The organism is Photobacterium satsumensis (assembly GCF_050336935.1).
GTDB classification, from domain to species: Bacteria; Pseudomonadota; Gammaproteobacteria; order Enterobacterales; family Vibrionaceae; genus Photobacterium; species Photobacterium satsumensis.
This window is the reverse complement of sequence record NZ_JAKJSK010000014.1, coordinates 1-57,671: the sequence shown is the minus strand read 5'-3', so window position 1 is coordinate 57,671 and position 57,671 is coordinate 1. Positions and strand designations below refer to the sequence as shown.

Sequence of the window (57,671 nt, the reverse complement as noted above, 5' to 3'; positions counted from 1 at the left end):
TGATATCCACAGCACAGTAATCGGTGAGGTGATGACCCGCAATCCAGCGACAATCAGAGCTGATGTGCTCGCTGCCGAAGGTTTGAAGCTGATGGAAGATCGCAAGATAAGTGGCATTCTAGTAACAGATAACGGTGTACTGGTCGGCGCATTGAACATGCATGACCTACTGAAAGCGGGAGTGATGTAATGCAAATCGAAACCCTATACGGCCCAGTCAGCCAAGCTGTTTTTTCCCATGCCCGCACTATCCAGCTGCTGATCTGCGATGTCGACGGTGTCTTTTCTGACGGCCGCATTTACATGGGCAATGATGGCGAAGAGCTTAAAACGTTCCATACCCGCGACGGCTATGGCATCAAATCCTTGATGAGTGCCGGTATCGATGTGGCCATTATTACCGGCCGTAAATCGGCAATTGTCGAGAACAGGATGTCGGCCTTGGGGATCAAACACGTTTATCAAGGGCAGGACAATAAATTGGCCGCCTACGAGGACATCATTGCCAACCTTGGCATCGCACCGGAACATACCGCCTATATCGGCGATGATCTGATTGATTGGCCTGTAATGGAAAAAATCGGTCTTTCCGTCTGCGTGGCCGACGGCCACCCCCTATTGGCCCAGCGTGCCGACTTTGTCACCCGTATCCAGGGTGGATTCGGTGCCGTGCGCGAAGTGTGTGATCTGATCCTTGAAGCCCGAGGGGAATTGGACAAACATAAAGGCTTAAGTATATGACCTTAAAACGGCTACTCTATGCACTGCTGATTGTTATCTGTGCATGGACAGGCTATTACCTGCTTGAAAAGCACTGGGCAGAGGACATCCAAGTTGCCCCGGATGCAGAGAAGCCGATTTTCACCGGCGAGTCTGTTGTCAATACGTCCTACAATGAATCAGGGCTGCGCAGCTACCAGATTGACGCCGATTATCTCGAGTATTTTAGCCAGAGCGGCAATACTGACTTTGTCGAGCCAGTGCTGTGGGTCTACAAAGACGGCAGCGAAACCGAATGGCGGATCAGCTCCAATAAAGCACGGCTAGACAAAGAGCATATCTTGCAAATGACAGGCAATGTTCGTATTTTCAATTTGTTGCCGGACTCTGCCGTTCGCGTCATCCAAACCGACACCTTGCGACTGGATTTGGTCAGCAAGGACTTCGACACTCCGGATCATGTCATTATTACCGGTGATGCCTTCCAAAATGAAGGAACAGGCATGAAAGGCAACATGGACCGTAACATCGCCACCTTATTAAATAATGTAAAAGGTAGATATGAAGCGCTATAAATTAATGACCCTGCTCTACCTGTGCCTGAGTACAACCAGCTGGGCACTGAGTAATGACACCGAGCAGCCTATCTATATCGACTCAGACAACCAAGAGTTGGATATTCAGAAGAATATCGTGACCTTCACCGGCAATGTCATCCTACGCCAAGGCAGTATCGATATCCGTGCCGACAGAGTGGTTGTCACTCGTCCCGGCGGTCAGGAGGGTAAAGAAACCATTGATGCTTACGGCAATCCGGCGACATTCCACCAGCTGATGGATGATGGCAAGCCAATTGATGGCTCAGCGAAAAAAATGCGCTACGAAACCGCCACCGAGTTCCTCAAAATGACCGAGGAAGCGGTTCTGATCCAGGAAGGCAGTGAGATTAAAGGTAATGTGATCAGCTACCGTATCGACCAGCAGAAATTGGTGGCCGAACGCGGCAAGAAACAGCGCGTCACCACGATCCTTCAGCCAAACCAGTTGAACAACGACAAGAAGTAACCACGCTATGGCAACCTTAAAAGCACAACATCTAGCCAAAAGCTACAGCGGCCGCAAAGTGGTTTCTGATGTCAGCCTCGAAGTCGAATCAGGCAAGATTGTCGGCCTGCTTGGCCCTAACGGTGCAGGCAAGACCACTTCTTTCTACATGATTGTCGGCCTCGTCGCCCGTGACGAAGGTACCATCACCATTGACGATACCGACATCAGCCTACAGCCGATGCATAACCGCTCGCGAATGGGGATTGGCTACCTGCCGCAGGAAGCATCGATATTCCGCAAGCTGTCGGTCCACGACAATCTGATGGCCGTTCTGCAAACCCGCAAAGAGCTATCAAAACGTGAGCGTCAGGACAAACTGGAAGAATTGTTGGATGAATTCAACATACAGCACATTCGCAACAGCCTAGGTATGGCACTATCAGGGGGTGAACGGCGCCGGGTGGAAATTGCGCGAGCATTGGCCGCCAACCCGAAATTCATCCTGCTTGATGAGCCTTTTGCCGGCGTTGACCCTATATCCGTGATCGATATCAAGAAAATTATTGAGCATTTGCGCGATCGTGGCCTTGGCGTACTGATCACCGATCATAATGTAAGGGAAACTCTGGATGTCTGCGAGCAAGCTTACATTGTCAGCCAAGGGCAACTGATTGCCCATGGTACGCCATCAGAAGTACTCAATGATGAACATGTAAAACGAGTCTATCTGGGCGACCAGTTCCGTCTATAGTTAATTTATAAAGGCTTATTTGAAGCCGTAATGGACGCAGAGGGTTCAGTCACCATTTTGGGTACTAGGCAGCAAAAACCAGCGATAAATATAAAGGTACATACAATAATATGAAAACCTCGCTCCAGCTTAAAATTGGTCAACAATTGGCAATGACGCCGCAACTGCAACAGGCCATTCGTTTGTTGCAGCTATCTACTCTGGATTTACAGCAGGAAATCCAGGAGGCATTGGATGCAAACCCGTTACTTGAGCTGGAAGAAGGGACCCAAGAAGCGACCAACGACGAAAACGACGCTAATTCGACCGCTGCCGAGACCACAGATACCAGCAGCGACGACGGCCTGTCCGAGGTCGCTGACAGTGACTCGTTTGACACTTCCGATGCCATTGAACAGCAAGAGATGCCAGAAGACCTCCCGGTCGATACCACTTGGGATGATGTTTACAGTGCCAGTACCGGCAATACCGGTATCGCCCTGGATGACGACATGCCGGTATACCAAGGCGAAACCACTGAAAGCCTGCAAGACTACCTGATGTGGCAGGTTGAGCTGACCCCGTTCAGCGAAACCGACCGCACTATCGCGACCGCTATCATTGATGCCATCGACGAAAAAGGCTATCTCACCTGTTCGGCTGAAGATATTCTCGATAGTCAAGGCGATGACGATGTCGAGCTCGACGAAGTGGAAGCTGTCCTCAAGCGTATTCAGCAATTTGACCCGCTGGGTGTGGCCTCACGCAACCTGCAAGAGTGCCTAATGCTGCAACTTGCCACTTTCCAGCCGGATACGCCTTGGCTCGCCGAGGCCCGAATGTTACTGACCGATTGCATCGACCTGCTGGCAAACCGTGATTACCGCCAGCTGATGCGCGACACCAAGTTAAAAGAGCCCGAACTCAAGCAAGTGATGCAGTTGATCCACGGTTTGGATCCTCGCCCGGGCAACCGTGTCATGGCTTCAGATACCGAATATGTCGTCCCTGATGTGTCGGTATTCAAAGATCACGGCAAATGGGTAGTTACCATCAACCCAGATAGCGTGCCGCGGATCAAAGTCAATGAACAGTATGCCGCACTGAGCAAGAACACCCGTAACTCGGCAGACAGCCAGTTTATCCGTACCCATTTGCAAGATGCCAAATGGCTGATCAAAAGCCTAGAAAGCCGCAACGAAACCTTATTGAAAGTCGCCCGCTGCATTGTCGAGCACCAACAGGACTTCTTCGAATATGGCGAGGAAGCCATGAAGCCTATGGTACTCAACGATATCGCGCTGGCGGTCGATATGCATGAATCCACCATATCCCGTGTGACGACGCAGAAATACATGCACACGCCGCGTGGGATTTTTGAATTGAAATACTTCTTCTCCAGTCACGTTAGCACCGATAACGGTGGCGAGTGTTCATCCACCGCTATCCGGGCCTTGGTGAAAAAACTGGTTGCCGCCGAAAATCAGGCCAAACCATTAAGTGACAGCAAGATAGCGACATTACTGGCGGAACAAGGGATCATGGTAGCAAGACGAACCATTGCCAAATACCGTGAATCGCTAGGCATTCCGCCGTCCAATCAGCGAAAACGTCTGCTCTAACAGACGCCACAAGAAGGAAGATGTCTATGCAAATCAATCTCACTGGCCACCATGTAGAAATTACCCCGTCCATGCGTGAGTACGTGGAAACGAAGTTCAATAAGCTAGAGCGGTTTTTCGATAAAATCAATAATGTCCAAGTTATCCTGAACGTTGAGAAACTCCAGCAAGTCGCTGAAGCGACGCTACACATTAACGCTGGGGAAATCCACGCAAAAGCGGATTCGGAAAATATGTATGCCGCTATTGATGCATTAACTGATAAACTGGTTCGTCAACTTAACAAACACAAAGATAAGCTCAACAGCCACTGAATCATGCAACTGAGTAATGTATTGAGCCTGGACTGCACGAAAAGTGCAGTCCCTTGCTCCAGCAAAAAGCGTGCCTTGGAAATCATCAGCGAAGTTGCTGCCAAGCACCTAGACCAAAACCCCCAGCCGCTGTTCGAGTGTATGCTCAACCGTGAAAAGATGGGCAGTACAGGTATCGGCAACGGTATCGCGATACCACATGGCCGGATCAGCAGCAGCGATCAAGCCATTGCTGTGCTCATCCAGTGCCAGGATCCCATCCAATTCGACGCTATCGACAACCAACCGGTAGACTTGCTCTTTGCCTTGCTTGTTCCTGACGAGCAGTGCCAGCAGCATCTCAAGACCCTGTCCAGTATGGCTGAAAAGCTCAGCAACAAGCAGGTTTGTAAGCAGCTTCGCACCGCAAAAAGTGACGAAGAGCTTTATCAAATACTCACCTGTGACGCATAATGACTCCCACACTCTCGATGATTGTTAAGGATTGCCAGCCATGATGTTAATGGTCGTAAGCGGACGCTCGGGCTCAGGAAAATCCATCGCCCTGCGGGTATTGGAAGATCTGGGGTACTACTGTGTTGATAACCTTCCGGTTAGCCTGCTTCCTCAGTTCATTAAGACCCAGCAAGGCAACCAGCAAAACATCGCCGTCAGTATTGATGTGCGCAACATGCCGGAAGATCCCGACGAAATCAGCCATACCTTGGATACCCTCGGTGACGACGTCGATGTCAATGTGATTTACCTTGATGCCGATGACAAAACGCTGGTCAAACGCTACAGCGAAACCCGCCGTCTGCACCCGCTATCCCGCCATGGTATGAGTCTTGAGCAGGCCATTTTATCGGAAAGCGCCCAGCTTTCCAGCCTCAAGGCGCGGGCCGATTTAGTGATCGATACCACTACCAAGTCGATTCATGACTTGAGTGAAACCGTTCGCTCACGGGTACTTGGCCGTGAATCGCGCGAGCTGATCATGGTATTCGAATCCTTCGGCTTCAAGCACGGCCTACCAAACGACGCCGACTATGTGTTTGATGTCCGTTTCCTGCCTAACCCGCACTGGATCCCTGAGCTCAAGCCATTGACCGGCTTGGATCAGGAAGTCAAAGACTACTTGTCGGGCCATGCCGAAGTCAGCCAGCTTATCTACCAGGTGCGTAACTTCATTGAAACCTGGTTGCCAATGCTGGAAAAAAACAACCGCAGCTATATCACCGTCGCCATAGGCTGTACCGGTGGCCAGCACCGCTCGGTCTATATAACCCAGCAGCTGGCAGAATACTTCCGCTACGAAGGCCACCAAGTTCAGGTTAGACACAGAACGCTGGAACAAAGCAAATAATGACCGTTTTCTCACGTGAACTGTTTATCAAAAACCGCCTGGGCCTCCATGCCCGGGCTGCTATCAAACTGGTTGAGCTGGCACAAAGTTTCGAGTCCAGCATCACCATTAGCAATGGCGAAAAGAGTGCTACTGCTGACAGTGTCATGGGGCTACTGATGCTCGAATCGGCCCAGGGCCAGCAAGTACTGGTCTGCGCCGAAGGCGGCGATGCCGAGCAAGCTATCAAGGCAGTCAGCACCCTGATCGAAGCTGGATTTGACGAAGAAAATTAACCGTATCAAGCCACTGTATACGCTAACAGCCGATATACTCATCGGCCACTCCTTGTCGACCAGTCAGCTGTTACTGCAATAATTCATCAATTCCTCTCACATCTGGTGAGACACACCCCGATGATTGCGTTAAAATTCAATTTATTGCGCTGTTATACCATCTAGTCATCCGCCTTTTACGAGCCGGGTGCACTGAGGTATTTCACATCTGAGTCATTTGGGGTACTGCAAACAATGGCCGATGTCATCGATCAAGATCAAACTCATCAAACGCTGCAAGAAGTCAACCAAGCGCTTGAAAACGGCATGTTTGTCCATGTCCGCCGTATGCTCCAGGATATGGAGCCGGAAGATATTGCCCACCTGCTAGAGGCCTCCCCGCCCAAAGAGCGTCAGGTTCTGTGGCAACTGACCGATCCCGAAGAACAAGGCGAGATCCTTGACGAGCTATCGGAAGACGTCAAAGACGGCATTGTTGCCCAGATGGCACCGGATAAACTGGCTGCTGTTACCGAAGGGATGGAAACCGATGACGTCGCCTACGTTCTACGTAGCCTGCCCGACAGAAAGTACCAAGAAGTACTGGCCCAGATGGATGCCACCGACCGGCACCGGGTAGAAAAAGCACTGGCCTACCCGGAAGAAACCGCCGGTGGGATCATGAGCACCGACTTCATTACCATCCGCGGCGATGTCACCGCCGATGTCGTACTTCGCTACCTGCGCATGAAAAGCGAGCTGCCAGAAGCTACCGATGCCCTGTATGTTGTCGACCAGAACGAGAAACTGATCGGCCATTTGTCACTTGCGACCTTGATCACCACCCAGCCGGACATCGAAATCCATGACGTGATGGACGACGCTGACGAAGCGATCCCGGTCGATATGGATGATGGTGAAGTGGCCAACCTATTCGAGCGCCGTAACTGGCTATCGGCCCCGGTGGTTGATACCGACGACCAGCTCGTCGGCCGTATCACCATTGATGATGTGGTTGATATTATCCGTGAAGACGCTGAGCACTCGATGATGAGCATGGCGGGTATGGATGACGACGAAGATACCTTCGCGCCAGTCGTCAAGTCGGCCAAGCGACGTAGTATCTGGCTAGGGGTCAACGTACTGGCCGCGCTGGCCGCGGCATCGGTCTCCAACCTGTTCGAAGAAACCCTTGAGCAAATGGCGGCGATTGCCATCTTGATGACCATCGTCCCTTCGATGGGCGGTGTTGCGGGTAACCAAACCGTCGCATTGGTGATCCGCGGCTTGGCCGTCGGCCATATCGGGGAAACGAACACCCGCTGGCTATTGAGCAAAGAAGCGCGGGTCGGCCTGCTCAACGGTATTCTTTGGGCTGCGATTATTGGTGGTGTGGTGGTGTTCTGGAAGGGGAACCTGCTACTAGGCGCCATTATCGCCGGCGCAATGCTGACCAACTTGCTGGTCGCCGGTGTTGCCGGGGTCTGTATTCCAATCATGCTCAAAAAAATGAACATCGACCCAGCGTTGGCAGGCGGAATGGCCCTGACCACCATCACCGATATCATCGGCCTGTCCGTCTTCCTTGGCTTGGCAACTCTCTTTCTTGTCTAAACAGTTTCTGTAGCAAGCCCGAACGACAAACATCAAAAAAGCGAGAGCAGAAATGCTCTCGCTTTTTTATGACGAGTTCCTGGATCCTAGAACCTAGAAACAGCTCTCTCTAGGAGCTAGGATCTATCTCCTAGGATCCCGAGGGTTATTCACCCGCGATCTTCATGCTATCAAGCAGCATTGAGCCGGTTTGGATCTGGCTGCGGGTTTCGGTATCAGTACCAATTGCCACGATATTCTGCATCATATCTTTAAGATTACCGGCAATGGTAATTTCACTGACCGGATATTGAATTTCACCGTTTTCAACCCAGAAGCCTGCAGCACCACGGGAGTAGTCACCTGTCACGATGTTTACGCCCTGCCCCATCAACTCAGTCACCAACAGGCCGCGATCCATCTTCTTGAGCATCTGCTCGAAGCTCTCACCGGTCGAGTTCACCAACCAGTTGTGGATACCACCGGCATGTCCCGTCGGCTGGCGGCCAAGTTTGCGGGCCGCATAACTGGTCATCAAGTAGCTTTGCAGACGGCCATCCTGAATGATCTCAAGGTCTTTGGTCGCCAAGCCTTCACTATCAAACGGCGTACTGGCCATACCGCGCAAGACATGAGGGCGCTCGCTGATGTTTAACCACTCAGGGAAGATCTGCTCACCCAACTGGTCAAGCAAGAATGTTGACTTACGGTATAGGTTAGAGCCACTGATCCCCATCACCAAATGACCAAACATACCAGTGGCAATATCGGCAGCGAACATCACCGGGGCTTCACGGGTTGATAGCTTCTGCGGGTCAACACGGCCAGCGGTACGCTCTGCAGCTTGGCGGCCTACGCTTTCCGGTGTCCACAGCTCACTGACATGACGTGCGGTGGTGTAGCTGTAGTCGCGCTCCATCTCACCGTTCTTGCCCTCGGCAATCACACAGCAACTGGTACTGTGACGGCTCGAGGCATAGCTGGCCAACATACCGTGGCTATTGCCATAGACGCGGATCCCATAATGGCTATCGTAGCTGGCACCGTCACTCTGCTTGATACGAGGATCAAAATCCAGCGCTGCCTGCTCGGCACGGGCTGCGATTTCAGCGGCATGATCCGGCTCAGGCTCATCCGGGTGGAACAGATCCAAATCAGGGATATCTTTGGCCATCAATTCAGCAGGGCCAGGGCCAGCAAACGGGTCTTCGGATGTATAGCGAGCAATATCCAGCGCCGCCGCAACCGTCTGGGCAATGGCCTTCTCGCTCAAGTCCGACGTTGAGGCACTGCCTTTACGCTGGCCACGGTAGACCGTGATACCCAGAGCACCATCGCTGTTGAACTCAACATTCTCGACTTCGCACATCCGGGTCGATACGCTGATCCCTGTGGTTTTATTAATCGCGACTTCCGCTGCATCGGCTTGCTGGCCGGCAACTTCTAGTGCTTTTGCCACTGCGGCTTCTAGTTCCACACGCTGCTGGGCAACCTGTTCTCTCACGTCCATACTTATCGTCTCAAAAATGGCCATTCCGTTCAGGTCCACTTGTGAGCGTGAAGGATAAGCCAATGAATTTGGTATTACTCTTAGGATAACACTGCCTAGGTGGATTTTGCGCCCCAAATCACGATTAAACTGGTAAAATAAAAACCAAATGCAATCGTCATGAGCCTGTTATGAGCCGTAAAAACCAAAAAGCCCCATGGGAACCGGAAGAAGAAATCATCTGGGTAAGTAAATCCGAGATGAAACGCGACATGGATGCCCTCCAGAAGCTAGGTGAACAGCTGGTTGAGCTTAAACCTAATGCACTAGCCAAAGTGCCTCTTGATGAAGAGATGCTTGAAGCGGTTAAAGACGCCCAGCGCTTTAATAAAGAAGCACGCCGTCGCCAACTACAACGTATTGGTAAACTGATGCGTCAAGTAGAAGTTGAGCCTATCCAAGCGGCATTGGACAAGCTGAACAACAAGCACAACCAAGCGACAGCCGAACTGAAGAAGCTTGAGCAAAAGCGCGACAGGCTAATTGAAAACGGCGATAGCATGATTAACGCTATCATGGTTGATCACCCAGATGCTGATCGCCAGCGCCTGCGCCAACTTGTTCGCCAAGCCAACAAAGAAAAGGCACAGAACAAGCCAGCTAAAGCCTACCGCGAAATTTTCCAGTACCTTAAAGCGCTGTACCTGGAAGACTAAGTGTTCGCTTCGCGATAAAAAAAGCCAGCTTTCGCTGGCTTTTCTTTTACTGGGTTCCGCCCACTGTCATGGACTCTATTTTCAGGGTTGGCTGCCCCACACCGACAGGGACACTCTGGCCGGCTTTGCCACAGACACCAACACCGCGGTCGATATCCAAATCGTTACCAACCATAGACACCTGCTGCATCGCTTCGATACCGCTGCCGATCAGGGTTGCGCCCTTAATCGGACGGGTGATCTTACCGTTTTCAATCAAGTAGGCTTCCGACGCCGAGAACACAAACTTACCTGATGTGATATCAACCTGACCACCACCGAAGTTCGGTGCATAAACACCACGCTTGACGCTGGCGATGATCTCTTCCGGCGAGTGTTCACCCGGCAACATGTAGGTATTGGTCATACGCGGCATAGGCAGATGCGCATAAGATTCACGACGACCATTACCTGTCGGTGCCACCCCCATCAAACGGGCGTTGAGCTTATCTTGCATATAGCCCTTGAGCTTACCGCCCTCGACCAGCACGTTGTACTGGCCTGGCGTACCCTCATCATCGATATTGAGCGAGCCACGGCGATCAGTCAGGGTACCGTCATCGACAATGGTACATAGGCTGGATGTCACCTGTTGGCCCATCTGACCCGAGAACATCGACGAACCTTTGCGGTTGAAGTCACCTTCCAGGCCATGACCGACCGCTTCATGCAGCAGTACCCCCGGCCAACCCGAGCCAAGTACCACCGGCATAGTACCAGCCGGTGCCTCATCGGCATCGATATTGATCAGCGCCTGGCGGATCGCCTCATCGGCATAGTTCAGGGCAACGGTCTTGCCATTCCCTTCATCGGTTTGGAAATACTCATAACCATAGCGGCCACCGCCACCGGCACTGCCGTGCTCTCGTTTGTCGCCCTTCTCAATCAGTACACTGACTGAAAGGCGAACCAGCGGACGGATATCTGCCGCATAGGTACCGTCCAACGCGGCAACCAACACCTGCTCATACACACCGTTGATACTGACAGAAACCTCTTTGACCAAAGGCTCCTTGGTGCGGATATAACGATCAATCTCCTCAAGCAGGGCAATTTTCTGGTGCTTGTCGAAGCTATCCAGAGGGTTAACAGGAGCATAGTTCTCTTGTACGGTGACAGGCGCAAACGCCTTAACCTGACCGTTACCGCCGCCGCGGGTAATACCACGGGCCGCCTTGGCACTTTGTTGCAAAGCTAGCTGGCTGATTTGATCAGAATAGGCAAAGCCGGTCTTTTCACCCGACACTGCCCTGACACCGACACCACGGTCAATGTTAAATGAGCCGTCTTTAATGATGCTGTCTTCAAGCACCAAAGACTCATGCCAGCATGACTGGAAGTAAATATCGGCATAATCGACATTGCGTGCCGCAACCAGTCCCAGTACTTGGTTTAGTTCTTCACGTCCCAACCCAGACTGGGCCAGCATTGTGTTTTCTACAGTTTCCAGCGTCATTTAATTTGCTCTTATATTCATTGCCAGCCGGCCCCTCTGCCGGTCAGCCCTCACGTTGCTGAACACGGAATCTTGCGTGTTCAACAAGCGGCATATTTGTTCGGATCGCCTTGCTCAAATCAAGATCGACATCGGCTATCATCACCCCTGTCCCCTGTTGCTGACAGGCAACTACCTGCCCCCAAGGATCAACAATCATCGAATGCCCCCAGGTCTCCCGCTGCTCATTGTGCTCACCCCACTGGGCTGCCGCCACGATCCAGCATTGGGTTTCAACGGCGCGAGCGCGAAGCAGTAATTCCCAGTGGGCCTTACCGGTCACTTTGGTAAATGCAGCAGGGACGACAATAATATCCGCCCCCTGTTCACGCAGGGCAGCATATAGTTGTGGAAACCTGACATCATAGCAGATAGATAAACCAATGTTGCCAAACGGCGTGGTGATCACCTTGGTTTCACGCCCGGCACGGAAGGTATCAGACTCACGGTAGCTATGGTGGGCATCGTCAATCTCCACATCAAACATATGCAGCTTGTCGTAATGCCCCTGAAGCAACCCTTGATCATCAAACAGCAAGGCTGTAGAAGTGATGGCGCCATCGAGCTGGCGGACAGGCATCGAACCGATCAACACCCAAATCCCCAACTGCTTGGCCAATGCGGCTACTTCTGCCTGCAATGGACCTTCGCCCAGATACTCAGCATGGGCTCTGTAATCCTCGCTAGACCCAAACACCAAACAATTTTCCGGTGTCACGACCAGTTTTGCCCCCTGCAATTGCAGGCCCTTGAGTTTCATCTTCAGGTGCTTAAGGTTGGTCTGCGGATCAGCCCCTGAAGTCATTTGTACAATACCGAATTTAGCCATCTGCATTCTCCCTTTCCTGCCGCTAGTCAGCCACCAGCAAGGGTGGCCGCTCTGCGTGTATTGTTGTTATTTTGCTTCCTTGTCCTTGCCTTCCAGCATTTCAGAGACATTATACTCGCCGGTAAAGCGCGACTGCTCTGTGACTACCGGTGAGTCAATCGGCCCTTTCACCACATAGTTAACTTGGGTAAATACATCCAGAACGGGCGAGAGTGCCGTTGAAATCGCAAAGACATAAATTGCTGTTTGAGGTGCTACAGCAAACGCAGTCAGAACTGGAATTCCTGATGTGAAATCAGGGATGAACCTCACCTTCGCATCCACTGTCTCATTGACAAGATTAGCACTTCCGCGAATAAACATGTCACCGGCAAGAGCCTGCATCTTAATATTGTCGGTCTCGAACCGGCCATTTTCAATGCGACCGCTACCGCGGATGTAGTTAAATGCCAGCCCTTCGTCAAAAATCCCTGAAAAATCAAGCTGCATACGACGGATCAGCGAGTCAATACTGAACAGGCCCAGCAAACGTCCTGCACCACCGATATCGCTAATAATCCCCTGCCCGGTTTCCGATTTTAGCTCACCGGTCAACGTCTCTCGGTGCATCGACCACGGTGCACCTTGCCACTGAATAGAGGCATAAGTACTGAATTTAGCGCCCTGGATCCCACCTGAAATACCAAAACGCCCCATCAAGTCTGAGCTGTTCTGACCATCAATATCAAAGGCGATTTGGGTTTCACTACGGTCCCCATCAAGACTCCAGTGACCATCAAGGTTGAGCGACGTGGCACCAGAATCAACCGTAAAGTTAATCAATTCCAACATATTGCCTTCGCGGCGCAACTTACCAGAGACCTCTCCGAGTCGGTACCCTTGCAGCCAGGCATCACGTAATACCAAGTCAATCTCAGGCATATTGGCCATCATGCTACGATCAAAATCAGTCGCAGCCGGAATATCACGCTGAGGCTTATATTTCTCTTTGATCTTGGTATCACCAACCTGCGGAAAATTCAAATGGAAGGTGTCAATAGCCAGATCCAACGGCTGCCCCTGTGGCCAACGCGCTTGCCCTTTCGCCTCCCGGCTATCGAGGCGGAGCTGCCACGTCTCACCAAGCTTATTCGCCGACAAGTCGACCCGGTTCCAATCCAATGCGGCCAGTTTAAGCTGACGGACCTTGGCCTCGATGCGGGAAGGGACGGGAATATCCGGTTTCACCGATGCACTGCCGAAAGCAGCCTCAGCTTCAACTTTGTCGTGGACGGCCGAAATCAAGTCAACCCAACTGTCGCCATCGACCTTATCAGCCACGATATCCAAGCCATGCTCGCCGTTTTTAAGCGGATGCAGCGCGGTATCACCAATCGCCATCTGGCTGGCATCAATATTAAGCTTCTCGCCGGTAAGGTTAATCTTGGCTTGATAGAGCACGCCCGGTAGCCTTGCCTTCCCGACCAGTGCTTGTCCGTTGCCAGTCACATCAAGCTTAAACGCCTCTGGGCTACCAGCAGACAAGGCTAATGGATATGGCAGTGAACTCACAGCATCTGCTAGCGCCGCCTCAATCCCGACCTGATATTCAAAACCGGTATCATTGAGATCAACCCCAACGTGGCCCTGCCAACGGCTTCGGCCCTTCACCTTGGCCAACAACGGATCCTGCACCTGTTGCTGCAAGGTTTCGATTTGCCAATCACCACCGAGCTCAACATCGACCCGGTACCCATCCGCTACGCTGTTTCCGGTAAAGCCCACAGTGAGCGGTTGCGCCAGCAAGTTTGCAGTCAGTGTCTCTGCCGACACCTTGTCATCATCAAACGAGATAGTTCCGATCGCCCCTTCAATAGTGAGCGGCGGCGCTTCAAGCTGTACTTGGTTATCCGTCAGCTCGGCACTGCCCCAGGCCCTGACATCGGTACCATTAAAGGGAATATCGAGTTTGAACTGGGAGGTAACCGGTCCACCGACCTGCACCGTCGTCAGCGCCGCCCCCACGGAATCCACCAGCGGAGTCGCCAACATATAATCACGTACCTGCTCGCCTTCAGCCGCCACCTCAACGTTCAGTTTCAGGTGGCCGTCACTGCTTAACTCAGCGTCTCCTGTCACCCGGGATGCCGTCGCGCCCATCGTTTTGGCATGCGTTGCATCGAGGTACATAAAGTCATTTTCAAATAGCAGATCAAGCTTGAGATCGGTCAATTCCGGCCATGCGGTATCAAAACTAAACGTGCCGTTACGCAGCGGAACATAAGCTTGGAAAACACCATCATGATTGCCATAAGGGAAATCAGAAAGCTCGCCATACCACAACAGCTGGGCTGACTTTGCCTGACCACCGCGGATCGCCGCTGACAGGTAATCGGTCAGGCTGCGGCCCAGCGCTAAGGTAGGCAGATAACGCCAGGTTTCGCCGGCATTATTCAAACTCGCTTCACCATAAAATGACAACCAAGATGGCGCATTAGCCGGGAAGTCCAATCTAAATTGCCCATCAACCTTAAGATGTGGGGTGGCAACATCAATCTTGTCGCTCCACAAACGCCAACCGTCATCGCCAACTTGCCAATAAGCCGTCACATCGGCCGCATTGATATTGAGTGGCGCCTGGAATACTTCGCCATAAGGCAGCTCATCGTCTTGTAAGTTAACGACTGCGCGACCACCTTGGGTGTCACCCGCAACAACAGCATCCAGCTTGTTAATACCGGGCAGTAACTCCCACTGCTTCAATCCTAGCTGGCTAACATGGAAAGAAAACTGCGGAGCGCTACCCTCGCGCGCCGCTACTCGGATATCACTGATTTGCCCCGAGGGCTGCAATGTCGACAGCACCTCGACAAGCTCGCTGTCATCCGGCAAGAAGGTAATAAATGGCTGCAGATGAGCAAGAGAAAGGTTAGTCGCCGCTAACTTCCAGTCATCCGGTAGCCAGCTGGCTGCAATATCAAAGGCTGGCCATGGTGCTTCATCGGTCTCCAACACCATCTGGTCGCTGTCGATCCGCCAGCCCGGCTCGCCGTTTTTATTTTCCAAAGGCAGTAGTTTAACCAGCCCCTGCCTGACCCGGAACTGATGCTTGTCTTCGCCAAGCTGCCAACGCAGGAAGCTATCATCAAGCTTGACCAAGCTATGCTGCAAAGCGCCGCTCGATAAGGTCAGCCAAACTTCGGCATTCAGATTACTGCCAGTAATATTGGCATCGGTCAGGTGCTGCTTGTTAAGCCAAGGGGTCACAGAAAGGTTGCGCGCCTGCAGGTAGATGTCACCGGACATCTTGGCCCAAGAGCGGTTGTCGGAGAGGTTAGCAATCACTTGCATTTGGCTAAAGTGGGTATCAGCGATACTGACGACCCCTTCCGCCCTACGTTGGCGGTTATGGGTATCCCACTTCAATTCCTGAATGTCGACAGTCAGCTTCTCATCGGCCGGAGACATCAGGGTAATATCTGAATTGCGTACAGAAAACTGGCCCAGCTGAACAAACAGCAGCTCTTCCAACCGCTCGACAGTCGCCATCTGGCTTCGCTCTGAGTCAGCGGTTTTATTGCTTTCGTTACCCGACAAACGGGTAAGATCCAGGCTCAGCTCATCAATCCGGATATCTTGGAATACCGGGCTAAGACTGAGTACCGATCCCAGCATATCGAGCTGCATTGAAACATCGCCGACCTTGACCAGCGATTCGGGTGCACCCGGTAAGTTAACCTTGACCCCCTGCAAAACCAGCGATGGGCCAAGGTTGCGCCAATGGCCCTCGACCAACTCAACCTCGAGATCCATATCGATTTGCTCGGAGGCCCATTGGCGGATCGGCTCACGGTATTCATTGAGCTGAGGAAGATAAAAACGCAGACCGCTGATCGCAACAGCGGCCAGTACTAACACCGTCAGTACCAGCCACATAAATCCACGTGCCAGTCGAACTGGAACTGTTGTCACGCTATTGCCCCGCTTTACATCATCACGACATCAAACTGTTCTTGTATGTACAGCGGCTCAGCTTTGACTTTCACCTGCTTGCCGATGAAAACCTCTAGCTCAGCAAGCGCATGGTACTCATCGCCAGCAAGCACTTCAGCCACTGCTGGAGACACATATACAACAAACCTATCCGCATCATAGGCACGGTTGACTCGGGTGATTTCGCGCAGAATTTCATAGCAGACGCTTTCGACTGTCTTCACGGTACCACGTCCTTCACAGGTCGGGCAGGTATCGCACAGCACATGTTCGATGCTTTCGCGGGTCCGCTTACGTGTCATCTCAACCAGGCCTAGCTGGGTAAAACCATTAATGTTGGTCTTAACCCTATCGTAGGACAATGCTTGCTCCAGCGCCACCAGCACCCGACGGCGGTGATCGTCGTGGGCCATATCGATAAAGTCGATAATGATGATCCCACCCAGATTTCGCAGTCGCAACTGGCGAGCAATGGCCTTGGTCGCCTCGATATTGGTGTTGAAGATAGTCTCTTCAAGGTTACGGCGGCCAACAAAGGCACCGGTGTTGATATCGACGGTGGTCATCGCCTCGGTTTGATCGATGATCAGGTAACCGCCCGATTTCAGTTCGACCTTACGATCGAGCGAGCGCTGAATTTCATTCTCGGTATCGAACAAATCAAAGATTGGCTGCTCACCGGCATAGTATTCCAATTTATCGCTCAGCTCAGGGACAAACTCATCGGTAAATTCCTTGAGTTTCTCGAAGCCCAAACGGGAATCAACCTGAATGCTATCGAGCTCGGTACCAACAAAGTCGCGTAAGATACGCTGCGCCAGTCCCAGCTCACCGTATAGCATGGATTTTGGCTTGTATTTCGCACGGCGCTCAAGAACTTTACGCCACAGGTGCTTGAGGAAGGCGGCGTCTTGCGCCATCTCTTCGTCAGTAGCCCCTTCGGCAGCGGTACGGATAATGAAACCACCCAGATCATCGCAGTACTCATTAACCACCCCTTTCAGGCGCTCGCGTTCATCTTCGCTTTCAATGCGCTGCGACACACCGACGTGGCTTGCCCCTGGCATAAACACCAAATAGCGAGAGGGTAACGTCACATCTGTTGTCAGGCGCGCACCTTTGGTACCTAGCGGATCTTTGACCACCTGCACCACCAGATCTTGGCCCTGACGAACCAACTCTGAAATATCGCGCACCTGAAACTGTTGTTTTTCGTTTTCTGCCACACACTCGGTGTGCGGAACAATATCTGACGCATGCAGGAACGCAGCTTTTTCAAGGCCAATATCAACAAAAGCGGCCTGCATCCCCGGCAATACCCGGCTGACACGCCCTTTATAGATATTGCCAACAATTCCACGCTTGGACTCGCGTTCGATATGAACTTCCTGAAGGCTCCCCGCCTCGATCATGGCGACGCGAGTTTCACTCGGGGTCACGTTAATTAGCAGCTCTGTGCTCATGGTTGCCTCTAAATTGATAAATCTAAAAAGTCTTGAACCATGATGTCGGTTTCCACCAAAGGTAACCCCACCACAGCATAATAACTGCCATCGATACGTTCGACGAACTTGCCGCCGATCCCCTGAATGCCATAGCTTCCTGCTTTGTCCTGTGGCTCACCACTTTGCCAGTAGTCTTCTATTTCTTTTTCTGACAGTGATTTGAACCACACGTCGGTAACGACCAAGCGTGTTTCTTGGCGCTCATTACTAGCCACTGTCACTGCCGTCATCACCTGATGACGCTTACCTGACAGCAGGCGTAGCATCTGCTGGGCATCGTCAAAGTCCTTGGGTTTCTCCAAGATACGTTCCCCCGACACGACAATGGTATCAGCCCCCAGCACCGGCGCCCTGCCATCAGCCACCGCAACACCTGCCAATGCCTTGTCCACCGACAGGCGCTGGACATAGTCTGCTGGCGATTCGCCAGCCTGATGTTGCTCTTCAACATCCACCACGACCCGCTCAAACCGGTAACCGAGTTGGGTCAGAAGTTCTTTGCGGCGCGGAGAGCCCGAGGCCAAATACAGTTGCGGTGTCGACATGATATCATTCATTTAGTTTTGTGTGATAAATCAATGTGATCCATTCAAGCACGTTCGATGTGTATCGTTACACCCTAGCATTGAACGGATCCTATTGGGAGACTAATTTAACGAATTGAGAGCTTGCGACGCATCCGTCGCAGCAGCAAGAATAACCACGGCCATAACAAGAAGTTAAGTAATACAGCCCATAGCCGTTCCGGGTCAAAGGTGATCACTGAGACCAGATATTCGGCCCAGAATTCAACCAGCTTGCCGCCCAGCGTCAGCAAGGCAACCAGCATGGCCTGCTGCCATAATGATAGGTTACGTAGTACCTGGAAGTTAAGTGCGACGATATAGCACAGTACCGCCATCATCAAGCCACGTACCCCTAACGTCGAGCCGAGCATCAGATCCCACAGCAAACCCAGCAGCAATGCTGTCCCGACATTCACCCGATGCGGCAACGCCAGTACCCAGTAAAAGGCAACCAACACCACCCAGGAGGGACGGAAAGGCTCCAGCTCCCCCGGCCAAGGGGCAGCTTGTAAAATCAGCGCAATTAAAAACGACAGCCAAATCCAAATTCGGCCGTTAGCGCGACTATTCGCCACTATTGAACTCTCCCTCAGTCAAGGTTTCACGCGGGGTTGGCCATACCAACAGCAGATAACGCAGACGATCGAACTGTACAGTTGGCTTTGCCTTTATCTGAGCAAACGGGCGTTTGTTATCAAACGAAAACTCAGTCACATTGGCAATCGGATACCCTTCTGGGTAACGGCCACCCAACCCCGAGCTCACCAGCAAATCACCCACTTCGATGTCGGTACTGCTTGGCACGTGCTCCAGCTGGATCTGATCTATCTGGCCGCTGCCAGAGGCAATGACCCGAATATCATTACGGACGACCTGAACCGGGATCGCATGGGTTGGGTCGATCAACAATAACACCCGGCTATTGTGGGCGCCCACATACGAAACCTGACCGACAATCCCCTTTTCGTTAATCACCGGCTGGCCTTCATAGACCCCGTCTACCCGGCCCTTGTCGATCATCACCTGATGACTGTATGGGTCTGAATCAACGGCCATCACCTCGGCGATCAGTTTTTTCTCATCGCGGACAAACGGTGAACCCAGCAGCTCACGCAGGCGCTGGTTCTCTTGTTTTAGCTGCTCGAGCAGCAATACATCGCTCTGCTGAACCAGCAAATCACGTTGCAAGGCTTTGTTTTCTGCCAGCAGACGCCGGTGCGAGCTGAACTGTCCGGATACACCACCGAGCAAATCTCGCGGCAAATTGGCCGCATATTGCAATGGAGAGATAGCTGAATTGAGCAGGTAACGGACGTTGGCAAAGGCGTCAAGACGACTGTCGGCTAGCATAAGGCCAACCGACAGTAAAATGGCTAGAAACAGGCGCAGTTGCAGGGAAGGCCCCCTGCCAAAGATAGGTTTCATGTAACACTATAACCTGTTTGTCGATATGCCCGGGCGGGCATTATTCTTCGCTGAATAGATCGCCACCGTGCATGTCGATCATTTCCAGGGCCTTGCCGCCACCACGGGCAACACAAGTTAGCGGCTCGTCTGCCACGACTACTGGAATACCGGTTTCTTCGGTCAATAGACGGTCAAGGTCACGCAGTAGCGCACCACCACCAGTCAGTACCATACCGCGCTCGGAGATGTCCGACGCCAGCTCTGGTGGACACTGCTCTAGTGCAACCATCACTGCCGATACGATGCCGGTTAGCGGCTCTTGCAATGCTTCTAGAATTTCGTTGGAGTTCAAGGTGAAGCTACGTGGCACACCTTCGGCTAGGTTACGGCCGCGTACTTCAATTTCACGCACTTCGTCACCCGGGTAAGCCGAGCCGATTTCGTGCTTGATGCGCTCAGCGGTTGCTTCGCCGATCAGGCTGCCGTAGTTACGACGTACGTAGTTGATGACAGCTTCATCAAAGCGGTCACCACCGATACGGACAGATGATGAGTACACCACGCCGTTGAGCGAGATCACGGCAACTTCCGTCGTACCACCACCGATATCGATCACCATCGAGCCGGTTGCTTCAGACACTGGCATGCCCGCACCGATCGCCGCCGCCATTGGCTCGTCGATCAAGTACACCTCACGGGCGCCTGCACCTTGGGCAGATTCACGGATAGCACGGCGCTCAACCTGAGTAGAGCCACAAGGAACCGCAACTAGAACTCGTGGGCTTGGACGCAGCAGGCTGTTGTCATGCACCTGCTTGATAAAATGCTGAAGCATTTTCTCAGTAACATAAAAGTCCGCGATAACACCGTCTTTCATCGGACGGATTGCCGCGATATTGCCCGGAGTACGGCCCAGCATCTGCTTGGCGTCGTGACCGACAGCGGCCACACTCTTAGTTGCTCCGGCACGATCCTGACGGATCGCGACTACTGATGGTTCATCCAGTACGATGCCCTGTCCTTTGACATAAATAAGGGTATTGGCTGTACCCAAGTCAATAGACAGGTCATTAGAAAACATGCCACGAAGTTTTTTAAACATAGTCTTCGGCTAATCCTGCAAGCTCACAAATTCGTTAAATTGCGCTAAATGTATCAAGGGGTGCGGATCGAGACAAGGTAAGCTTTGTCAAACCTGCCACAGATCGGCATTTTATTTAATCGAGCATTGTATTAATGCCCTTTTCACCGCGGTATAGCACTCGATCGTTACCCCGGTATGCACCGAAGGTCACTGTCGAGTGCGGGCTCTCGTCACCTTTACCGCGCCAATCGAAGGTCAGCCACGGCTGATAATTGCCATGCTCGCTGGAAGGTCCGCCTTCACAACGGATCTCTGGCTCATTATCTATCGCTTTAGGCTTATCGCTAATGACTTTTTGCCAAAAACGTACCTGTTCACGGTAAATCAATCGATTACCGTCGTCATCCTTCACCTCGGTAGGAACCGCAACAAACTCGCCGGAGCGAATCACCCCTGATTCTACATTTCCTGACCCTTGAGTGTACGAGGTGCTTGTCACGTCAGTGTCAGACTGGGAAAGAATTTGTTTGCACGCCAGCTTGCCGTCGAATACAGCACGGCTGTCTTGCTTGTTAGTCACAAAGTCAAAACCATCCCAATATTCCACCCGGAGCGGGATAGCTAGTTCACTGTCGAAGCGGCCAGAAACATCATCCAGCGCCATGCGGCCATAGCGGATATCTGGGTGAGTCCGCCAAATCTGAATACCTTCACGTTTGGCACTTTCCTCCAAAACCACGTCATTATTGAGGGAAAGGTATGCCCAATCGATAGGATCGTTAGCAGGGAGAATCTTCAACCCCACACGGGTATTCATCGTATCAAAGGGACCATCTTGCTGACTGGTACGAGGCTGGGTGCCACGGTGTCCCACAGTATAATCTCGAACAAAAGTAAAATTAGGCTCATTGACTGTAACTTGTGCCGTCTTTTCTTGATCAGCACTCGGCGCCCATACAGCTCCGCTCCATGACCATACATAAGGGCTACCTTTACGAGAAGCATACTCAATGCGTTGATCACGTTCGACAACCTCATCGGTTTGGGTACTGTCTAACACCACAAACTCCAACCCAGCCTTATATTTCGGCTTGGTAACATCTTTTTCAAACAACCAATAATTCTTCACTGCGCGACCCGCTTTCCCCTGTCCGCCATCGGCAAAAGCACCGACAGAGAAATCGAAGGTAAAGGGCTGATCCATATAAGCAAGTTCTCTTTGCCGTGAAGGATATTGAAAATCATCACGAATGAGTTTGAAGTACTTGGGATAAAAGCGACCAACATCACGGTAGCCTACATTTATATCCATACCAAGGTAACTGCTTTGTGTATCAGCAAAAAGGCGAATACTTCCCACCTCATCCCACTGCAACCTATATGGCTGAGTCTTTAGCTGGATATTCGTCTTTGCGGAGCCACCAGAAAGCGTCCCCGCAACTGCCTGCTGGTCATTAGGTGTCTGTAACTGATGGCTCAGCTCCACTAGTGCCGCAGGAGCCTGAGACTTATAGAAGTTTTCAGTGATCAGACGGTTACGACACATTGTGCTGCTATCTATCGCAGGTTGCGTCCCTGATTTGGAAAAATTGTCACCGTCCCCCTGCTGCCATACCACCGGCTTCACTAAGGTATGGAATGCTTCACCTGCGGCAGCAAAACCATTCCCACTATTGGCATCACCGCTCGCCTGTTCAATATTCGGAGTACCTGACTGGCACAAAGCAAAAGTGTAGGGGCGACTTTGAACCAATGCCGATCCCGTCAGCCCCTGCCAGTCCGCTGGCAACGACTTGCTTTGTGAGGACTGACCGCCAATAGCATTCAGGTCACAACTCTCTTTGGTACACTTGGGATCAGACAAAGTCAGCGTCATCTCACCGGCATCGTCATATTTGACCGGGATATTACTGGCGACACCATTGCTAAAAGTAAACTGACCTTGAGAGCCTTGCCATGTCGTCTTGTCACTGCCCGCGGTATTTCGCAGCATGACTTTATCATTTCGGTTATTGCTGGTTGTTGGCTTGCCATACTCAGTCTTAATATTAAGTGTCTTACGCCCGGTATATTCACGGATCACCGAGTCACCACTATTACAGGCCATCGCCTTCACTGTGAGTGTCGCCGGTTTGCCCGCGACTAATTGCACTGGGTTAGGAGTGATGACAAAGCCTCCAGGTAAAAACTGATACAGCCCGATCGGAGAGTTACCACTTAAGCCTTCAATGGTCGCAGTTAACTCTAGCTCACCAAGGTAATCACTTTTGAGCCAAATTCTTTTCTGATTATTGTCAAAAGCACTCACAGGGACAGTAAAAGGCACCCCGTCGCTAAATCGCTGACCGTAATTACTCCCTTCCAGCTTCGACGTCGACCAAACCCCAGCAGCCGCTTGTCCGGATTTCGCCGTAATGCTGACCGTGATATCCCCGTCAAAGGCATCCCCCCCACCATCGTCAGGTGCAAGACTAAACAGCACCTCCTGGCTTTCACACAGCATGTTCTGTTGCCACTCAGGGCTGATATCCAAGGTGAAATCTGGCGTGGTATCAAAACAGGAGCTTTTGCCGTTGATTACTGCAGTAGAAAGATACTTACTACTGTTCATCTCCAACCTTGCAGCCGTCACTGCACCAGTAATAGATGTCACCTCACAATCATTTCCATGCTGACACTTTCCACCAGCCATACTTACAGTATCTTCTGAATAAATTAAGCCAGTAAATGAGCTTCCCTTACTCAAAAGTACATGAGGGATGTCATCATCTTCATTATTCGGGGTGTTATCTTCATAATAATGAGCGTATAGCTCAAGAGAGTCTGGTTCATTATTCGCTGGTGTAATACTCGAGAAGTCAGAGATATTTAGCTTTTTTGTGTGTATCACAACATTGCCATGGGTCACAATATTGCTGCCCTTGTTGATACGCATTTCTTCAAACCAATACGTTCCCGAATGCAGGTGCAAAGTTACACCATCATTCAAGTCTAAAAGTTTAACGCGCTCACCTGCCCCATTACGCAATTCTTCCGTATCTTGTGTCGAATTCCCCATATAAAACGTGGAATATTCCTCTAACGTGTTGTCTCCATTATAAACAGGGGCATTTCGGTCAGCTTCAACAAAATCTCCGAGATCTAACTCTTTAGCCCATCTGTCTGGCTGAGCATTTGTAGGAGAGTTACACTCTTGTCCATCACACGCTACCGATTTACCGTTAGAAGTAGCTTTAAACCACAAGTAGTGCTTACCGTTTTCTTTATAAGTCCCCTTAATCAAAGCCTTATGATGAAGCCAAGCTTGATAATTACTTCGATCAGTCCAGGTTTGCGCAGGGCCAGGGAACACATCACACGTATCCTCGCTGACTTTACGCTGGAATGCCATAAAGCCAATATTTTCGCTAAGGTGCTTACGCTCAACCTTATGACGTTTGCCTTCATTAAGGTCTTCATCATTGATAAAACTCACCTTGTAGCCGTTATGACCTGACGGCTCCAGTCGGCATAAACGTATCCAGCCCCCATTGTTACCCTTACGCGAATTCTTTGAGGCGATGATAAACGGCTCATTGGAGAAGCCAGAAGGAACAGGTGTTGTTGCGGCACACTGACGTAATACGGGCTCAGTCACTTGATCAAACTCTTTTAATCCGTTGACTAAAGTATCAAGCGTCGCTCCTGCTCCCATAGCAAACTGGAGCCCTTTATAGCTTCCCCGTCCCTCAGCAACGATATACGCTACCTTCTGAGCACTCCCACCATAGTGGTTACCACTCGTCAATTCCGAGCGATCCAAGGCCAAAAAGATCCGATTCAAATTTTGTTGTACAGCGGTCACCACCGGTGTTACCCAACGCTGCTTTGAGCCTAAGTCGGTCTGACCATTCCCTTGCAGACTAAGCAGCACACCAGGATTATTAAACGCTGCATTATAATTTACCGGCGAGGAGACATCTTGAAGGTTACTATTATTAACAGCCTTCCCTCCCACTAAATACCGACTGATCTCCACGGTACCCGCTTGTATCCTTCCCTTATCACCAAAATTTAGCGTACCAGGCTCAATAGCAAAATAACGCACTTTGCCCATAGGTACCGTCTCTAGGCAATATTTATGCTTATTATTTGGCAAACACTTCTGTCCAATTGACTTGAGCTCAATATCACTTCTCATAGGGGCTATATACTGACGGAACGTAGCCCCCGTTTTCGTCACGTTGATAAGGCGCAAGGTAGAAGGCGCATCACGACCAACCCCTTCCTCGATCGTCGGCATCAAAAACACTAACGGTTTAGTCGTAAATGGCTGGTCGAATTTAATTTCACAGCTTTTTTCTGCCCCAGAGCCGATACAATGGGCTATCCCTTGTTCAGATAACTGGTACTCCCCAAAACGAAATTCCAACGCGGAGGCCGGTAGAGCTATTGCCAGCATCAATAGCCAAAGGCAGAATTTAATGGCTCTCATGGTAATGCAATCTCCAGATCCTTCGCCCACACTTCTTGGGTACGGGTCGTTGAGAACTGCCCACTGCCGCAAGTTGCCGTGCTTTCTAATTGATACTTATTGGCTGGTTGGCCATTTTCTTGATAGCTGGTTTTAGTGCACTTAACCGTCAATGACTGGCAGGAAAACAAACTGGCATCTAATGATTTATCTTTCGAATAATCGATACAGGCATCAGGGTTTGATGTGGTTTGGCCGAGCGGAAATAATTTGCTCAGGACAATTTCGTTACCAGAGTGGGCGGCATACCAAGCGCGGGTCGAGAACACTTCACGCGCAGTGGAGTCCTGCCCAGACCAATCGATACGGATCATGGCGGCAGCAAAGGCCCCCATTACGGTAATAATAAAAAGTGATACCACTAATGCGCTACCGCGCTGTCTGCTATAAAACATTGATCACCTGCACCGTATGCTCGTAGCTGAAGCTTTCCCCCGTGCGCCCCTCTTGAAAGGTCAAATTGAGGTGAACCATACTGTTGTTTTCCAAACCTTTACCATTAACCTCGACATCAAAGGCTGAGAGCTGCTCTGCGATCACTGCACTGCTATTGCCAGATTTACGCCTTAGTACATTGGCTTCTAAGCAGAAGGACACCGGTTGGCCGTAAGCGTAAGCACGATTAGCGGGAGAGCGGTTATCGAGCGGTGTGGAAACATTCACTACTACCGTACCACTACCATTCGGCCCTGCATCGACACGGCTGATTTTAAAAGATTGCGCAGCATAGTCCGCTGAGTTACCCAACCCTGCAGCAAGCGCCAATTTGTCATCACTGCTAACAGCCTGCCACTCTATCTCTGTTCCGATAGTAGGCACTAACTCAACATTTACTGTTCGAGCCTTGCCTAGGGTGAAACCTGCCAAGTGAATAGGATAAAAACTGATGCAATTTCCCGTTGAGGCCAAACTATTAGGAGCAGCATGGCGAATTTCACGGGTCATTTTCTCTAAAGCAAAACGGGCCTGAGACTGGACACGATCACGACTCACGGTGCTGACATAGCCTTCAGCGCCCAACTGGAGGTAACTGCCAATCGCCAAGGAAATAATGCCGAGGATCACCAAGGCGATGACCATCTCCATCAGCGAGAAGCCTTTGCTGGCCTTTATTGAAGTCCAACTAGCCATCAGTAGTTACTCCGATAAGCCACAAAATCATACTTGCCATGACGACCGGTATCGACTTCGACCACAATTCGCTTGTGCTGATGAGGGAAAGTCGTTTGTTCTGGATATGTTGTATTAAAACCATTGTCGTAACTGACATCGACCTTTACAGTCATATTGCTGTAAGTGTCCGCCTCAGCCACCTTCTCACCGGTCAGGTTTTCTATCGCCCCGCGCCATGGAAATTGATTATGGCTGTAGCGGTCATAGCACAGTGATAAATCGCCCCAGCAACCATGGAAATCATCAACATCGTTGGCGATGGCGACCACCAGCCCTTTTCCTGCAGGCAGCGAGCTGCCCGGAATCACATAGTCGAAGTACTCACTGTCTTTATCAAGCGGCCACACCCCATGCTTATTGGGCACGGTACATTCGTGCTTTTTACCGTCAACGGTTTCCCCACAGCGCACCACACTGTCGCCAAACGGGTCGGAGTTTTCATCAAACTTGCGCGAGAGAATTTCATTGAGAAAAGCATTACCAATTGCCGCAGCACGAGCTTGGTAATAAGGCGTTGCCGAGCGCTCAACCTGCGGGAACAAAAAGCTGGTCAGGGTCACCATGGCAATACCCAAGATCACTATGGTGATGATACCTTCAATCAAGGTAAAACCACTCTGCCGACGAGGTGACTTAGATACTACAGTCATTGATAAACCCCTCGCTGTTGATGCATAAGATCGCTTGCTCGCCATTGCGCGAAGTAATGGTCACCTGACAATTTAATGAAGTACAAATGCGCTGCAATTGCTGATTATTAACGACCGAAGGGCGGCCGAGCATATCAAAATAAATGGCTGCTGAAGCTTGTGAATTTACGCCATCAAAAAAGGCGAAGTTCACCATGTCATTATCAAAAGTCAGCTTACGAGTAGAGTTACTATTGCTAGCACAGTTTGCTGAGCCAAACTCTGTGGTGCTTATCTGGAGGGCAAGGCAGTTATTAGGATTAGCTGGGTTTACCGGGCTATTCATTCCCACCAATTGAATTTGACGGGCGATGGGAATGGCTTGGTCACGAGCCAGCACGGCATCAAAGCCACTGCGACCAAACAGGCGCGAGGCGGCCGTCACACTGATAATACCAACCAGCACGATAACAATGATGAGTTCGAGGAGCGTAAAGCCAGTGCTTTTTGCGTAGCTTTTTCCGTAATGTCGGGGCATTAATCACCCGGGAGGTTGTTGTGGTTTCTATTTATTCAGGGCAATAGCCGAAACTATTGCCCTGAATAAATAGCGCTCCGAAGAGCGCTAAATTACAATTAGCAGTTGTCTGAAAAAACTTTCGTTGTTGCCACAGCGCTAGATGTTGCCTGTGTATACTCTACAAAACATTCAGAAGAACCTTTTACCCATTTCGTATTTTCTTTAAATGAATAGAGAATCTGAGCTGGATTCGAGCTAGCTACATCTTGTGATTTCCAATCATTTTCCAAACCGTTGACAACAGACTTTAGTGCGCCCGAAGTCGCTTTTGGGTAACCATATGCAAGTGCAACATCAACACCATTGTCGTTCTTAATAGTGCCATTTTCTTTTGACTCAACTCCTCTGATAGCAGCCTTACCAAAAGTGATACCTGCCGCACCATCAACTGCACCTTTAAGGCCTTCAAGAGATGACTTACGGGCATCATTTTGCAGATTCAAAAAACGAGGTGCTGCTGTTACAGCTAGAATACCCAAAATTACGATCACAACGACCATTTCAATTAGCGTAAAACCGCCTTGACGTTTCATAACATACTCCTATTTTAATGACTGTTATGGATTAACGAATTTCAACTTCAACTGAGCCTTTCATTGGCTGATAAGTAAAGAAATGGCCAGATGTTACATCTGTAGTACCATTGCCATTAGAGCCCGTTGAAGCAAGCTGGTAATAGCGACAAACTCGTCCATCATCAGTTTCTTCTTTCACACCATAAAACTGAAACTGACCACTCTTGGCATCAGACTCATTAAGCGTAACTTTAGGTGGGTTTTGTAAAAGCTCTTTCATCAAAGTCACACAATCTGTAGATTCAATTCCATCGGCAGCAACTTTTCGTGTAGCAGTCGGATAACCGATACGCGGACTATCTTTATCGCCATCTTGTGTTAAATAAAAATCAGTCCCATCATAATCTACAATGTTTCTTCCTGCGGTCTCTGGTCGCCCAAATGCTTCCCACTGCGCACGAACAGACAATACAGCTGTCGCATAACTACCTGCCACACCTTCAATTTGTGCTTTTTTCGCTTCATCCGTGACGTTCAGGAATCGCGGTAGTGCAGCAACTGCTAGCAGGCCAACCACGATAATGACAATCACCAATTCCACCAACGAAAAACCGGCTTGTTTTTTCATTTTTACTGACCTTTTTTGTTTTTTGTCAAATCGACGTCACCACTTCTCGGGAAGCGTCAAAAAACCGTTGGTGTGTATTGTCTCATTTTCATAAAATAATGCTAGCCATTTTCCGTCAGTAATTTGGAAATAACATGAATTATAACGCTCTGATATCACATTTCTTTTATCAACAAGGCTTATGTAATCAACAGGTCTTTGCCGAGAAGACAATAAATCCCACATTTCAGCGCAATCAATATGCTCATCTCGTATAATTATCGGCCAACCATAGCGGGTAAATGAATATTCGATACCATTGGTTTGTGAGTGGCTCGGTTTATTATCCAGCTCCCACTGTTGGCGTATTGTCGACGCACTACGGGTCATGGTTTGCGCCAACAATTTGACCTTTGTGCGCTCGGCCTCTTCATTGACCTTGTGCCATTGCACAAGCAACACCCAGATCATCAAAAAAATGACGCCGCCCCAGAGAAACCAACGCACATGGCTGAAGAACTTGAGATTAGCCACCGCGCGCAACATCGAGCAAACTCCACATTGGCAGGAAGATACCCAGCGCCAGTACCAGCACCATAATCGCAACAATAAACAACAAGATAGGTTCGATGCGTGCGGTCAGTGTCTTGAGATCGTAATCGACCTCACGATCGTAAAAGTCTGACACTTCAAGTAATAGATCGTCGACCTGACCGGTCTCCTCACCGACGGCGATCATCTGCAGCACCAAAGGGGTAAAGACTCCAGACTGGCGAGCCATTGAAGTAATGCTGCTACCGCTTTCGATACCGTTTTTCATCTCAATCAAACGGTTTTCTAGGTAGTTGTTACCCAGCGATTCCGCCGACATCTGGATTGCCTGATTGAGCGGTACACCGGCGCGTATCATTAGTGAGAAAGTCCGAGAAAAACGCGATAGCTGGGCGCGGTTGATGATATCGCCCACAATTGGCACTTTTAACCGGAGTTTATCCCATTTCTCACCACCGACAGGGGTTTGACGCCACGCCTTGAGGCCAATCCAACTCACGACGACAGCACCGAGCATCAGGGGCCAGTAATGGACAAAGAAGTTCGAGGTAGCAATCAGGATCCGGGTCGGTAGCGGCAACTCAACCCCGAAACGGCTAAACATAGAAGCAAACTGCGGGATAACTTTGATGTTCAATACCGACATCGCCAGGGTGATCGCGATAAGCACAAAAGTCGGGTAACGCATCGCCGATTTGATCCGGCGGCGGGTCTCCATTTCCTGCTCGAAATATTGTGCCAACTGAAGCAAGGTCTCATCCAACCGCCCGGTGTTTTCACCGACGCTGATCATCGACACGAACAGCTCAGAGAACACCCTCGGGTGGGCTTTCATCGACGCTGACAACGACTTACCGTTGGTCAACTCCACGACGACTGCATCCAAGGTTTCGCGCATCAAAGGATGGCTGGCACTCTGGCCCAAACCACGCACCGCACGGAGTAATGGTACGCCGGCTTTGGTCAGGCTGTATAACTGGCGACAAAAAATCACCAACACCTCGAGCGGGATCCGGCTTTTGAATAGGCGATCTAAATCGATCCCATTTGATTTGGCTTTGCCTTCGCGGATTTCCAGCGGAATAATGCCTTGGCGCATCAGGATATCTGCTGCGGCATCTTGCGACGCGGCGTCAAGCTGCCCGCGCTTGATGTCACCTTGGGCACTGCGGCCGCGGTAATTAAAAACTGCCATGATCCTTTCCTGCTAGCCGTTACAACATGAAACTATTGTGTTCGTCACCCTCACCGAGCAACAGCACTTCATCCAAGCTGGTAACGCCTTCCTGCGCCAGCTCCATCGCTGACTCAATAAGCGGCTTATAGCCCGTTGACTGACGGGCGATCTGGCTAAACAGCACAGCATCCCCGCCACGCAGTGCATCCATCATATCCGGGCGCATTTCCAATAGTTCAAACACGCCGATACGGCCACGGTAACCGGTAAAGTTACAGGTCTGGCAGCCTCGACCTTTACGGAATGTGGCGTCACCCAAATGCGGGAACCTTGCCATCAACCACTGCTGCTTGGCCGGTTCAAGATCATACTCGGTCGCACAGTCTTTACATACCCGTCTTACCAGACGCTGGGCCAATACCGCCCTCACCGCACTGGCAACCAGATATCCCGGCGCTTCCATATCGATCATGCGCAGGGCGCTATCTATGGCATCATTGGTATGCAGGGTGGAAAGTACCAAGTGACCGGTCAGAGCAGAACGTAAACCAATTTCCACAGTTTCCTGATCTCGCATCTCACCAACAAGGATGATATCGGGATCCTGACGCAGGAAAGTACGCAGAATCGACGAGAAGCTCAGACCAACTTTTCTGTTAACTTGAACCTGATTGACACGCGGCAAGCGGTATTCCACCGGATCTTCGGCGGTGATCAGCTTCTTGCCCGGCTGGTTGAGCTCGCTCAGTGCACCATACAAGGTGGTCGTCTTACCCGAGCCGGTCGGACCGGTGACCAGGATCATACCGTGCGGCCTACGCAACTGGCGGCGTAAACGCTGCAAGATATCATCGGGCATGCCGATTTGCTCGAGGCTGAGGATCCCCGCCGACTGGTTAAGCAAACGCATCACAACCGATTCGCCATGCTGGACCGGCATGGTCGACAGACGCACGTCGACCGACTGGCCGCGTACCGACAAATTGAAGCGGCCATCTTGCGGCAAGCGCTTCTCGGAAATATCCAAGCTCGCCATTAACTTAAGGCGCAGCACCAAGGCCGAAGCCACACCGGACTCTTTAAGCAGGGTTTCATGCAGCACGCCATCAATACGCTGGCGGATCCGCAGCACGTCGCTATCGGGTTCGATATGGATATCCGAGGCACCGACCTGAATAGCATCTTCAAACAGCGAGTTGATCAGCTTTACGACAGTGACTTCATCATTGTCGTTATTATCCAGCCCAAAGGAGTAATCTGAGTGGTGCTGGTGTTCGGCCTGCAGTTGCTCGGCAAAAGAAACAATTTCTTGGGTACGGCGGTAGTAGCGGTCAAAGGCCGTGATTAACTGACGCTCAGAGGCAATCACCAACTCGATGCGATACTGTCCCAGCTGATCATATACCGCTTCTTGCGCGGCCAAATCCGCCGGATCACTCATGGCCACTCGTACCATGCCGTCCTGTTCGCTGATCACCAGCGCTCGCAAGCGACGGGCATGGACTTCGGCCAGCAAAGCGACCGCATTGGTATCAACGGTCAGGCGGTTAAGATCAACCAGTGGGATATCTAACTGGCGAGATAGAAACTGCAGCATCCGCTGCTCACTCAGAAAGCCCAGGCTGATCAGGGTATCGCCCAGCTTGCGGCCGGTAGATTGCTGGTTGTCCAGCGCCTGATCAAGCATGTCAGGAGAGACAATGCCTTCTTCTATCAGCAGGTCGCCAAGGCGTTTACGTAGTCGAAGTGCCATTGTTACCCCTTCATACTGGCCAGTACGGCCAGGCGTTGACGAATAAACTGTTGCGTCTCAGCGGAAATCTGACCCATACGCAATGCCTGCTGGTAAGCGTCCTCGGCTTGATCCAGCTCCTGCCCACGCTCAAGCGCGACCCCGAGCCCCAGCCACCAGCGGCCGTCATAGGGCTCGGCTTTGACGAGGTTCTGATAGCTACTCAGTGCCAAATCATTCTGGTTAAGCTGCTGGGCCAATGCCCCGCGCATAGCTAAATAATCGCTATGGGTGTGGCTTGGCAACTGGCTCAGTACATTCAGTGCCGCTTGCTGCTGTGACTCATTCACCAGCAACTTGGCCATGGTCAAACGCAAGTCCGGCTGGTTCGAATCCAAGATCAAGCCTTGTTGCAATGTGGCTATCGCACGGCGGTTTTCTCCCCGGCCGTAATATAGCGCAGCCAGCTTCTGGCGTGCCGTGATCCATTCAGGCTGGTATTTAATGGCAGATTCCAAGTAGCCGATCGCTTTACGGCTGTCCCCTTGCTTGAGGGTTTTTTCTGCTTTTTTGTATTCAATCTGGGCCAGCTGGCCGGCATCAAGCTCGACAGTTTCAATCATCAGGCTCTCATCACCATCCATCATTTCGACGGTGCTGTCCTCATGGCTATCAACGGCACTCACCGGCACCGTTTTTGACGCTGTTTTTGCCTCTGTTTTTGCCACAGGTTTTACTACAGCTTTTGCCGTTGTTTTGGCGACTGCTTTTTCAATACTCGGCTTAGTAGCACTCGATTTAGCTACACTAGACTTAGCAGCAACAGGTGGCTGCTCAATAGCTGGCGTTTGTGTCTGCTGGCTTGGTGCAATTGGGCTCTTCACCGTTTTGGCAGCCGGTTTTACGTCTGTTTGCACAGTGGCTTGCTTAACAGGGGGACTAACCCTATTTTCAACGGCTTTTTCCGGACCCGGTTCGGTTTCTGTCAGCTTAACTATGGGCTGTGTTTCAATTGCTGCAGGTGCCGCTTCCACGGGCGCAACCGGATTGACCGCCATTACCACCTCAGCAACAGGATCATCACTGGTCCACAGTTGCCAACCGCCAATCCCCATCACGGCACCCAGGCTCAGTATGCCTAGTGCAGCCCAAGGTTTTAGGTTCGTTTGCTTTACGGGCTTAATCATTGCTGGCTTGATCTCACTGCGTGAGTTGCCATGCTCTTGGCCCTGCTGGCGGCTTAACGCACTCAGTTTTTTATTCAATTCACTCATCGGTTATTGCCATCCCCACAGTACCGGGTAGGTCCATTTCGGTTGGCGCGCACCTAAGGTATCGCGGATCGCCACGAGTACTTCGTTGCGCTCAACCATCAATTTGTTTTCGCTGTATGCGGCAATCAACGCCTTATGACACAGCTGATTAATTAGTCGCGGTATGCCGCCACTGGCTTGCCAAATCGCCTTGCCCTGCGGCAAGGCAAACAACTCGCGCTCAATACCTGCGGTTTGTAAGCGGTGCTCGATATAGGCCAGTGTTTCGGCCAAGTCCAACGGTCTTAATTCGCTGCGGAAGGTGATCCGCTGGCGGAACTGGCGCAGTGCATGCCTAGCAAGTTGCTTATCAAGCTCAGGCTGGCCCAACAGCACAATGTGCAGCAGTTTTTCTTGCTCGGTTTCCAAATTGCCCAATAGGCGAATCGCTTCTAGGGCATCATCCGGCAGCGCCTGAGCTTCATCAATTAACACCACCACTGTTTTACCCGCCGCTTTGCGCGCCACCAGCGCTTGCTGCAACCTGTCGGCCAATAAACTGTTATCGCCTTCGCTTTCCAGTCCCAGCTCACGCGACAGTGCGATTCGCAGTGCCGCGCCACTCTCTGCTGGTGTCGGCAAATAGGCCAGCTCAAACTGTTCAGGCAATTGGTTGATCAGCATCCGGCATACCAAGGTTTTCCCCGTTCCCACTTCGCCGGAAATCTGAATGATCCCCTCGCCCATCCCCAGCGCGGCCAAGGTGGTGTCGATAGCCTCCAAGTGCGGAGGCAAGGCATGGAAAAACTGGGTATTGGGTGTCAGGCCAAAAGGCGCTGACACCATGCCGAAATGCTCGAGGTACATGGTTTAGCCCTCTTCGGGGAACCACTCGTTGATCAGGGCGCGGGAGCGCTCCACTTCCTGCTGCCAAGTCTGCTCACCGACAACAGTTGGTTTGAGCAAGATCACCAGCTCAGTTTTGGTTGAAAGCTTATTCACATTGCGGAACAGATGGCCCAGCATAGGGATATCACCCAGTAGCGGCACTTTCGATACTTGATCCGTCGTCGCTGATTTCATCAGACCACCAATCACCACCACATCACCAGAGCGGGCGTGGATGACTGAATCCGACTCACGAATAGAACTCTTGGCTAGAGGCAGCTGGTAGGTACCGAAGGTATCACCTAAGGCGATGTCACGAATCTCAGTTTCAACATCGATAACCGCAGGGTGAACATGCAGCAATACACCGCCTTCATCACCAATTTGCGGGGTGACATCCAACGAGATCCCGGAGAAGAACGGTGTCAGCTCGATATCCGGCGAGGCGTTACCGCCGTCACTGTTGACCTCACCACCAGACACATCCGTCACGAAGTACTGGTCACTACCTACTTTGATCACTGCTTTCTGGTTATTGGCTGCTGTTACCCTCGGGCTGGACAGCACATTCAGGTCGCCCTGGGTATCAAGGAAGCTCAATACGGCATCGAAGTTACCGTCTGAGATAGTAATGTTGGTCTGCCCGCCTAGCAGTGCAGCAATCGGATCTGCGCCCGGCAATGTCGGAATATTGCCATTGGAAATGTCGCCGCGTCCGAAGATAATCTCGGTGCCGCCAATCGTCTTGGTGATATTGCTCCAGTTGATCCCCTGCTGGTATCCATCGCTCAGGGTGACTTCCATGATTTTGGCTTCAAGCACCACCTGGCGCTTTAGGCGCTTTTGAGAGACCCCAAGGAATTCCTTCACTTCACGCAACTCATTCGGGTAAGCACGTACCGAGATCAAGCTTGCCTGTGGTGAAACAACAACACTACGTCCCTGCCCGCTGCCAATCATCGCCTGGATGGCCTTTTCCAACTGGCCCCAGAAATCGCTTTCCGATGTCGTCTGGATAGTGGTACCACCGGTCGTGGTACTTGAGCTGTTGTTATTGCCACTGTTGTTGCTATTGCTATCAGAGTTACTGCTAGAGCTACCCGAATTACCAGTGTCACTGTTGGTGATAGAGCCGGTTGTCAGGGTCGTTAAAGAAACACCGCGGCGCTGCAACTGAAGGTAATCCACCGGGATCACCTCGGTGCGAAGGGTTGCCGGGAAGACCTGGATAATATTGCCCTTGCGGGTGGTGTTGTAGCCATAGATGTCAGACACTACAGACAGCACTTCATCAAGTGTAACGTCACGCAGGGTCAGGGAGATGCGGCCCTGAACATCTGGGTGGATAACCATATTGAATGGCGTGCCTTTGACTAGGCTGCCGAAAAAGGCTTTGGCATCGACATTACGGGCATTGACCCGAAAGCGCTTCTCAAGCACTGACTGGCTGGCGTAATCCATCCCATCGAGTCCCGGCATCAAATCATTGCTGACCGCTGTCGGCAGATCCATCAACGGCCTGCTGTTGGCTTCGTTGGCGGCCTGATTCAGAGCACCCTTCATTTCCACCGGATCACGGTGTCCCATATTGGTCGAGCATCCTGCCAGGGAAGCCATGACAACGGCTATTATTAATCCACGCATGTTTACCACTTCTTGTTTACTCTGACTTTATGTTATCGGCGAACATTTCTAATCGCCATTGCCGACCACCCCGCTGCAAGATGACGAAATCGTCCGTCACCTGGCTGAGGGTATAACCGCTGATCCGTCCGCCGGTCCCGACAGACACGCTGTTAAGAATCGCCCGGCATACCTGGCCATCCTGATCACAAAAAATACCCTGTAATTGGGGCAGGCGTGCTCGTGACGAGGTTGCCTTAACCGCCGGCGCCTGCCAGCCTAATGGCGCAGTGGGGTCCTGCGCGGCCTGTGCCAGTGGCATCATCAACCATGCCACTGCCATTATTGCTAATCTAACCACCAATAAAGTCCTCGCTAATGCCGAGTGTGTAGACTTCCAACTTAATATCAGCCCACGGGTAGTTATCCACTTGGTAATCCAGACTGCGCCAGTAATACTGGACAGGCAGCGCCTCCAGTTGCTCGAGGTAATTAATCAAATCGAAATAGCGGCCACGCAATCTCAGCCTGACCGGGTGGATGTAGTAGCCTTGATCTTCCCCGCCAACCAACTGGACAGGCGGCAGTGATTCAAGCGAAAGCAGCTTGAGCTTGCGCGAATGCTGGAGAACTTTTTCCATCAACGCCGACATCTGTACCGGGGTTACCAAGCTCGATACCCGGCCATCCAGCTGTGCATCCAAGTCGGTATTCTGCCGTTCTAGTTCACTGATCTGTTCATCAATGTCGGCGTCTGGATCATCCTTGAGCTTACGCTCCATCACTAATAACTGATTCGTATTCGTCATCAAGGCGTTTTTCACCGACTGAAGCTGCCCCTTGGCGGCATCGACGGCTTTAACTTGAGGTTCGATTATGACCACGAAGCCAACAAACAGCAGAGCTATCCAGCCCGACAAAGCAATCAGCCATTTTTCGCGTTTGGTCAGCAGTTCAAATTTGTCACATAACGTCTGCCATTGGTTCATTGGGCGACTCCTTGCGTGACAGCCTGAGCTGCTGGCTGGCTACGCTCTGCCAGTAGCTTGAAGGTCACGATATTTTGTTTGTTTCTGCCCAAGGACATCAATTTGAATCGGCGATCCGACAGCGATGGGTATTGCTTAAACATCTGCAACCAAGCAGGAACGGAATCCGGCGTGCGCGCCAGTCCTTCCAAGTTAAGCTGTGGCCCTTTCACCCGCAGGTGCTGAACCGAAATATCACCACTGGCCGCGGCCGAGAGCTGCTGCATCATACCGGCATAGCCGACTTGCAAACTGCTGTCATGCAAGGCTATTGCCTCAAGTGCTGCCCGCTTATTAGCAAGGTGTTGTTCCAACCCATTGGCGACATCGACTTTCAGCTGACTTGGTAAATGCTTTGTCAGTGCGGCTTTAGCCCGTTCGACCTCTGCGGTTTTCTGCTGTAGGCGCTGCTGCTCTGACGCCAGCTCCTGCTGCTGCTGGTAACTCTGCCAGCTAAACCAGCCAGCCAGTGCACCTAATACGACAGTGATCGCCACCCAGCTCATCACAATATTGGGTAAGGTCAGCAGATCGAGTTTCGGCTTAAGGGCATCGCTGTAAAAGTTAATCCCTACATGCTCAGGTTCGATGACGGCACAATAGGCAACACGAACCGCGTTACTGGCCAAAGACGGGTGCGAAGGGGTGACAGCTTCAACCTTGACATTGAGGCGTTGGCTCAGAGCTTGGGCCAATTCACCGTCATCATCGTCATCGCAAGATATCAACAACTGGGTAATGGGAGCGTCACGCAATTGGGCGCTGAGGAAGTCGAGCGAGCGCTGCAACTCCAGTGCTAGTCCGTCGAGTTGCAAGCCTTTTTCCAGGGACTGGGTATCATCAGCGGCCAACAATGGCACACTGAAACCGCGCAACTGACGCTGAAAGCACAACACCTGATGCTTGAAGGCTGATAATTGCAGGTTTGTTTTACCCCGGCGGTGCAGTACCAATTGGCTGCGCTCAAACGCCGTTAGCTGACCCCATACCACCTCTTCGGCAGAAACAGACATCAGCTCACAACCAGCATCTCGGCAGGCTTTCTCCAGCTGCTCAATCTGCTTTTTCTGGGTCGAAAATGCCTGTAGGCGATCTTTCAGCGGTGCAACAAAACCATCGGCCACCAACTCCATCGGCGATTCATTGACCAGCTCTTTGACCAAAAATGGCAAAGCCGTCGGGTATTCTTCCCGCGGTAGCTCTGGCTTGTCTATCAGCATGCTTTGGTACAAACCATGGCCAAGGACAAGGCGAACATCAGCCCCTTTGAGCTGGTGTTTTTCAATCAATGACTTAATAGCATTAGGCCAGCCAACCAACCCGCTCACCGACTGCTCATCGGTGACCCACGTTTTATTTTCCTGATACACCAAGGCCACGGTGTCGGCAAACAATGCCATCCCAGCAATAGGAGAATGTGTCTTCTTCCTAAACAATTTATTTATTATCATTTCAGGCTACTTAGGATTAACAGGCTTATATCAGGAAATTTTGCGGGTATTCATTATTCTTGACAACCAGGTGTCAATATTTTGACCATTATAATGATAATTCCCATAATGAATAGTGATTTTTTGCTCTATTCGGTGTTTTTTCCAAACAATTTCCGTGAGTTATTATCCTGGCCAGCACCATATTCGGTTGAAATTTCAGGCGCAAAGTAGCGACCTTGACCACCATTGACCCCTAATTGCTTGAGAACCTGCCACTCTTTGGCATTTTCAACACCAACCGCAATGACCTTAACATCCGAATCTGCACACGCCCCCAGCATACTCCTGACGAATAACTGGTTTTCCTGACGGAGGTTTATTTCACGCACCAAGCTACGGTGCAATTTGACGTAATCAGCACGGATATCCTTGATGTAGTGGGTACTAACAATGGTGCGCCCAGCCTGATCGACCACCAGCTTACAGCCGAGGCCTACCAACATCCGGGTAACCGGCCGCATTGCATCAAGGTGTTTGACCAAGCCCCCTTCGGGAATTTCAAACGACAGCCGATTAAGAACCGTACGCGGGGTCTGCAGCAGCTCATCCCGCAGCCATTTGACAAAACTTTTCTCCAGTAAGGCTTCAACGCTGAGGTTAACGGAAATTGACTCGGTCACCGGCTCGCTCTTGAGCATGTGTAGCGCCTTGGTCACCACAGATCGATCCATCCGGGCATTGAAACCGACTTGTTCAACCGCGGTAAGAAAACGTGAAGCTTTGATCAACATACCGTTTTCATCACGGATACGGGACAGCAGTTCACGGTGCAGCGGGCTGCCATCAACCAACTGTACCGGTTGCTGGTACAGTACCGGACCACCGCTATTAAATATTGCATCCAGCAAGGTGCGCCAGCGAACACTGCCACGGGCATCTTCAAACTGCTGATCCTTTTTAAAAGCGTACCAACTATTGGTGCCCTGCAACTGAGCGCTACGCAGAGCCATATCCGCTTCATCCATGATCCGGCCGCGGCGCTCACCGCTGGCACAGAACGTCACCCCGATATGACACCAGTTATCCGGCTCCAGCGGCGCTGGTGGTGATAACCTGTCCAGTGCATTCATCAACGCATTACTGAACTGCTTGACCTCTTTCACCGATTGCTGGGACAACAAAATAGCAAACTCAGCATCGAAGTAACGCGAAAGTACCGTATCCGGGTAGCGCTGGATCAGGTTCGACAAGATCCCACCAACATCCTGGACCAGTTCATCGGCCTCTGCCTTGCCCTTATCGGCCAGCAACTCCTCCCAGTCGGTTATACGGATCAGGATCACCGCACCGTGGGTTTCCTGATCTTGCAACATCGATTGCAGCCGGCTATCAAACAACACACGGTTTGCCGCCCCTGTCAGCTGATCAAGGAAGGTATGGGTGCGGATAAAGGTATCGAACCGGCTTCGTTCCTGACGGGCATCTTTGAGTTCGGCGATCATTTTGTCCAGCGCAAGGCTGGCCGTTGCCGGCCACTCCCGTTCATCACCCACTTCGTTTTCTTCGACCCGCCCGGCCAATATCAGCCGTCCGCGATGCTCAAGCAGTTCCGAGCCCTCCAGCTGGCGCCGTAGCCACTCCATCCCCCAAACTAGTCCCAAGATGATGATAGCGACCGCCAGACTTATCGACGACATGGCTCCTATCGAATAGGTGAACTCGGTGTAAGGCGGGATCGACTTCATGGTGACGGTAAAGCCGGGGTTATGCTCAAGATCGTAACGGCTTTCATGAAGGATGCTCGGATCGGTAAGCGGTTGTAACCCTTGGAAGGAGTAAACCACCCCGGCAACACTGCCTACTTCTAGCTCAACCACATTACTGGCCTTGAGCAATTTAGGCAGCCAACGTGAAATGGCTTGCGAACCCTGCGGATCAGCCAGTTCCTGGTCGATAACTTCCACAACGCCATCAAGATAATGGGTGAGGTAGTCCTGTCCTAACTTGCGAAAACTCACCGCCCCGCCAATAAAAATGACGAAAATGGCACAAATCACAATTAACGTAACAAAGGCAACCAGACGGTTGGTTAAGCGCATCCCTGAAGCTTTTCTCATAAGCAGCCAAAAAAAATTCAATGAGTCAAACAGATACCTAGCCATTTTGCATTACTGCAAGGAAAAGCAACGGTCGTATATTGCAAGCAAAATACCATTCTATTGATCATACTGTCAGTGCTAAAGCCGACAAATTAACAATTTTGTAAAACCCAACAAGCATAGAAACAGTCTGAACCGAGAATAAACTCATGGTAATGTAGGGAAAACGGCCATTTCGGCTCCCCACCAGCGCTATAGGGTTATTTACGACATGGATTGGATCACCTGCACAAAAAGCTTTGTCACCGTGGTCGACCAGGGCTCCCTCGCCCAGGCCGCCACCAAGCTCAATACTTCCAGCTCTGCACTCTCCAAGCGGTTGGCTTGGCTGGAAAAACAGCTGGGTGTGCAGTTGCTCAAACGTACCACCCGCAGCCTCACCATGACCGATGCCGGACGCCTTTTCTACCAGCGCAGTGCGCGTTTGCTTGATGACTGGCACCAGATGCTGGCTGAGACCACTTCAACCTATGGCGAGGTCAGTGGGGTATTGCGGATTGGTGCGCCGCTGGCCGTCGGCAGCCGTTTGCTGGTGCATTACCTGGCCGAATTTATTGAGGCCTACCCAAACATTCAGGTCGAGCTGCATACCATAACCCCGGGCCAACTGCCTGATCTCAACTTGGATGTCTTCATCAGCAAAGAGCTGACCGACTTCAACTCTTCGAGTTACATTGCCACCAGGCTGTTCAATTTCCGCCACGGCTTCTACGCTGCGCCATCGTATCTGGAAGGAAAACCGCTGATAGAAAGTCCCGAACAACTGGCCCAGCATAACTGCCTGATGTTCGGCACTCATGGCCACGAGCAAGAGCACCTGTTCGAGAACGATATACGCTTGCGGCTCAAGGGGAATTTCACCACACAAAACCCAGAAGCACTGGTTGCAGCGGCGGTAGCGGGCATGGGACTCATCCTCGCGGGGGAGAACACCGTCAAACGCGAACTCAGCAAGGGATTGCTGGTACCTGTGCTGCCGGAGCTTAAGCAACCCATCAGCTCAGCGTATGCCTACTACCCCAAGCTGGACTACAATCATGTCAAAACCAAGCTGTTCATTGATTTTATCAAGGCCAAGTCCAATCCGGCTCAGCGCTAAGCTCAACCCTCAGCCAATATGATGTAGATAATAAAAAGCCCCGCATTAGCGAGGCTTAATATTTTGGGTCAACGACCTATCAACACAGCAAGTGTTTAGAACGGAATATCGTCATCGAAATCCATTGGTGGCTCGTTGTACTGAGGCTGAGGTGCAGCCTGCTGTTGAGGAGCCTGTTGCTGTTGCTGCTGAGGAGCGAAGTTCTGCTGAGGAGCCGCTGCTGGCTGCTGAGGTTGACCCCAACCACCTTGTTGCTGCTGCTGTTGGCCACCCATCGGAGCACCCATACCCTGACCACCGCCCTGACGGCCGCCAAGCATCTGCATTACACCGTTGAAGCCCTGAACCACAACTTCTGTTGTGTAGCGGTCCTGACCACTTTGGTCTTGCCACTTACGCGTTTGCAGTTGGCCTTCGATGTATACCTGAGAACCTTTACGTAGGTACTCACCAGCAACTTCAGCAAGCTTGCCAAATAGCGCCACACGGTGCCATTCGGTTTTCTCACGCTGTTCACCAGTGTTCTTGTCACGCCAGCTTTCAGAAGTGGCAATGGTAATATTTGCTACTGCACCACCACTAGGCATGTAACGGATTTCCGGATCATTACCCAAGTTACCGACTAGGATAACCTTGTTTACGCCACGACTGGCCATAGTTCACTCCGATCTCATTATCGGTGCTGGGAAAAGACCAGCGACCGTTATTGAAAGTTTATACTTAATCGCGCAGTCTATCATGCTTCCCCCCTGATCGAACAGGGTTGAATCAGAGTAAAATGTAGCAAAGGCCAGCACGAATAAGCGACACAGAAATGGTGCTATTATAACCATCCAACTGTGTTTTTATACAGCTTTTTCTTTCAAGGCCCTGAGCCCTGTGCAATAATGCCGCAGTCATAAATTAGTCAATAAAGCTCATCGATATGGATAACATTGAAGTCAGGGGTGCCCGTACTCATAACCTCAAGAACATTTCCCTCACGCTGCCTCGGGATCAGCTGATTGTTATCACCGGTTTGTCTGGATCAGGAAAGTCGTCGCTGGCTTTCGATACCCTGTACGCCGAAGGGCAACGCCGTTATGTCGAATCACTATCGGCCTATGCCCGCCAGTTCCTGTCATTAATGGAAAAACCGGATGTCGACCATATCGAAGGGCTGTCCCCGGCGATCTCCATCGAACAAAAGTCGACCTCGCACAACCCGCGCTCGACCGTGGGTACCATTACCGAGGTTTACGACTACCTTCGCCTGCTCTACGCCCGTGTCGGTGAGCCGCGCTGTCCGACCCACCATGTTGAGTTGGCCGCCCAAACGGTAAGCCAAATGGTCGACAAGGTGCTCGAGCTTCCGGAAGGCAGCAAGATGATGCTGCTGGCCCCTATTGTCAAAGAGCGTAAGGGTGAGCATGTTAAAACCTTGGCTAACCTTGCCGCACAAGGTTATATCCGTGCCCGTATCGATGGCGAGGTATGTGATCTGTCCGATCCTCCGACGCTGGAGCTTCACAAAAAGCACACCATCGAAGTCATCGTCGACCGCTTCAAGGTTCGTGACGATTTGCAGCAGCGTCTTGCCGAATCATTCGAGACGGCGCTGGAATTATCCGGCGGTACGGTGGTTGTCGGTCCGATGACCAACGGCGAGCATGAAGAGATCGTTTTCTCCGCCAACTTCGCCTGTCCACACTGTGGCTACAGCATGCAGGAGCTTGAGCCCCGACTGTTCTCGTTCAATAACCCAGCAGGTGCCTGTGGCACCTGTGACGGCTTGGGCGTTCAGCAATACTTCGACCCGGATCGCGTGGTGCAAAATGGTGAGCTAAGCCTCGCCGGTGGGGCTATTCGCGGCTGGGATAAACGCAACTTCTATTATTTCCAGATGCTCAAGTCACTGGCCGAGCATTACGGCTTTGATGTCGAGGCGCCTTACGATAGCCTGCCGAAGAAAGTTCAAGGCGTTATTCTGAATGGCTCGGGCAAAACCGAAATCGAGTTCAAATATATCAATGACCGCGGTGATATCACGGTACGACGCCACCCGTTTGAGGGGATCCTCAATAACATGGAGCGTCGCTACCGCGAAACAGAATCAAACTCAGTCCGTGAGGATCTGATCAAATTCGTCGCCACCAAACCGTGCAGCAGCTGTGACGGCTCACGCCTGCGCCTCGAGGCTCGCAACGTCTTTATCGCCGATACCACACTGCCAACCATCAGCGAAATGAGTATCAGCGAGGCGATGAACTTTTTCGATCAGCTGGCGCTGACTGGGCAAAAGGCCAAGATCGCCGAGAAGGTACTCAAGGAAATCAATGACAGATTGAGCTTCTTGGTCAATGTCGGCCTCAACTACCTTAACCTATCGCGCAGTGCCGAGACCCTATCAGGCGGAGAAGCCCAGCGTATCCGCTTGGCCAGCCAGATCGGTGCTGGCTTGGTCGGCGTGATGTACGTTTTGGATGAGCCGTCGATCGGACTCCACCAGCGAGATAACGAACGTCTGCTCAAAACTCTGACCCACCTACGCGATCTCGGCAACACCGTGATTGTGGTCGAGCACGATGAGGACGCTATCCGTACCGCTGACCATGTGATCGATATCGGCCCGGGTGCCGGTGTCCACGGCGGTAATATCATTGCCGAAGGCAAGCTGGCTGATATCGTCGCCAACGACAACTCGCTTACTGGCCAATATCTCAGTGGCAAAAAAGGCATTGCGGTACCGGAGCAGCGCGTAGTGATGGATCCAGAGCGGACCGTCAAACTGCTCGGCGCCACTGGCAATAACCTGAAAAATGTCGACGTCGAGATCCCGGTCGGGCTGCTGACCTGTATTACCGGGGTATCAGGTTCAGGGAAATCCACCCTGATCAATGATACCTTCTTCCAGATCGCCCACCACCAGCTCAACGGTGCCACTTCGGGCCGGGCTGCGCCATATAAAGAAATCCAAGATCTCGAGCACTTCGACAAGGTGATCGATATCGACCAGAGCCCGATTGGCCGTACCCCGCGCTCAAACCCAGCGACTTATACCGGGATCTTCACCCCGATCCGTGAACTGTTTTCGGGCACGCAGGAGTCACGCTCGCGTGGCTATAAACCGGGCCGTTTCAGCTTCAACGTCAAGGGTGGCCGCTGCGAAGCCTGCCAGGGGGATGGTGTGATCAAGGTTGAGATGCACTTCCTGCCGGATGTTTACGTACCCTGTGATGCCTGTAAGGGCAAACGCTATAACCGCGAAACACTGGAAGTGCGCTACAAGGGCAAGACCATCGACGAGGTGCTGGAACTCACGGTAGAAGACGCGCGCGAATTCTTCGATGCAGTACCGGCTATCGCCAGAAAGCTGCAGACCCTGATTGATGTCGGCCTGTCATATATTCGCCTGGGACAAGCGGCAACCACGCTATCGGGCGGTGAAGCCCAGCGGGTTAAACTGGCGCGAGAACTGTCCAAGCGCGATACTGGCAAGACACTGTATATTCTGGATGAGCCGACCACCGGCCTACACTTCCACGATATCCAGCAACTGCTCAATGTCCTGCACCGCCTGCGTGACCATGGCAACACCATTGTGGTGATCGAGCACAACCTCGATGTGATCAAGACTGCAGACTGGATCATCGACCTCGGACCGGAAGGCGGTAGCGGCGGTGGTGAAATCGTTGCAAGCGGTACACCGGAACAAGTGGCACAGATCGCAGGTTCGCACACTGCCCGCTTCCTCAAGCCTTTGCTGCCAGAGTGAACGCCAGTACAATAGCTCTGGCAACCTAACCAACGATGATAAACCGGGCTTGCAATCAAGCCCGGTTTTGTTTGATTTAGACAGTGAGACCCAGCGAATCACCATGACAGTGTTATATGTAAAAGGCACCAACCTTGCCGAGAAAGGGATCAGCAAGCCGATGATAAAGCCCTTCTTGGTGTCTCTCGGGATCCTATTCCTACTGGCAATGCACTACTTCCAGCATAATCCCGGCGGATCCGGGCTTGAGCTCTCATACAATGCCATGAGCTGGATCCCGTTCAGCTTCGCTATCGCATTCGGCTTGTTGGAAATTTGCCGCCAGCGGGTATGGCGCTACTCACGGCTGACTATCGTCCTCACCCTTTGCTGTGTCTTACTGACGCTGCCCGTGTTCTATCCCAATGCTGACGTCGGACAAAGCCTACCGAGGCTGCTGGGTTTATGGGCCGGTTTACTCTTTTTTGTCGGCTTGCAACAGTTCTCCTTCAACCACAAGCAGCGTCAGCGCATGCTATGGTTTGTACTGGCTGCAGTCTGGATCCAGGCCACCTTCGGTTGGGTACAATACATGGTGCTTGAGCCAGGCAACCCAATCGGTTATGACACCGTGGCCAACCGCCCTTATGGTATCTTCCAGCAACCCAATGTCATGGCCAGCTTCTTGGCCACAGGTCTCGTCCTGTCGGGTTATCTGTTGGCTCGTATTCCGATGTACCGGGGGAAATGGAGTTGGCAGCAATGCTTCTTGCTACTGACCCCGGTGATCACCCTTCCCTTGCTTGTCGTACTAAGCTCCCGCACCGGCTGGCTCGGAGCTGCCATGGGTACCCTTTTGCTCATTCCTTACCTGCGCCGCTTTGCCGCCAAAGCACAATGGCGGATGTGGCTACTGATGATAGTCTTGGGCCTAAGCCTGTCATGGCACATCAACAGCACATCGGGCTGGTCTCCGCAAGAAAACCGCCTGAGCTTGATCAGTGCCCGAGCAATGCATATCCCTCAAGCCGCCAATATGTTCTTCAACCAACCGTTGACGGGTTATGGCTACGGCAGCTTTGAGGTCAGTTATATTACCCAAACTGCAAGATGGCACCACGATAACCCAGACAGCCCTGCCGGTATGGCCGGCCTCGACCATCCACACAACGAACTGGTATTCTGGGCTGCGGAAGGCGGGATTATTCCACTACTGGCATTATTGGCAGCTGCAGGGGCGGTACTCCTCAAAATAATGAAAGCACGGGAAGGAACCCAACTGGCCCTGGTCGGCCTGTTTTTCCCGATCGTTCTACACTCCCAGCTGGAATACCCCTTCTATCACTCGCTGATCCACTGGGTGATCTTCATCTTGCTGATTTACTGGGTTGATAATCTGACCGCCAAGTACTACCGAAAAAAAATGCACTATATTCTGTCAATCCGCGCACTGGTATTGACGGTACCACTGATCACCACCGGCTTTATGGCCACTACTCTGTACTCTGGCGCCCAACTTACCCAGTACGAAACAAGCCACCCGGCCAATGTTGACTACCTGCTGCGGGTTAATAACCCTTGGGCGTGGCAAAACCGGTTCGAATGGGATTTGCACATCACCCAACTTCAGCTAGGTATAGCCAGTAATAACCCTGCTCTGATCCAGGAGTTTATCGACTGGGCTGAGCAGAAGGCCAAGCAATGGCCACGCATCGCGCTTTACCAAAACCTCGTTGCAGCCTATAACCAACTCGGTCAGCAAGAGCAAGCCGCCCAAATTCTGGATGAAGCCCAATACCTGTATCCGGGCCATACGTTTTTAACGGAGACGGACTTGCCAGCTCAGGCTGGAGAAAGAGAAACGCCGTAATCCCTATGATGTAATACCAGAACGAAAAAGGGCTACCAGTGGTAGCCCTTTTTGCTAATAAAGCCATAATCGCTTAGATTCACTTCAGCGTGGTTTCCAACGCCCGTAAACACAACGCGACATTTTCGCTTCGGGCTGCATAGCCCATCAGCCCAATACGCCATGCTTTACCCGCCAAAGCACCGAGGCCAGCACCAATTTCCAGGTTGTAGCGCTCCAGCAAGGTCTTCCTCACCTCGGCGTCATCAATACCCTCGGGAATATATACGGCATTAAGCTGTGGCAAGCGGTGGGCTTCATCAACCACAAATTCAATCCCTAATTGCTCTAGACCTTCACGCAACTCCAGATGGGCATCTTTATGACGCTGCCAGGCATTTTCCAAGCCTTCATTTTGCAGTAGAACCAAGGCTTCATGCAGTGCATACAAACTGTTCACCGGCGCGGTATGATGATAGCTTCGCTTGCCTTCTCCACTCCAGTAACCCAGCACCAAGCTCTGATCCAAAAACCAGCTCTGGACAGGCGCCTGACGGCTTTGGATCTTGGCGACGGCTTTCTCAGAGAAAGTCAGTGGTGACAAGCCCGGAACACAAGATAAGCACTTCTGGCTGCCAGAGTACACCGCATCAAGTTGCCATTCATCCACCAGCAAGGGCACGCCACCGAGCGATGTCACGGCATCGACAATCGTCAGGCAATCATGCTCACGGGCCAGTTTGGCAATCGCCTCTGCATCGGTCAAAGCACCAGTAGAGGTTTCGGCATGGACAAAGGCCACGATTTTGGCATCTGGGTGGCTCTCGAGCGCTTGGGCAACCAAAGCAGGATCAACAGGCTCGCCCCAGTTATTATCAACCATAACCGCAACACCACCGCAGCGCTCGACATTCTCACGCATCCTGTCACCAAACACGCCATTACGGCAGACAATCACTTTGTCACCCGGCTCTACCAAATTAACAAAGCAGGCTTCCATACCGGCACTACCCGGCGCAGAAACCGCAATGGTAAAGGTATTTTGAGTTTGGAAGGCATACTGTAGCAGTTGCTTGAGCTCATCCATCATGCCGATGAATAGTGGATCTAGGTGGCCAATGGTCGGACGGCTCAGGGCCTGTAGCACCTGTGGGTAAATATCCGATGGACCGGGCCCCATAAGGGTGCGTTGTGGTGGATAGAAACTACCAATCGTCATTTTTATCTTTCTCCCTGGCGGTAAGCGTGGCATTCGCCTCATTATTGTAAGGTACTGATTGACTATATCAGTATTAGGCTAATTATGCTTATCCCAAATCATAACCCCCTTGTAGCACATAGCTCCCCTGGATACTTGTGACAATTTTTTGCAATTTTTATGCATATTTTATTTCTGTGCAATTGACAACGGACTAGGAAATCCGGTTCAATATAGATCGTTTTTTGTTCATCCTGAGGAAAGGTTTTTCTCAGGTGAAGACAGAAGAGGAGCGTTACCCAGGTATCTGGATTGCGGGGCCCCACCCCAAAGCAGTCTTGAGAGGGGGAGTAACGCCGAGATACAACATGACAGGGGGCATGGAGTATCGGCTACGAAGGTTGAATCCTTCTGGCTGTCATCTATTCACTATGGTAATGAATAGATGGGGAGCTTCTGGTTGTTGTACCGGTTTACATCTTGCCTTTTTGCTCTCCTGACTTTTTGTCGGGACTACCATCCCGAGCCCCCTGTGAATTGCGTTTTGACTTTTTATTACTGGGAGACTCGTTGTGAGCTTTGTCGAAAATAACTTTACTGTTCCTCCACCGATAACCGTAGCGAAATTTGGCGGTACTAGCGTAGCCGATCATGCCGCCATGAGCCGAAGTGCCACGATCATCAAGGATAATCCTGCTGCCAAAGTAGTATTGATCAGTGCCTGTTCCGGCGTTACCAACCTGTTAGTTGAACTTGCAAATGGAATTGCCGATAACGAGCAGCGCTCCCAACGGCTACAGCAATTAAAATCGATACACCAAAACATTATCGACAAACTGGCCCGTCCGGAAGCCGTTGCTGACCACATAGAACAATTAATCAATACCGTGGCTAGTCTCGCAGAGCTGGCGGCCGATGCCCCTTCGACCAAGCTGACCGATCAATTGGTTGCCCATGGCGAATTGTTGTCGACCCACCTGTTTAGCCAAATTCTCAACGAAATGGGGGCTCCAGCCCAACGTTTCGATATTCGCTCCGTGATGCGCACTGACGGCCAGCATGGTAAAGCCATACCGGATGTCGATACTATCCGTCAGCTTGCCGATGAACAACTCCAGCCACTGCTGGAAAAAGACACCGTTATCGTTTCCCAAGGCTTTATCGGCTCAAGCCGTGAAGGCGAAACCACCACGTTAGGCCGCGGCGGCAGTGATTACAGTGCAGCCTTGGTCGCCGAGGCTATCAGCGCGGAAACTCTGGAAATATGGACCGATGTACCGGGTATGTATTCCACAGACCCGCGTATCACAAGCAATGCCAAGCCAATCAGCGAGATTAGCTTTAGCGAAGCGTCTGAAATGGCCAACTTCGGGGCGAAAATCCTTCATCCATCAACTCTGTTGCCTGCGGTCCGCCAACAAATCCCTGTCTTTATCGGTTCATCCAAAGCACCTGAACAAGGTGGCACCTGGATCCGCCAGCAAGTCAGCGAACCACCGAAATTCAGGGCTCTGGCACTGCGCTGTAATCAAACGATGGTAACCCTGACCAGCCTGAACATGTTCCATGCCTATGGCTTCCTGTCAGAGGTCTTTCGTATTTTGGCCGAACACAAAATCTCGGTCGACTTGATCACCACCTCAGAAGTCAGTGTGTCACTCACTCTGGATCAGACCGATACAGGAGGAGGCGCGCCTAGCCTACCAGAGAGCGCTATGGATCAGCTTAGCCAGCTATGCCGAGTAGACGTCGAGCAAGATCTTTGCCTGGTTGCATTGATCGGTAACGATCTTGGTGATGCCCCTGGCGCTGCAACCCAGGTATTCAGTCGCCTGGAACAATACAGCCCACGCATGATCTGCTTTGGTGCCAGCACCCACAACCTGTGCTTCCTGGTCAAAAACAAAGAGTCGCGGGAAGTGATTAAGGTCTTGCACCACGGGCTATTCGAGTAATCGTATATCTCAGGATGGGACAGAAAATAAGAAAAAGGCGCTCAATGAGCGCCTTTTTTAGTTTTGATGACCCGTCCTAAAAGGCGGGTCCATTAACCATAACTAGTTATTCAGATTCGGACCCAGCCATTTTTCAGCCTCAGCGAGATCCCACCCTTTGCGATCAGCATAGCTGTCTCGCTGATCGTTCTGGATCTGGGCGATTGCAAAATAGCGCGAATCCGGGTGGGAGAAGTACCAACCCGATACCGAGGCGCCCGGCCACATGGCGTAGCTGGTTGTCAGTGACATGTCGATCGTCTCTTCGACGTTTAACAACTCCCACAAGCTGCCCTTTTCGGTATGCTCCGGACAGGCCGGATATCCCGGAGCCGGTCGGATCCCTTGGTATTTCTCACGGATCAGATCGTCGTTGGACAAATCCTCATCTGGCGAATAGCCCCAAATATCCTTACGCACCTGCTCGTGAAGGTACTCGGCAAAGGCTTCAGCCAAGCGATCAGCAATCGCTTGGATCATAATGGCATTGTAGTCATCACCTGCCGCCTTATAGGCATCAGCCAGCTCACGCTCACCAATCCCACCGGTTACTGCAAAGGCGCCGATCCAATCAGCTTTACCGCTCTCTTTCGGCGCTATGTAATCAGACAGGCAGTAGTTGAAACCTTTGGGTTTATCCGTTTGCTGGCGCAAGTTATGCAGTACTTTGGCAACTTCGGTGCGAGACTCATCGGTATACACCTCGATATCATCGCCCACGCTGTTGGCCGGGAACATGGCACACATACCACGGGCTTCCAGCAACCCCTCCAGCTCAACGCGATCGAGTAAGTCATTGGCATCTTTAAACAAACGACGAGCTTCCTCGCCCACTTCCTCATGATCAAGGATGGCAGGGTATTTCCCCATCAACGACCAGGTCATGAAGAATGGCGTCCAGTCAATATACTGGCGCAGGGTAGCAACATCGAAGCCCTCAAACACTTGGACGCCTGATTTGCATGGTGCTGGCGGCGTATAGGTCTCCCAGTCAATGGCCACTCGGTTTGCCCGAGCCACAGCCAGAGAGACCTGCTTGGTCTTGGGCCGCTTGCGGCTATGCTGATCACGCACCCTGACATAATCGGCATCCAATTTCTCGACAAAAGCCGGACGCAGCTCATCAGAGAGCAGCGAAGTACACACCCCTACAGCACGAGACGCGTTGTTCACATAAACGACTGGATGGCTGTAATTCTGTTCTATCTTCACTGCGGTATGCGCTTTGGAGGTTGTCGCCCCACCAATCAGTAAAGGTAACTCAAAGCCTTGTCGCTCCATTTCCTTGGCGACATGCACCATCTCGTCAAGCGATGGCGTGATCAGGCCCGACAGGCCTATAATATCGACATTCTCTTCCTTGGCGACCTTGAGGATTTTCTCACAAGATACCATCACACCCAGATCGATGATCTCGTAGTTATTACACTGAAGTACCACGCCTACAATGTTTTTACCGATATCGTGGACATCACCTTTTACCGTCGCGAGTAAAATTTTACCGTTAGTGCTTCCGGCCTGCTTCTCAGCGTTAATATACGGCTCAAGGTGGCCAACGGCCTGTTTCATAACACGGGCAGATTTCACTACCTGTGGCAGGAACATCTTGCCTTCACCAAACAAGTCGCCAACCACGTTCATGCCATCCATCAGCGGTCCTTCAATAACCTCCAATGGCTTGGATGCATTCACCCTGGCTTCTTCGGTATCTGCGACAATAAATTCAGTGATGCCTTTGACCAATGCATGCTCCAGCCGTTTTGCTACCGGCCAGCTGCGCCACTCAAGTAGAGAGGCATCTTCTTCCTTGCCGACACCTTTATTGGCATAGTCAGCAGCAATATCCAGCAAACGTTCCGTCGAGTCATCACGCCGGTTCAGAACTACGTCTTCTACGGCTTCACGCAGTTTTTCCGGAACGTTATCATAGACCTCAAGTTGCCCTGCGTTAACGATCCCCATATCCATGCCGTGCTTGAAGCAGTGATACAGGAAAACCGCATGGATAGCTTCACGCACATAGTTGTTGCCGCGGAATGAGAATGACACATTGGACACTCCGCCTGAGATCATCGCGTGGGGTAAATCACGTTTGATATCAGCAACCGCTTCAATGAAATCCACCGCATAGTTGTTATGCTCATCAATACCGGTAGCAACGGCAAAGATATTCGGATCAAAGATGATATCTTCCGGTGGGAAGCCAACCTCATCCACCAAGATCCGGTAGGCATTGGTACAAATTTCCAGCTTGCGCTTTCTGGTATCCGCCTGCCCGACTTCATCGAACGCCATCACGATAACCGCCGCGCCATAGCGACGGATCAGCTTGGCCTGCTCGACAAACTTCTCTTTGCCTTCCTTAAGCGAGATAGAGTTAACAATTCCTTTGCCCTGAATGCATTTCAGGCCAGCTTCGATAACCTCCCACTTGGAGGAATCGACCATGATAGGCACTTTGGATATCTCAGGCTCAGAAGCACACAGATTGAGGAAGCGAACCATGCACGCTTCAGCATCCAGCATCCCCTCATCCATGTTGATATCGATGATCTGGGCGCCATTTTCGACTTGCTGACGGGCCACATCCAGTGCCTCGTCATACAACTCTTCTTTAATCAGGCGTTTAAACCTGGCCGAACCGGTAACGTTGGTTCGTTCACCAACATTAACAAATAAGGTCTCCTTCTCGATGAGCAAGGGTTCAAGACCGGATAATCGGCAGCCAACCGGTAATTCAGGTAACGCACGAGGGCTCACCTCTGCCACAGCTTCTGCCATCTGGCGGATATGTTCCGGCGTGGTACCACAGCATCCCCCGACCAAATTCAGGAAACCGCTCTGCGCCCATTCCCTAATATGTTCGGCCATTTCTTCCGGTGACAAATCATATTCACCGAAAGCGTTCGGCAGGCCAGCATTCGGGTGTGCTGATACCGCACACTCGGAAATGCGTGACAGCTCTTCAACATACTGGCGGAGTTCATCTGGCCCTAGTGCACAGTTCAATCCAAATGAGATAGGTTTGACATGCCGTAGTGAGTGATAGAAGGCTTCCGTTGTTTGACCTGAAAGGGTTCGACCTGACGCATCCGTGATAGTGCCGGAAATCATGACCGGCAACGAGCAGCCATCTTCTTCGAAAACGGTGTCCACCGCGAATGCACAGGCTTTGGCATTGAGGGTATCGAAAATAGTTTCGATAAGGATGATATCGGCTCCGCCTTTAATCAACGCTCGTGTTGATTCGGCATAAGCCTCAACCAACTGATCAAAGGTAACATTTCGGTAACCTGGGTCATTTACATCCGGTGAGATAGAACAAGTACGGTTGGTCGGGCCAAGCACACCAGCAACGAAGCGTGGTTTATCCGGCGTCTTTGCCGTCCACTCGTCAGCAGCTTGGCGCGCAAGTTTGGCAGCCTCTAGATTGATCTCACCACTCAACGCTTCCATCTCGTAATCGGCCATTGCGATCGTCGTTGCGTTGAAGGTGTTGGTCTCTAGGATATCGGCACCGGCCTCGAGATAGGCTGCATGAATATCCTTGATCAATTGCGGTTGTGTCAGTACCAGTAAGTCGTTATTGCCCTTGAGATCCATGTGCCAATCGGCAAAACGCTCACCACGATAATCTTGCTCTTCCAGCTTATAGTCCTGGATCATGGTGCCCATGCCACCATCAATGATCAGGATCTGCTCTGCCAAGCGCTTATTTAATAAATCCTTGCCCATCAACACCGCTTTGCTTCCTTATCTAATGTTACAGCTAGTTCACATCCTACCATAGCAACAATGGAAATCTAGACGTCTAAAGGGCTTTTCATTGATTAAATTTTAACTCACTGAAAGAAATTAATGATAGCTATCGAGCAGTGATAGATTTATATTTTGACACAATTTTCAGCTTTACTTTAAATCACCATCGAGGTCACGGGATGTCAGTTTACAGCACCCTCTGTTTCCTGGCGGCAGCAGCTATGCTTATCGCCTTCATAAACAGCAAAATAGGAAAAATGCAGACCACTATCGCCATTACCGCCGGGGCGCTGATGCTATCTTTGGGCATCATTATTGCCGGGCATAACGGCTGGTTCCACCTAGAAGCCATTGCTGCAACCCAACTCGGCGAAATAAACTTTGAGAGTTTCTTGCTCAAAGGTATTTTGGGATTCTTGCTCTTTGCTGGCGGCTTGGGGATCAAACTGCCCCATCTCGAAGACCAGAAATGGGAAATTACCACACTGGCACTCGCCGCAACCTTATTCTCGACCTTTTTTATCGGTTTTGCCCTGTGGGGGATTTGCCAGGCTATCGGTATCCAGCTAGATCTGATCTACTGCTTGATCTTTGGCTCACTTATTTCGCCAACCGACCCCATTGCTGTACTCGCTATTGTAAAAAAACTCGATGCGCCAAAACGCATTTCAACCCAAATTGAGGGCGAATCTCTATTCAATGACGGCTTTGGCCTAGTCATTTTCGTTACCTTATTTACCATCGCTTTTGGTAACGAAGCCCCTACCGTACTTGGCGTCGGCCAATTATTCCTGCAGGAAGCCATTGGCGGTATCGCCTACGGCTTTGCCCTCGGTCTGATTTTCCACTACCTGATAAGCTCAACCAATGACCACTCAATGGAACTATTGCTGACCCTTGGCATACCAACGGCGGGCTATGTCTTTGCTGATGTCATCCATGTATCTGGTCCGCTCGCCATGGTGGTATCAGGTATTATGATTGGTAACTGGACCCGCTATATTGGCTTTTCCAAAGAGAGTGAAGATCATCTCGACCACTTCTGGGAGCTAGTCGATGAGTTCCTCAATGGGGTACTGTTCCTATTGATCGGTATGAGTATGCTGCAGTTCAGCTTCCACCAAGAAGACTGGGTTCTGATGGTCATTGCCGTTCCATTGGTCTTATTGAGCCGCTTCCTCAGTGTCAAGCTCTCTTATCTCGGCTTCCAGCGCTACCGCGACTATAACCCGATGTCGGTTAAAATCCTTACTTGGGGTGGCTTACGAGGCGGCCTAGCCCTTGCTATGGCGATGGCTATCCCAGCAGGGGTCATGGTTATCCCAGATAAAAATATCGATGTCCGGGAGATCATGCTGGTCATGACCTATTCGGTGGTAGTGTTCTCAATTTTGATCCAAGGCTCAACTATCACCTCCTTGATCCACAAGGCCAAGCACTGGGAAGCTGAAAATAACGCCTAATATATTCTCGGTTGGGATCGTTGCTATATAAAAAAGACCTGCAAATGCAGGTCTTTTTTTATCTCGCCAAAAGTACTATTCATCCTTGGTAAAGTTAGCTTCTGAGAACTTATCCAAGTCATAGGGTGTTTGCTGGTAAACACAGTAATTAAGCCAGTTAGAAAACAACAAGTGACCATGGCTGCGCCAGCTTCCAATAGGCGGATTTTCCGGATTATTACCCGGGTAATAATTAACAGGCATGTTTGGCTCCATTCCTTCACCAACATCCCGTATATACTCATTGTGCAAAGTATCGACATCATACTCAGGGTGACCGGTAACAAAGACGTTTCGCTTGTCTTTGGTGGCCGCGAGATATACCCCAGCCTGATCTGAGGTAGCAAGAATGTCGAGATCTGTATGTTCTGCCAGATACTCTGGCGAGAAGTCAGCATAGCGAGAGTGCGGGGCCAGGAAAGAATCATCGAAGCCTCGCAAGATAGGGTTATGACAATCATGGGTCCGGTGCCAATATACCCCTGACAACTTATCTTTTCGTGTGCGCTTAGGCAGATCGTAAAGTAGCTTCAATCCCGCCTGAGCGGCCCAACAAACAAATAAGGTTGAGGTGACATGCTCCTTGGCCCAATTCATGATGGCCTGGATCTCTTCCCAATACAGCACATCTTCAAACTGTACGAGGCCCAGTGGCGCACCAGTGACAATCAGGCCATCAAAGTTACGGTCCTTGACCATCTCGAACTGGCGATAGAAGGTATCGAGGTGTTCTGTCGGCGTATTCTTGGTCGGTCGATTATCGATCCGGAGCAACTCAACATCCACCTGTAGCGGGCTGTTAGACAGCAAACGCAGGAACTGGGTTTCCGTTTCAATTTTCTTCGGCATCAAGTTAAGCAGCAACACCTTCAAGGGACGGATTTCCTGACTTGACGCACGGGCCTCCGACATTACGAAGATATTCTCACCTCGCAAGATATCGGTAGCAGGTAATTTGTCAGGGATCTTAATCGGCATCGGAGTTTCTCCTTAAACATTTTTTCGATCTATACCATCACAGCAAGGATGTTTAGACGTCCAGATTTCTAAATAAAACTATAAGAGATCACACGCGGGTGCAAGTAAAAGAAGATTAAAAGAATGAAAGGAGGGGACTATTTGCATGAGGAAAACTCATAAAGAGCGAAGGGGAGTGGATAAGAGTTTTTGATCTGTAGAAATGAAAAAACCCAGCCGTTAGGCTGGGTTTAGAAGAAGTGTTCAGCAATGACCTACTCTCACATGGGGAGACCCCACACTACCATCGGCGCTACAACGTTTCACTACTGAGTTCGGCATGGGATCAGGTGGGACCATTGTGCTATTGTCGCTGAACAAAATCGTGGTGCTAGTACCCAGATTCGAACTGGGGACCTCACCCTTACCAAGGGTGCGCTCTACCAACTGAGCTATACCAGCACGCAATGCTGTATAAAACTCGCTTTTTGCGAATTTCAAAATTGGGAGCCTGGCGATGTCCTACTCTCACATGGGGAGACCCCACACTACCATCGGCGCTATTACGTTTCACTACTGAGTTCGGCATGGGATCAGGTGGGTCCATAATGCTATGGTCGCCAAGCAAATTCTGTTTATTCACCGCCCCCCGGGCAGTAAATAGCAATCTGGGAAAATCTAACTAGTTGTTCTCAACACGCATTCAAGTGCTTATGGAGTCCGTAAAAACCCCTTGGGTGTTGTATGGTTAAGCCTCACGGGCAATTAGTACAGGTTAGCTCAACGCCTCACAGCGCTTACACACCCTGCCTATCTACGTCGTAGTCTTCAACAACCCTTTAGGAACCTTATAGGTTCAGGGATGACTCATCTCGAGGCTCGCTTCCCGCTTAGATGCTTTCAGCGGTTATCGATTCCGAACTTAGCTACCGGGCAATGCGTCTGGCGACACAACCCGAACACCAGAGGTTCGTCCACTCCGGTCCTTCCT

General features: G+C 51.2%; 47 protein-coding genes, 1 tRNA gene, 3 rRNA genes and 1 riboswitch (1 of these 52 running past the window's edge). Of the genes, 17 read left to right on the top strand and 34 right to left on the bottom strand.

Translation table 11 applies throughout. The features are described 5' to 3' along the window. The 11 genes from L4D79_RS24270 to mgtE all read left to right on the top strand — a co-directional run. A protein-coding gene (locus tag L4D79_RS24270) for a KpsF/GutQ family sugar-phosphate isomerase (RefSeq protein WP_428655295.1) crosses the window boundary here: on the top strand, positions 1 to 190 show its end. Its footprint begins 782 nt before the window's first position; the window shows 190 of its 972 coding nt (coding positions 783–972); the start codon falls outside the window, past its left edge; it ends in the stop codon at positions 188 to 190. After that, the gene (gene kdsC, locus L4D79_RS24265) at positions 190 to 741 is read left to right on the top strand and encodes a 3-deoxy-manno-octulosonate-8-phosphatase KdsC (protein ID WP_428655293.1); all 552 of its coding nucleotides are present in this window, start codon (positions 190 to 192) and stop codon (positions 739 to 741) included. The genes L4D79_RS24270 and kdsC overlap by 1 nt, the downstream gene beginning before the upstream one ends. Beyond that, a complete protein-coding gene (gene lptC / locus L4D79_RS24260) occupies positions 738 to 1,295 on the top strand; it encodes an LPS export ABC transporter periplasmic protein LptC (protein ID WP_428655291.1) in 558 nt (185 codons plus the stop codon). Before kdsC ends, lptC begins: the two co-directional genes overlap by 4 nt. After that, positions 1,282 to 1,785, top strand: a complete 504-nt coding sequence (gene lptA / locus L4D79_RS24255) for a lipopolysaccharide transport periplasmic protein LptA (protein WP_428655289.1) — start codon at positions 1,282 to 1,284, stop codon at positions 1,783 to 1,785. Before lptC ends, lptA begins: the two co-directional genes overlap by 14 nt. Positions 1,786 to 1,792: 7 nt before the next feature. Further along, positions 1,793 to 2,518 (top strand): LPS export ABC transporter ATP-binding protein, encoded by a 726-nt coding sequence (lptB, locus tag L4D79_RS24250; RefSeq protein ID WP_428655286.1) that lies wholly within the window; start codon positions 1,793 to 1,795, stop codon positions 2,516 to 2,518. Between the two features lie 110 nt (positions 2,519 to 2,628). Further along, entirely contained in the window at positions 2,629 to 4,119 is a 1,491-nt protein-coding gene (locus tag L4D79_RS24245; RefSeq protein WP_428655284.1) for an RNA polymerase factor sigma-54, read from the top strand. Between the two features lie 26 nt (positions 4,120 to 4,145). Then, positions 4,146 to 4,433 (top strand): ribosome hibernation promoting factor, encoded by a 288-nt coding sequence (gene hpf, locus L4D79_RS24240; RefSeq protein ID WP_317523734.1) that lies wholly within the window; start codon positions 4,146 to 4,148, stop codon positions 4,431 to 4,433. Positions 4,434 to 4,436: 3 nt separating this feature from the next. Continuing rightward, positions 4,437 to 4,886, top strand: a complete 450-nt coding sequence (gene ptsN / locus L4D79_RS24235; RefSeq protein WP_428655282.1) for a PTS IIA-like nitrogen regulatory protein PtsN — start codon at positions 4,437 to 4,439, stop codon at positions 4,884 to 4,886. A 40-nt stretch (positions 4,887 to 4,926) separates the two neighbouring features. After that, on the top strand, positions 4,927 to 5,778 hold the full coding sequence (gene rapZ, locus L4D79_RS24230; protein WP_428655280.1) for an RNase adapter RapZ: 852 nt from the start codon (positions 4,927 to 4,929) through the stop codon (positions 5,776 to 5,778). Then, on the top strand, positions 5,778 to 6,053 hold the full coding sequence (locus L4D79_RS24225) for an HPr family phosphocarrier protein (RefSeq protein ID WP_428655278.1): 276 nt from the start codon (positions 5,778 to 5,780) through the stop codon (positions 6,051 to 6,053). The genes rapZ and L4D79_RS24225 overlap by 1 nt, the downstream gene beginning before the upstream one ends. 234 nt (positions 6,054 to 6,287) lie before the next feature. Beyond that, positions 6,288 to 7,646: a magnesium transporter gene (gene mgtE / locus L4D79_RS24220; protein WP_428655276.1), complete on the top strand. Its 1,359-nt coding sequence runs from the start codon at positions 6,288 to 6,290 to the stop codon at positions 7,644 to 7,646. A 145-nt stretch (positions 7,647 to 7,791) separates the two neighbouring features. On the opposite strand, the gene pmbA is transcribed toward mgtE, so the two are convergent. Then, positions 7,792 to 9,135 (bottom strand): metalloprotease PmbA, encoded by a 1,344-nt coding sequence (pmbA, locus tag L4D79_RS24215; protein WP_428655274.1) that lies wholly within the window; start codon positions 9,133 to 9,135, stop codon positions 7,792 to 7,794. 170 nt (positions 9,136 to 9,305) lie between these two features. On the opposite strand from pmbA, the gene yjgA reads away from it, so the two are divergent. Continuing rightward, positions 9,306 to 9,830 (top strand): ribosome biogenesis factor YjgA, encoded by a 525-nt coding sequence (yjgA, locus tag L4D79_RS24210; RefSeq protein ID WP_428655272.1) that lies wholly within the window; start codon positions 9,306 to 9,308, stop codon positions 9,828 to 9,830. Between the two features lie 46 nt (positions 9,831 to 9,876). Here the strand turns inward: yjgA and tldD are convergent, their stop codons facing one another. From tldD to csrD, 25 genes are all read right to left on the bottom strand, one after another. Continuing rightward, positions 9,877 to 11,325 carry a metalloprotease TldD gene (gene tldD, locus L4D79_RS24205; protein WP_428655269.1) on the bottom strand — a complete coding sequence of 483 codons (1,449 nt, stop codon included), beginning with the start codon at positions 11,323 to 11,325 and terminating at the stop codon, positions 9,877 to 9,879. A 43-nt stretch (positions 11,326 to 11,368) separates the two neighbouring features. Next, a complete protein-coding gene (locus L4D79_RS24200; protein ID WP_428655267.1) occupies positions 11,369 to 12,193 on the bottom strand; it encodes a carbon-nitrogen hydrolase family protein in 825 nt (274 codons plus the stop codon). Between the two features lie 66 nt (positions 12,194 to 12,259). After that, positions 12,260 to 16,144 (bottom strand): YhdP family protein, encoded by a 3,885-nt coding sequence (locus tag L4D79_RS24195; RefSeq protein WP_428655265.1) that lies wholly within the window; start codon positions 16,142 to 16,144, stop codon positions 12,260 to 12,262. A gap of 14 nt (positions 16,145 to 16,158) precedes the next feature. Continuing rightward, positions 16,159 to 17,628 (bottom strand): ribonuclease G, encoded by a 1,470-nt coding sequence (gene rng / locus L4D79_RS24190; RefSeq protein ID WP_428655263.1) that lies wholly within the window; start codon positions 17,626 to 17,628, stop codon positions 16,159 to 16,161. A gap of 8 nt (positions 17,629 to 17,636) precedes the next feature. Continuing rightward, complete coding sequence (locus L4D79_RS24185) at positions 17,637 to 18,215, bottom strand: Maf family protein (protein ID WP_428655261.1); 579 nt, start codon at positions 18,213 to 18,215, stop codon at positions 17,637 to 17,639. Positions 18,216 to 18,322: 107 nt separating this feature from the next. Further along, positions 18,323 to 18,811 (bottom strand): rod shape-determining protein MreD, encoded by a 489-nt coding sequence (gene mreD / locus L4D79_RS24180; protein ID WP_428655259.1) that lies wholly within the window; start codon positions 18,809 to 18,811, stop codon positions 18,323 to 18,325. After that, positions 18,801 to 19,661, bottom strand: coding sequence for a rod shape-determining protein MreC (gene mreC, locus L4D79_RS24175; protein ID WP_428655256.1), 861 nt, complete (start codon positions 19,659 to 19,661; stop codon positions 18,801 to 18,803). The genes mreD and mreC overlap by 11 nt, the downstream gene beginning before the upstream one ends. 40 nt (positions 19,662 to 19,701) lie before the next feature. Continuing rightward, positions 19,702 to 20,745: a rod shape-determining protein gene (locus tag L4D79_RS24170; RefSeq protein WP_107350074.1), complete on the bottom strand. Its 1,044-nt coding sequence runs from the start codon at positions 20,743 to 20,745 to the stop codon at positions 19,702 to 19,704. A gap of 115 nt (positions 20,746 to 20,860) precedes the next feature. Continuing rightward, positions 20,861 to 25,201 (bottom strand): DUF6701 domain-containing protein, encoded by a 4,341-nt coding sequence (locus L4D79_RS24165; protein ID WP_428655253.1) that lies wholly within the window; start codon positions 25,199 to 25,201, stop codon positions 20,861 to 20,863. Continuing rightward, entirely contained in the window at positions 25,198 to 25,635 is a 438-nt protein-coding gene (locus L4D79_RS24160) for an MshP protein (protein ID WP_428655251.1), read from the bottom strand. The genes L4D79_RS24165 and L4D79_RS24160 overlap by 4 nt, the downstream gene beginning before the upstream one ends. Then, positions 25,625 to 26,371 (bottom strand): PilW family protein, encoded by a 747-nt coding sequence (locus L4D79_RS24155; protein ID WP_428655249.1) that lies wholly within the window; start codon positions 26,369 to 26,371, stop codon positions 25,625 to 25,627. The genes L4D79_RS24160 and L4D79_RS24155 overlap by 11 nt, the downstream gene beginning before the upstream one ends. Beyond that, complete coding sequence (locus L4D79_RS24150) at positions 26,371 to 27,063, bottom strand: type IV pilus modification PilV family protein (protein ID WP_428655247.1); 693 nt, start codon at positions 27,061 to 27,063, stop codon at positions 26,371 to 26,373. Before L4D79_RS24150 ends, L4D79_RS24155 begins: the two co-directional genes overlap by 1 nt. After that, positions 27,047 to 27,580 carry a prepilin-type N-terminal cleavage/methylation domain-containing protein gene (locus L4D79_RS24145; protein ID WP_428655245.1) on the bottom strand — a complete coding sequence of 178 codons (534 nt, stop codon included), beginning with the start codon at positions 27,578 to 27,580 and terminating at the stop codon, positions 27,047 to 27,049. Before L4D79_RS24145 ends, L4D79_RS24150 begins: the two co-directional genes overlap by 17 nt. Positions 27,581 to 27,678: 98 nt before the next feature. Next, on the bottom strand, positions 27,679 to 28,155 hold the full coding sequence (locus L4D79_RS24140; RefSeq protein WP_428655243.1) for a prepilin-type N-terminal cleavage/methylation domain-containing protein: 477 nt from the start codon (positions 28,153 to 28,155) through the stop codon (positions 27,679 to 27,681). 31 nt (positions 28,156 to 28,186) lie between these two features. After that, positions 28,187 to 28,765, bottom strand: coding sequence for a prepilin-type N-terminal cleavage/methylation domain-containing protein (locus tag L4D79_RS24135; protein WP_428655240.1), 579 nt, complete (start codon positions 28,763 to 28,765; stop codon positions 28,187 to 28,189). Positions 28,766 to 28,801: 36 nt separating this feature from the next. Beyond that, positions 28,802 to 29,290: a hypothetical protein gene (locus tag L4D79_RS24130; protein WP_428655238.1), complete on the bottom strand. Its 489-nt coding sequence runs from the start codon at positions 29,288 to 29,290 to the stop codon at positions 28,802 to 28,804. After that, positions 29,271 to 30,491: a type II secretion system F family protein gene (locus tag L4D79_RS24125; RefSeq protein WP_428655236.1), complete on the bottom strand. Its 1,221-nt coding sequence runs from the start codon at positions 30,489 to 30,491 to the stop codon at positions 29,271 to 29,273. Before L4D79_RS24125 ends, L4D79_RS24130 begins: the two co-directional genes overlap by 20 nt. A 19-nt stretch (positions 30,492 to 30,510) precedes the next feature. After that, entirely contained in the window at positions 30,511 to 32,226 is a 1,716-nt protein-coding gene (locus L4D79_RS24120; protein WP_428655234.1) for a GspE/PulE family protein, read from the bottom strand. 2 nt (positions 32,227 to 32,228) lie between these two features. Then, a complete protein-coding gene (locus L4D79_RS24115) occupies positions 32,229 to 33,479 on the bottom strand; it encodes a tetratricopeptide repeat protein (RefSeq protein WP_428655232.1) in 1,251 nt (416 codons plus the stop codon). A 3-nt stretch (positions 33,480 to 33,482) separates the two neighbouring features. Beyond that, a complete protein-coding gene (locus L4D79_RS24110; protein WP_428655229.1) occupies positions 33,483 to 34,325 on the bottom strand; it encodes an ExeA family protein in 843 nt (280 codons plus the stop codon). 3 nt (positions 34,326 to 34,328) lie between these two features. Beyond that, positions 34,329 to 35,990, bottom strand: coding sequence for a pilus (MSHA type) biogenesis protein MshL (mshL, locus tag L4D79_RS24105; RefSeq protein WP_428655227.1), 1,662 nt, complete (start codon positions 35,988 to 35,990; stop codon positions 34,329 to 34,331). A gap of 16 nt (positions 35,991 to 36,006) precedes the next feature. Next, a complete protein-coding gene (locus L4D79_RS24100; RefSeq protein ID WP_428655225.1) occupies positions 36,007 to 36,330 on the bottom strand; it encodes an MSHA biogenesis protein MshK in 324 nt (107 codons plus the stop codon). Then, positions 36,323 to 36,958 carry an MSHA biogenesis protein MshJ gene (locus L4D79_RS24095; protein WP_428655223.1) on the bottom strand — a complete coding sequence of 212 codons (636 nt, stop codon included), beginning with the start codon at positions 36,956 to 36,958 and terminating at the stop codon, positions 36,323 to 36,325. Before L4D79_RS24095 ends, L4D79_RS24100 begins: the two co-directional genes overlap by 8 nt. Next, entirely contained in the window at positions 36,955 to 38,448 is a 1,494-nt protein-coding gene (locus L4D79_RS24090; protein WP_428655221.1) for a PilN domain-containing protein, read from the bottom strand. The genes L4D79_RS24095 and L4D79_RS24090 overlap by 4 nt, the downstream gene beginning before the upstream one ends. Before the next feature lie 128 nt (positions 38,449 to 38,576). Then, positions 38,577 to 40,547 (bottom strand): RNase E specificity factor CsrD, encoded by a 1,971-nt coding sequence (gene csrD / locus L4D79_RS24085; RefSeq protein WP_428655219.1) that lies wholly within the window; start codon positions 40,545 to 40,547, stop codon positions 38,577 to 38,579. 253 nt (positions 40,548 to 40,800) lie between these two features. On the opposite strand from csrD, the gene L4D79_RS24080 reads away from it, so the two are divergent. Then, positions 40,801 to 41,688, top strand: coding sequence for a LysR family transcriptional regulator (locus tag L4D79_RS24080; RefSeq protein WP_428655217.1), 888 nt, complete (start codon positions 40,801 to 40,803; stop codon positions 41,686 to 41,688). Between the two features lie 95 nt (positions 41,689 to 41,783). Here the strand turns inward: L4D79_RS24080 and L4D79_RS24075 are convergent, their stop codons facing one another. Continuing rightward, entirely contained in the window at positions 41,784 to 42,344 is a 561-nt protein-coding gene (locus L4D79_RS24075) for a single-stranded DNA-binding protein (RefSeq protein ID WP_428655215.1), read from the bottom strand. Positions 42,345 to 42,613: 269 nt separating this feature from the next. Between L4D79_RS24075 and uvrA the strand changes: the two genes are divergently transcribed. Together uvrA and L4D79_RS24065 are read left to right on the top strand one after the other, a co-directional pair. Continuing rightward, positions 42,614 to 45,442: an excinuclease ABC subunit UvrA gene (gene uvrA / locus L4D79_RS24070; protein ID WP_428655213.1), complete on the top strand. Its 2,829-nt coding sequence runs from the start codon at positions 42,614 to 42,616 to the stop codon at positions 45,440 to 45,442. Then, entirely contained in the window at positions 45,351 to 47,291 is a 1,941-nt protein-coding gene (locus tag L4D79_RS24065) for a PglL family O-oligosaccharyltransferase (protein ID WP_428655211.1), read from the top strand. The genes uvrA and L4D79_RS24065 overlap by 92 nt, the downstream gene beginning before the upstream one ends. A gap of 79 nt (positions 47,292 to 47,370) precedes the next feature. Here the strand turns inward: L4D79_RS24065 and L4D79_RS24060 are convergent, their stop codons facing one another. Next, entirely contained in the window at positions 47,371 to 48,489 is a 1,119-nt protein-coding gene (locus tag L4D79_RS24060) for a pyridoxal-phosphate-dependent aminotransferase family protein (protein WP_428655209.1), read from the bottom strand. 256 nt (positions 48,490 to 48,745) lie between these two features. After that, positions 48,746 to 48,932: riboswitch (Lysine riboswitch) on the top strand. Between the two features lie 108 nt (positions 48,933 to 49,040). Between L4D79_RS24060 and lysC the strand changes: the two genes are divergently transcribed. Continuing rightward, positions 49,041 to 50,423, top strand: a complete 1,383-nt coding sequence (lysC, locus tag L4D79_RS24055) for a lysine-sensitive aspartokinase 3 (protein WP_428655206.1) — start codon at positions 49,041 to 49,043, stop codon at positions 50,421 to 50,423. Between the two features lie 102 nt (positions 50,424 to 50,525). Here lysC and metH read toward each other — a convergent pair whose 3' ends face one another. After that, positions 50,526 to 54,197 (bottom strand): methionine synthase, encoded by a 3,672-nt coding sequence (gene metH / locus L4D79_RS24050; protein ID WP_428655204.1) that lies wholly within the window; start codon positions 54,195 to 54,197, stop codon positions 50,526 to 50,528. A gap of 203 nt (positions 54,198 to 54,400) precedes the next feature. Between metH and L4D79_RS24045 the strand changes: the two genes are divergently transcribed. Beyond that, positions 54,401 to 55,684 (top strand): cation:proton antiporter, encoded by a 1,284-nt coding sequence (locus L4D79_RS24045; protein ID WP_428655202.1) that lies wholly within the window; start codon positions 54,401 to 54,403, stop codon positions 55,682 to 55,684. 75 nt (positions 55,685 to 55,759) lie between these two features. Here L4D79_RS24045 and metA read toward each other — a convergent pair whose 3' ends face one another. The 5 genes from metA to L4D79_RS24020 form a co-directional block, all read right to left on the bottom strand. Then, the gene (metA, locus tag L4D79_RS24040) at positions 55,760 to 56,701 is read right to left on the bottom strand and encodes a homoserine O-succinyltransferase MetA (RefSeq protein WP_428655200.1); all 942 of its coding nucleotides are present in this window, start codon (positions 56,699 to 56,701) and stop codon (positions 55,760 to 55,762) included. Between the two features lie 241 nt (positions 56,702 to 56,942). After that, positions 56,943 to 57,058: ribosomal RNA gene (gene rrf, locus L4D79_RS24035) — 5S ribosomal RNA — on the bottom strand. Between the two features lie 8 nt (positions 57,059 to 57,066). Beyond that, positions 57,067 to 57,142: transfer RNA gene (locus tag L4D79_RS24030), tRNA-Thr, on the bottom strand. 47 nt (positions 57,143 to 57,189) lie between these two features. Continuing rightward, positions 57,190 to 57,305 (bottom strand): 5S ribosomal RNA (gene rrf / locus L4D79_RS24025). A gap of 119 nt (positions 57,306 to 57,424) precedes the next feature. Beyond that, positions 57,425 to 57,671: ribosomal RNA gene (locus L4D79_RS24020) — 23S ribosomal RNA — on the bottom strand; the annotation flags it as partial.

Coding starts and splice junctions, on each gene's coding strand:
- kdsC (WP_428655293.1), top strand. CDS start 190: ATGCAAATCGAAACCCTATACGGCCCAGTCAGCCAAGCTGTTTTTTCC.
- lptC (WP_428655291.1), top strand. CDS start 738: ATGACCTTAAAACGGCTACTCTATGCACTGCTGATTGTTATCTGTGCA.
- lptA (WP_428655289.1), top strand. CDS start 1,282: ATGAAGCGCTATAAATTAATGACCCTGCTCTACCTGTGCCTGAGTACA.
- lptB (WP_428655286.1), top strand. CDS start 1,793: ATGGCAACCTTAAAAGCACAACATCTAGCCAAAAGCTACAGCGGCCGC.
- L4D79_RS24245 (WP_428655284.1), top strand. CDS start 2,629: ATGAAAACCTCGCTCCAGCTTAAAATTGGTCAACAATTGGCAATGACG.
- hpf (WP_317523734.1), top strand. CDS start 4,146: ATGCAAATCAATCTCACTGGCCACCATGTAGAAATTACCCCGTCCATG.
- ptsN (WP_428655282.1), top strand. CDS start 4,437: ATGCAACTGAGTAATGTATTGAGCCTGGACTGCACGAAAAGTGCAGTC.
- rapZ (WP_428655280.1), top strand. CDS start 4,927: ATGATGTTAATGGTCGTAAGCGGACGCTCGGGCTCAGGAAAATCCATC.
- L4D79_RS24225 (WP_428655278.1), top strand. CDS start 5,778: ATGACCGTTTTCTCACGTGAACTGTTTATCAAAAACCGCCTGGGCCTC.
- mgtE (WP_428655276.1), top strand. CDS start 6,288: ATGGCCGATGTCATCGATCAAGATCAAACTCATCAAACGCTGCAAGAA.
- pmbA (WP_428655274.1), bottom strand. CDS start 9,135: ATGGACGTGAGAGAACAGGTTGCCCAGCAGCGTGTGGAACTAGAAGCC.
- yjgA (WP_428655272.1), top strand. CDS start 9,306: ATGAGCCGTAAAAACCAAAAAGCCCCATGGGAACCGGAAGAAGAAATC.
- tldD (WP_428655269.1), bottom strand. CDS start 11,325: ATGACGCTGGAAACTGTAGAAAACACAATGCTGGCCCAGTCTGGGTTG.
- L4D79_RS24200 (WP_428655267.1), bottom strand. CDS start 12,193: ATGGCTAAATTCGGTATTGTACAAATGACTTCAGGGGCTGATCCGCAG.
- rng (WP_428655263.1), bottom strand. CDS start 17,628: ATGAGCACAGAGCTGCTAATTAACGTGACCCCGAGTGAAACTCGCGTC.
- L4D79_RS24185 (WP_428655261.1), bottom strand. CDS start 18,215: ATGTCGACACCGCAACTGTATTTGGCCTCGGGCTCTCCGCGCCGCAAA.
- mreC (WP_428655256.1), bottom strand. CDS start 19,661: ATGAAACCTATCTTTGGCAGGGGGCCTTCCCTGCAACTGCGCCTGTTT.
- L4D79_RS24170 (WP_107350074.1), bottom strand. CDS start 20,745: ATGTTTAAAAAACTTCGTGGCATGTTTTCTAATGACCTGTCTATTGAC.
- L4D79_RS24165 (WP_428655253.1), bottom strand. CDS start 25,201: ATGAGAGCCATTAAATTCTGCCTTTGGCTATTGATGCTGGCAATAGCT.
- L4D79_RS24160 (WP_428655251.1), bottom strand. CDS start 25,635: ATGTTTTATAGCAGACAGCGCGGTAGCGCATTAGTGGTATCACTTTTT.
- L4D79_RS24155 (WP_428655249.1), bottom strand. CDS start 26,371: ATGGCTAGTTGGACTTCAATAAAGGCCAGCAAAGGCTTCTCGCTGATG.
- L4D79_RS24150 (WP_428655247.1), bottom strand. CDS start 27,063: ATGACTGTAGTATCTAAGTCACCTCGTCGGCAGAGTGGTTTTACCTTG.
- L4D79_RS24145 (WP_428655245.1), bottom strand. CDS start 27,580: ATGCCCCGACATTACGGAAAAAGCTACGCAAAAAGCACTGGCTTTACG.
- L4D79_RS24140 (WP_428655243.1), bottom strand. CDS start 28,155: ATGAAACGTCAAGGCGGTTTTACGCTAATTGAAATGGTCGTTGTGATC.
- L4D79_RS24135 (WP_428655240.1), bottom strand. CDS start 28,765: ATGAAAAAACAAGCCGGTTTTTCGTTGGTGGAATTGGTGATTGTCATT.
- L4D79_RS24130 (WP_428655238.1), bottom strand. CDS start 29,290: ATGTTGCGCGCGGTGGCTAATCTCAAGTTCTTCAGCCATGTGCGTTGG.
- L4D79_RS24125 (WP_428655236.1), bottom strand. CDS start 30,491: ATGGCAGTTTTTAATTACCGCGGCCGCAGTGCCCAAGGTGACATCAAG.
- L4D79_RS24120 (WP_428655234.1), bottom strand. CDS start 32,226: ATGGCACTTCGACTACGTAAACGCCTTGGCGACCTGCTGATAGAAGAA.
- L4D79_RS24115 (WP_428655232.1), bottom strand. CDS start 33,479: ATGAGTGAATTGAATAAAAAACTGAGTGCGTTAAGCCGCCAGCAGGGC.
- L4D79_RS24110 (WP_428655229.1), bottom strand. CDS start 34,325: ATGTACCTCGAGCATTTCGGCATGGTGTCAGCGCCTTTTGGCCTGACA.
- mshL (WP_428655227.1), bottom strand. CDS start 35,990: ATGCGTGGATTAATAATAGCCGTTGTCATGGCTTCCCTGGCAGGATGC.
- L4D79_RS24095 (WP_428655223.1), bottom strand. CDS start 36,958: ATGAACCAATGGCAGACGTTATGTGACAAATTTGAACTGCTGACCAAA.
- L4D79_RS24090 (WP_428655221.1), bottom strand. CDS start 38,448: ATGATAATAAATAAATTGTTTAGGAAGAAGACACATTCTCCTATTGCT.
- csrD (WP_428655219.1), bottom strand. CDS start 40,547: ATGAGAAAAGCTTCAGGGATGCGCTTAACCAACCGTCTGGTTGCCTTT.
- L4D79_RS24080 (WP_428655217.1), top strand. CDS start 40,801: ATGGATTGGATCACCTGCACAAAAAGCTTTGTCACCGTGGTCGACCAG.
- L4D79_RS24075 (WP_428655215.1), bottom strand. CDS start 42,344: ATGGCCAGTCGTGGCGTAAACAAGGTTATCCTAGTCGGTAACTTGGGT.
- uvrA (WP_428655213.1), top strand. CDS start 42,614: ATGGATAACATTGAAGTCAGGGGTGCCCGTACTCATAACCTCAAGAAC.
- L4D79_RS24060 (WP_428655209.1), bottom strand. CDS start 48,489: ATGACGATTGGTAGTTTCTATCCACCACAACGCACCCTTATGGGGCCC.
- metH (WP_428655204.1), bottom strand. CDS start 54,197: ATGGGCAAGGATTTATTAAATAAGCGCTTGGCAGAGCAGATCCTGATC.
- L4D79_RS24045 (WP_428655202.1), top strand. CDS start 54,401: ATGTCAGTTTACAGCACCCTCTGTTTCCTGGCGGCAGCAGCTATGCTT.
- metA (WP_428655200.1), bottom strand. CDS start 56,701: ATGCCGATTAAGATCCCTGACAAATTACCTGCTACCGATATCTTGCGA.